Annotated in this window: 50 protein-coding genes and 2 pseudogenes (1 of these 52 only partly in view); 29 read left to right on the forward strand and 23 right to left on the reverse strand. The window is 70.9% G+C overall.

Annotation, left to right across the window (positions count from 1 at the left end):
* The 5 genes and pseudogenes from ACIRR9_RS49640 to ACIRR9_RS49660 all read right to left on the reverse strand — a co-directional run.
* Nucleotides 1-293 (reverse strand): annotated as a pseudogene (locus ACIRR9_RS49640) (MBL fold metallo-hydrolase); the annotation flags it as partial.
* A gap of 179 nt (nt 294-472) precedes the next feature.
* On the reverse strand, nt 473-1,813 hold the full coding sequence (locus ACIRR9_RS49645) for an MFS transporter (RefSeq protein ID WP_403766675.1): 1,341 nt from the start codon (nt 1,811-1,813) through the stop codon (nt 473-475).
* A 130-nt stretch (nt 1,814-1,943) separates the two neighbouring features.
* Nucleotides 1,944-2,723, reverse strand: a complete 780-nt coding sequence (locus ACIRR9_RS49650) for a class II aldolase/adducin family protein (RefSeq protein WP_403766678.1) — start codon at nt 2,721-2,723, stop codon at nt 1,944-1,946.
* 136 nt (nt 2,724-2,859) lie between these two features.
* Nucleotides 2,860-3,387, reverse strand: a complete 528-nt coding sequence (locus ACIRR9_RS49655; protein ID WP_403766681.1) for a PucR family transcriptional regulator — start codon at nt 3,385-3,387, stop codon at nt 2,860-2,862.
* A gap of 36 nt (nt 3,388-3,423) precedes the next feature.
* Nucleotides 3,424-4,455, reverse strand: a complete 1,032-nt coding sequence (locus ACIRR9_RS49660) for a hypothetical protein (protein ID WP_403766684.1) — start codon at nt 4,453-4,455, stop codon at nt 3,424-3,426.
* Nucleotides 4,456-4,570: 115 nt separating this feature from the next.
* Here ACIRR9_RS49660 and ACIRR9_RS49665 point away from each other — a divergent pair, with 115 nt between their 5' ends.
* The 6 genes from ACIRR9_RS49665 to ACIRR9_RS49690 all read left to right on the forward strand — a co-directional run bounded on the left by ACIRR9_RS49665 (nt 4,571) and on the right by ACIRR9_RS49690 (nt 11,215).
* Nucleotides 4,571-5,575, forward strand: a complete 1,005-nt coding sequence (locus ACIRR9_RS49665) for a ketopantoate reductase family protein (RefSeq protein ID WP_403766687.1) — start codon at nt 4,571-4,573, stop codon at nt 5,573-5,575.
* Nucleotides 5,576-5,584: 9 nt separating this feature from the next.
* Nucleotides 5,585-7,009 carry a fumarylacetoacetate hydrolase family protein gene (locus tag ACIRR9_RS49670; protein ID WP_403766690.1) on the forward strand — a complete coding sequence of 475 codons (1,425 nt, stop codon included), beginning with the start codon at nt 5,585-5,587 and terminating at the stop codon, nt 7,007-7,009.
* Nucleotides 7,006-7,938 carry a 4-hydroxy-tetrahydrodipicolinate synthase gene (gene dapA, locus ACIRR9_RS49675; RefSeq protein ID WP_403766693.1) on the forward strand — a complete coding sequence of 311 codons (933 nt, stop codon included), beginning with the start codon at nt 7,006-7,008 and terminating at the stop codon, nt 7,936-7,938. The genes ACIRR9_RS49670 and dapA overlap by 4 nt, the downstream gene beginning before the upstream one ends.
* Nucleotides 7,935-9,416 (forward strand): 5-carboxymethyl-2-hydroxymuconate semialdehyde dehydrogenase, encoded by a 1,482-nt coding sequence (hpaE, locus tag ACIRR9_RS49680; protein ID WP_403766696.1) that lies wholly within the window; start codon nt 7,935-7,937, stop codon nt 9,414-9,416. Before dapA ends, hpaE begins: the two co-directional genes overlap by 4 nt.
* Nucleotides 9,413-10,408 carry a 3,4-dihydroxyphenylacetate 2,3-dioxygenase gene (hpaD, locus tag ACIRR9_RS49685; protein WP_403766699.1) on the forward strand — a complete coding sequence of 332 codons (996 nt, stop codon included), beginning with the start codon at nt 9,413-9,415 and terminating at the stop codon, nt 10,406-10,408. Before hpaE ends, hpaD begins: the two co-directional genes overlap by 4 nt.
* 195 nt (nt 10,409-10,603) lie before the next feature.
* Nucleotides 10,604-11,215 carry a ferredoxin gene (locus ACIRR9_RS49690; RefSeq protein WP_403766702.1) on the forward strand — a complete coding sequence of 204 codons (612 nt, stop codon included), beginning with the start codon at nt 10,604-10,606 and terminating at the stop codon, nt 11,213-11,215.
* 124 nt (nt 11,216-11,339) lie between these two features.
* Here the strand turns inward: ACIRR9_RS49690 and ACIRR9_RS49695 are convergent, their stop codons facing one another.
* A complete protein-coding gene (locus ACIRR9_RS49695; RefSeq protein WP_403766705.1) occupies nt 11,340-14,264 on the reverse strand; it encodes an FAD-binding and (Fe-S)-binding domain-containing protein in 2,925 nt (974 codons plus the stop codon).
* A 345-nt stretch (nt 14,265-14,609) separates the two neighbouring features.
* Here ACIRR9_RS49695 and ACIRR9_RS49700 point away from each other — a divergent pair, with 345 nt between their 5' ends.
* From ACIRR9_RS49700 to ACIRR9_RS49725, 6 genes are all read left to right on the forward strand, one after another.
* Nucleotides 14,610-16,226, forward strand: a complete 1,617-nt coding sequence (locus ACIRR9_RS49700; RefSeq protein WP_403766708.1) for a PucR family transcriptional regulator — start codon at nt 14,610-14,612, stop codon at nt 16,224-16,226.
* Nucleotides 16,227-16,467: 241 nt separating this feature from the next.
* Nucleotides 16,468-17,673, forward strand: a complete 1,206-nt coding sequence (locus ACIRR9_RS49705; RefSeq protein ID WP_403766710.1) for an ABC transporter substrate-binding protein — start codon at nt 16,468-16,470, stop codon at nt 17,671-17,673.
* A gap of 20 nt (nt 17,674-17,693) precedes the next feature.
* On the forward strand, nt 17,694-18,467 hold the full coding sequence (locus ACIRR9_RS49710) for an ABC transporter ATP-binding protein (RefSeq protein WP_403766713.1): 774 nt from the start codon (nt 17,694-17,696) through the stop codon (nt 18,465-18,467).
* Nucleotides 18,451-19,146, forward strand: a complete 696-nt coding sequence (locus ACIRR9_RS49715) for an ABC transporter ATP-binding protein (protein ID WP_403766716.1) — start codon at nt 18,451-18,453, stop codon at nt 19,144-19,146. The genes ACIRR9_RS49710 and ACIRR9_RS49715 overlap by 17 nt, the downstream gene beginning before the upstream one ends.
* Nucleotides 19,143-20,003 (forward strand): branched-chain amino acid ABC transporter permease, encoded by an 861-nt coding sequence (locus ACIRR9_RS49720; protein ID WP_362588259.1) that lies wholly within the window; start codon nt 19,143-19,145, stop codon nt 20,001-20,003. Before ACIRR9_RS49715 ends, ACIRR9_RS49720 begins: the two co-directional genes overlap by 4 nt.
* Nucleotides 20,000-21,022 carry a branched-chain amino acid ABC transporter permease gene (locus ACIRR9_RS49725; RefSeq protein ID WP_403766720.1) on the forward strand — a complete coding sequence of 341 codons (1,023 nt, stop codon included), beginning with the start codon at nt 20,000-20,002 and terminating at the stop codon, nt 21,020-21,022. The genes ACIRR9_RS49720 and ACIRR9_RS49725 overlap by 4 nt, the downstream gene beginning before the upstream one ends.
* A gap of 64 nt (nt 21,023-21,086) precedes the next feature.
* Here the strand turns inward: ACIRR9_RS49725 and hppD are convergent, their stop codons facing one another.
* Nucleotides 21,087-22,292 (reverse strand): 4-hydroxyphenylpyruvate dioxygenase, encoded by a 1,206-nt coding sequence (hppD, locus tag ACIRR9_RS49730; RefSeq protein ID WP_403766723.1) that lies wholly within the window; start codon nt 22,290-22,292, stop codon nt 21,087-21,089.
* Nucleotides 22,293-22,430: 138 nt separating this feature from the next.
* Between hppD and ACIRR9_RS49735 the strand changes: the two genes are divergently transcribed.
* Nucleotides 22,431-22,973: an Lrp/AsnC family transcriptional regulator gene (locus ACIRR9_RS49735; protein ID WP_403766725.1), complete on the forward strand. Its 543-nt coding sequence runs from the start codon at nt 22,431-22,433 to the stop codon at nt 22,971-22,973.
* Between the two features lie 24 nt (nt 22,974-22,997).
* Here the strand turns inward: ACIRR9_RS49735 and ACIRR9_RS49740 are convergent, their stop codons facing one another.
* Nucleotides 22,998-23,669: an IclR family transcriptional regulator gene (locus ACIRR9_RS49740; protein WP_403766728.1), complete on the reverse strand. Its 672-nt coding sequence runs from the start codon at nt 23,667-23,669 to the stop codon at nt 22,998-23,000.
* 246 nt (nt 23,670-23,915) lie between these two features.
* Between ACIRR9_RS49740 and ACIRR9_RS49745 the strand changes: the two genes are divergently transcribed.
* From ACIRR9_RS49745 to ACIRR9_RS49770, 6 genes are all read left to right on the forward strand, one after another.
* Entirely contained in the window at nt 23,916-25,097 is a 1,182-nt protein-coding gene (locus tag ACIRR9_RS49745; protein ID WP_403766731.1) for a homogentisate 1,2-dioxygenase, read from the forward strand.
* Entirely contained in the window at nt 25,094-25,972 is an 879-nt protein-coding gene (locus ACIRR9_RS49750) for a hypothetical protein (RefSeq protein WP_403766734.1), read from the forward strand. Before ACIRR9_RS49745 ends, ACIRR9_RS49750 begins: the two co-directional genes overlap by 4 nt.
* Nucleotides 25,969-27,165: a fumarylacetoacetase gene (gene fahA, locus ACIRR9_RS49755; protein WP_403766737.1), complete on the forward strand. Its 1,197-nt coding sequence runs from the start codon at nt 25,969-25,971 to the stop codon at nt 27,163-27,165. The genes ACIRR9_RS49750 and fahA overlap by 4 nt, the downstream gene beginning before the upstream one ends.
* Nucleotides 27,165-27,920, forward strand: coding sequence for a CoA transferase subunit A (locus ACIRR9_RS49760; protein ID WP_403766740.1), 756 nt, complete (start codon nt 27,165-27,167; stop codon nt 27,918-27,920). The genes fahA and ACIRR9_RS49760 overlap by 1 nt, the downstream gene beginning before the upstream one ends.
* Nucleotides 27,917-28,561 carry a CoA transferase subunit B gene (locus tag ACIRR9_RS49765; protein WP_403766743.1) on the forward strand — a complete coding sequence of 215 codons (645 nt, stop codon included), beginning with the start codon at nt 27,917-27,919 and terminating at the stop codon, nt 28,559-28,561. Before ACIRR9_RS49760 ends, ACIRR9_RS49765 begins: the two co-directional genes overlap by 4 nt.
* Before the next feature lie 966 nt (nt 28,562-29,527).
* Nucleotides 29,528-30,688: an MFS transporter gene (locus ACIRR9_RS49770; RefSeq protein WP_403766746.1), complete on the forward strand. Its 1,161-nt coding sequence runs from the start codon at nt 29,528-29,530 to the stop codon at nt 30,686-30,688.
* A gap of 41 nt (nt 30,689-30,729) precedes the next feature.
* Here ACIRR9_RS49770 and ACIRR9_RS49775 read toward each other — a convergent pair whose 3' ends face one another.
* The gene (locus ACIRR9_RS49775) at nt 30,730-32,475 is read right to left on the reverse strand and encodes an alpha/beta hydrolase (RefSeq protein WP_403766749.1); all 1,746 of its coding nucleotides are present in this window, start codon (nt 32,473-32,475) and stop codon (nt 30,730-30,732) included.
* Nucleotides 32,476-32,778: 303 nt separating this feature from the next.
* Here ACIRR9_RS49775 and ACIRR9_RS49780 point away from each other — a divergent pair.
* From ACIRR9_RS49780 to ACIRR9_RS49790, 3 genes and pseudogenes are all read left to right on the forward strand, one after another.
* A pseudogene (locus ACIRR9_RS49780) lies at nt 32,779-33,225 on the forward strand (arginine deiminase family protein); the annotation flags it as partial.
* Nucleotides 33,226-33,241: 16 nt separating this feature from the next.
* A complete protein-coding gene (locus ACIRR9_RS49785; protein WP_403766752.1) occupies nt 33,242-33,949 on the forward strand; it encodes a lysostaphin resistance A-like protein in 708 nt (235 codons plus the stop codon).
* Between the two features lie 25 nt (nt 33,950-33,974).
* On the forward strand, nt 33,975-34,709 hold the full coding sequence (locus tag ACIRR9_RS49790) for a maleylpyruvate isomerase family mycothiol-dependent enzyme (RefSeq protein WP_403766755.1): 735 nt from the start codon (nt 33,975-33,977) through the stop codon (nt 34,707-34,709).
* Nucleotides 34,710-34,777: 68 nt separating this feature from the next.
* On the opposite strand, the gene ACIRR9_RS49795 is transcribed toward ACIRR9_RS49790, so the two are convergent.
* The gene (locus tag ACIRR9_RS49795; protein WP_365341634.1) at nt 34,778-35,170 is read right to left on the reverse strand and encodes a MarR family transcriptional regulator; all 393 of its coding nucleotides are present in this window, start codon (nt 35,168-35,170) and stop codon (nt 34,778-34,780) included.
* A gap of 86 nt (nt 35,171-35,256) precedes the next feature.
* On the opposite strand from ACIRR9_RS49795, the gene ACIRR9_RS49800 reads away from it, so the two are divergent.
* The gene (locus tag ACIRR9_RS49800; protein WP_403766758.1) at nt 35,257-36,735 is read left to right on the forward strand and encodes an MFS transporter; all 1,479 of its coding nucleotides are present in this window, start codon (nt 35,257-35,259) and stop codon (nt 36,733-36,735) included.
* A 73-nt stretch (nt 36,736-36,808) separates the two neighbouring features.
* Nucleotides 36,809-37,093 (forward strand): DUF6332 family protein, encoded by a 285-nt coding sequence (locus tag ACIRR9_RS49805; protein ID WP_403766760.1) that lies wholly within the window; start codon nt 36,809-36,811, stop codon nt 37,091-37,093.
* Here the strand turns inward: ACIRR9_RS49805 and ACIRR9_RS49810 are convergent.
* From ACIRR9_RS49810 to ACIRR9_RS49820, 3 genes are all read right to left on the reverse strand, one after another.
* A complete protein-coding gene (locus ACIRR9_RS49810) occupies nt 37,054-37,719 on the reverse strand; it encodes a response regulator (RefSeq protein ID WP_403766763.1) in 666 nt (221 codons plus the stop codon). The genes ACIRR9_RS49805 and ACIRR9_RS49810 overlap by 40 nt on opposite strands.
* Nucleotides 37,716-38,948, reverse strand: a complete 1,233-nt coding sequence (locus tag ACIRR9_RS49815) for a sensor histidine kinase (RefSeq protein ID WP_403766766.1) — start codon at nt 38,946-38,948, stop codon at nt 37,716-37,718. Before ACIRR9_RS49815 ends, ACIRR9_RS49810 begins: the two co-directional genes overlap by 4 nt.
* Nucleotides 38,949-39,039: 91 nt before the next feature.
* Nucleotides 39,040-39,702: a TetR/AcrR family transcriptional regulator gene (locus tag ACIRR9_RS49820; RefSeq protein ID WP_384566043.1), complete on the reverse strand. Its 663-nt coding sequence runs from the start codon at nt 39,700-39,702 to the stop codon at nt 39,040-39,042.
* Between the two features lie 255 nt (nt 39,703-39,957).
* On the opposite strand from ACIRR9_RS49820, the gene ACIRR9_RS49825 reads away from it, so the two are divergent.
* Complete coding sequence (locus tag ACIRR9_RS49825) at nt 39,958-41,061, forward strand: medium chain dehydrogenase/reductase family protein (protein WP_403766769.1); 1,104 nt, start codon at nt 39,958-39,960, stop codon at nt 41,059-41,061.
* Between the two features lie 13 nt (nt 41,062-41,074).
* Here the strand turns inward: ACIRR9_RS49825 and ACIRR9_RS49830 are convergent, their stop codons facing one another.
* Entirely contained in the window at nt 41,075-42,268 is a 1,194-nt protein-coding gene (locus ACIRR9_RS49830) for a GDSL-type esterase/lipase family protein (protein WP_403766772.1), read from the reverse strand.
* Nucleotides 42,269-42,302: 34 nt separating this feature from the next.
* The gene (locus ACIRR9_RS49835; protein ID WP_403766775.1) at nt 42,303-42,872 is read right to left on the reverse strand and encodes a TetR/AcrR family transcriptional regulator; all 570 of its coding nucleotides are present in this window, start codon (nt 42,870-42,872) and stop codon (nt 42,303-42,305) included.
* 79 nt (nt 42,873-42,951) lie between these two features.
* Between ACIRR9_RS49835 and ACIRR9_RS49840 the strand changes: the two genes are divergently transcribed.
* Entirely contained in the window at nt 42,952-43,443 is a 492-nt protein-coding gene (locus ACIRR9_RS49840; RefSeq protein WP_403766778.1) for an FBP domain-containing protein, read from the forward strand.
* 57 nt (nt 43,444-43,500) lie between these two features.
* Here ACIRR9_RS49840 and ACIRR9_RS49845 read toward each other — a convergent pair whose 3' ends face one another.
* Complete coding sequence (locus ACIRR9_RS49845) at nt 43,501-44,193, reverse strand: TetR/AcrR family transcriptional regulator (protein ID WP_403766781.1); 693 nt, start codon at nt 44,191-44,193, stop codon at nt 43,501-43,503.
* A 204-nt stretch (nt 44,194-44,397) separates the two neighbouring features.
* Between ACIRR9_RS49845 and ACIRR9_RS49850 the strand changes: the two genes are divergently transcribed.
* Nucleotides 44,398-44,847 (forward strand): nitroreductase family deazaflavin-dependent oxidoreductase, encoded by a 450-nt coding sequence (locus ACIRR9_RS49850; protein ID WP_403766784.1) that lies wholly within the window; start codon nt 44,398-44,400, stop codon nt 44,845-44,847.
* Here ACIRR9_RS49850 and ACIRR9_RS49855 read toward each other — a convergent pair.
* Entirely contained in the window at nt 44,837-46,129 is a 1,293-nt protein-coding gene (locus ACIRR9_RS49855; RefSeq protein ID WP_403766787.1) for a geranylgeranyl reductase family protein, read from the reverse strand. The two genes, ACIRR9_RS49850 and ACIRR9_RS49855, sit on opposite strands and share 11 nt — an antisense overlap.
* A 209-nt stretch (nt 46,130-46,338) precedes the next feature.
* Between ACIRR9_RS49855 and ACIRR9_RS49860 the strand changes: the two genes are divergently transcribed.
* Entirely contained in the window at nt 46,339-47,694 is a 1,356-nt protein-coding gene (locus ACIRR9_RS49860) for a dipeptidase (protein ID WP_403766790.1), read from the forward strand.
* A 368-nt stretch (nt 47,695-48,062) separates the two neighbouring features.
* On the forward strand, nt 48,063-49,118 hold the full coding sequence (locus tag ACIRR9_RS49865; protein WP_403766793.1) for a protein kinase family protein: 1,056 nt from the start codon (nt 48,063-48,065) through the stop codon (nt 49,116-49,118).
* On the opposite strand, the gene ACIRR9_RS49870 is transcribed toward ACIRR9_RS49865, so the two are convergent.
* The 6 genes from ACIRR9_RS49870 to ACIRR9_RS49895 form a co-directional block, all read right to left on the reverse strand.
* Nucleotides 49,091-50,143: an ABC transporter ATP-binding protein gene (locus ACIRR9_RS49870; protein ID WP_403766796.1), complete on the reverse strand. Its 1,053-nt coding sequence runs from the start codon at nt 50,141-50,143 to the stop codon at nt 49,091-49,093. The genes ACIRR9_RS49865 and ACIRR9_RS49870 overlap by 28 nt on opposite strands.
* On the reverse strand, nt 50,140-51,288 hold the full coding sequence (locus tag ACIRR9_RS49875; protein ID WP_403766799.1) for an ABC transporter ATP-binding protein: 1,149 nt from the start codon (nt 51,286-51,288) through the stop codon (nt 50,140-50,142). Before ACIRR9_RS49875 ends, ACIRR9_RS49870 begins: the two co-directional genes overlap by 4 nt.
* Nucleotides 51,285-52,205: an ABC transporter permease gene (locus ACIRR9_RS49880; protein WP_403766802.1), complete on the reverse strand. Its 921-nt coding sequence runs from the start codon at nt 52,203-52,205 to the stop codon at nt 51,285-51,287. Before ACIRR9_RS49880 ends, ACIRR9_RS49875 begins: the two co-directional genes overlap by 4 nt.
* Nucleotides 52,198-53,184 (reverse strand): ABC transporter permease, encoded by a 987-nt coding sequence (locus ACIRR9_RS49885; RefSeq protein ID WP_403766805.1) that lies wholly within the window; start codon nt 53,182-53,184, stop codon nt 52,198-52,200. The genes ACIRR9_RS49880 and ACIRR9_RS49885 overlap by 8 nt, the downstream gene beginning before the upstream one ends.
* A gap of 77 nt (nt 53,185-53,261) precedes the next feature.
* Nucleotides 53,262-55,079: an ABC transporter family substrate-binding protein gene (locus ACIRR9_RS49890; protein WP_403766808.1), complete on the reverse strand. Its 1,818-nt coding sequence runs from the start codon at nt 55,077-55,079 to the stop codon at nt 53,262-53,264.
* A gap of 257 nt (nt 55,080-55,336) precedes the next feature.
* Nucleotides 55,337-55,812, reverse strand: partial view of an NUDIX domain-containing protein gene (locus ACIRR9_RS49895; protein WP_403766811.1) — the final stretch only. Its footprint extends 565 nt past the window's final position; 476 of the gene's 1,041 nt are visible here — the last part of the coding sequence; its start codon lies beyond the right edge, outside the window; it ends in the stop codon at nt 55,337-55,339.

Genomic DNA, 55,812 nt, shown 5'->3' on the forward strand with positions numbered 1-55,812 from the left:
ATCTTCAGCGGGTCGGGTGCGGTGGGGTGCGGCACGGTGAAACCCGACGTGAGCGCGGTGACGAGGTTGGTGAGAATCGGGTTGTCGCCGGCCAGCTTGGCGGCACGGTCGAAGTAGTCCTGCGCAGTGGTGGCGGTCGCGGCACCGGCGAACTGCCCCTGCAGGAGCGACGCCGCGCCGGCGGTGACCGCTGCGGCGGCGCCGAACTGCCAGAGGCGGCGGCGCGTGAGGGACTTGTGACGGGGGCCTGCGGAGGGCGCCGGAGGGGGCGTGTCGGCCGTCGGATCGGTCATGAGGGTGGCTCCTGGCTGGAGAGGGACGGGGATCAGGGACCCATGTGGGGTGGGGAGAGGAGAGGCGCTCCCCCTCGGTCCGTTCGCCCGAGGGGGAGCACGTAGTTGATATATCATCTATGCCTGTGGGAACCGGCCCTCTGCTGCCAGGTGGAGTCCTCCGGCCGGTCAGCGCCCCCTCAGGCGGTGACGGTGGTCTGTTCGTCGTGCTGCTCGGTGGGGGCGTCGGAGGTGGCGAGGGGGGTGTCCCGGCGTTCCTTGAGGAAGAACGTGACGGTGAGACCGACGAGCGTGACGGCCGCGAGGTAGACGCCGACGGAGTAGACCGTGCCGGTGCTCGTCTGCAGGGCTTCGGCGATCATGGGGGCGAACGCACCGCCGAGGACGGCTCCGAGGGCATAGGACAGGGCGGCGCCGCTGTAGCGGACGGCGGTGGGATACATCTCGGCGAACAGGGCGGCCTGCGGGCCGTAGGTCAGGCCCAGGCCGATGCTGTAGAGCACGAGGGCGAGCACGATCAGGCCGGTGTTCGCGGTGTTGAGCAGGGCGAAGAACGGGAACATCCAGGCGAGTTGGACGATGAACCCGATGCGGTAGACGCGGATGCGGCCGATCCGGTCCGACCAGATGCCGCCGGCCAGGGTGCTGGCCAGCCAGCCCACCGCGGCGATCATGACGCAGATCAGGATGGTGGTGGGGTTGATCTTGAGGTGGTTCACCGAGTAGGCCTGGACGTAGCCGCCTGTGGTCATGTAGCCGACGGCGTTGTTGGCGGCGAACAGCAGGGCACCGGCGATGACCAGGGGCCAGTGGTGGCGGAAGAGCGTGGCGAGCGGGGTGCGGGCGCGGTCGCCGGTGTCCTTCAACTCCTGGTAGACGGGGCTCTCCTCGACCCGGCGGCGGATGACGAAGCCGGCGGCGACGAGGACCACGCTGAGCAGGAAGGGGATGCGCCAGCCCCAGGAGAGGAACTGCTCGTCGGTGGTGACGGCGGTGATCAGGGCGAGGACACCGTTGGCGAGCAGCAGGCCCAGGGATGCGCCGAGTTGGGGGAAAGCGCCGAACCTGCCGCGCTTGCCGGTGGGAGCGTGTTCCACGGAGATCAGGGCGGCGCCGCCCCACTCCCCGCCGGCGGACATGCCCTGCAGGATGCGCAGGAGGACGAGGATGACCGGGGCGGTCATACCGATGGAGTCCCGGGTGGGCACCAGACCGATGAGGGTGGTGGACACGCCCATCAGCACCAGGGTGGCGATCAGCATCGCGCGGCGGCCCAGCCGGTCGCCGAGGTGGCCGGCCACAGCGGCGCCGACCGGGCGGAAGAAGAAGCTGATGCCTATGGTGGCGAAGGAGATGATCAGCGAGTCCTCGCCGAATCCCGCGAAGAACACCTTGCCGAAGACCAGGCCGGTACACAGGGCGTAGATGAAGAAGTCGTACCACTCGATGGTGGTGCCCGCCATGGCTGCCAGCGCGACCGTGCGGTGCTGGCGGCCTGTTGCCGTTGAGGGCTGGGACATGGCTGGTCCGATCGTCAGCGGGTCAGCGTCGACCCGGAGCGGAGAGATGAGCGGTGGGGGGTGGGGATGAGGGGGTGGCGAGAGGGAGTGGGGGCGGCCGGGGGGCGGTCCCAGGCGGGCCGAGTGTGCGTCAGGCGGCGTAGTCCGGGGCGATCCTGTCGATACGCCGACGCAACGCGGTGAACAACGTCCGCCCTGCCTGCGTACGGTCGCCCAGCTGGAAGGACTCCCTGGTCGAGCGCACCGCGGCCGCCGACGTCACCGGCATCAGCGGCTGTCCGGAGGACTGGGCGGCCAGCTGGATCTCGCAGGCCCGCTGCAGCGTCCACAGGGCGGAGAACGCGGCCGGCAGGGTCGGGCCGAGTGCGAGGAGGCCGTGGTTGCGCAGGACCATCAGGCTGCGCGTGCCGAGGTCGGCCACGAGTCGCGGCTTCTCCTCGGGGTCGACGGTGACGCCCTCGAAGTCGTGGTAGGCGACCATGTCGTGCAACTGGGCGGCGTAGAAGTTGTCCGGGTCCAGTCCGCCGCGCAGGCAGGCGACGCCCGTGCCCGCGGTGGTGTGGGTGTGCATGATGCAGTGGGCGTCGGGACGGCTGGCGTGGATCACCGAGTGGATCAGCAGTCCCGCCTCGTTGACGGGCCAGTCGGAGTCGGACAGCAGGTTTCCGTCGAGATCGATCTTCACCAGATTCGAGGCGGTGACCTCGTTGTACATCAGGCCGAACGGGTTGATGAGCAGGTGCCCGTCCTCGCCCGGCACCCGCACGGTGATGTGATTGAAGATCATCTCGACCCAGCCGAGGTGGTCGAAGATCCGGTAGCAGGCCGCCAGTTCGAGCCGGGCCTGCCACTCCGCCTCACTCATGCCGGCAGGCTTCTTCGTGCTCGCGGGGAGGTCCAGAACGGTCACTGCCGTGCTCCTTGATCCATGGGTGTCGCCGCTGGGGGGAGGCGTGCCTCGGTGTCCAGGAGCATGGGTGCGCGAGCCATGGGCAGCCAATGTCGAGGCCGCCATCAAAAGCGACCGCGCACTGTGCGATCCGACACTACGGCCGGGTCAGCGCCGTCAGTTCCAGGGTCAGCAGCAGACGTCGCGTCGGGTCGGCGAGCGACACCCCGAAGAGTTCCTCGGCCCGGCGCAGCCGCAGCCGCAGCGTGTTCTGGTGGATGTGCAGCGCACCGCTGGCCGCGACGACGTCGCCGAAGTGCCGCAGATACGCGAGCAGGGTGGCCGCGTACTCGGTGCCGTGCTCGGCGTCGTGCGCCCGCAGCCGTTCCACGATGCCGGTGCGCAGTTCGCCGTCGTCACGGACGGCGCGTACGAGCCGCCGCAGCACCAGTTCCGGCCGCAGGTCCTCGGTGCGGTACGCACCCGGATCCGCGCGCTGCTCCCGAAGGTGGTCCAGGGCGGCGTCGATGTCGCGGCGTGCCCTGAGCAGCGGCGAGAGTGCGCCGACGGTCGGCGAGCCGACCGCGACGAACGAGCGGTGCAGGCTGTGCCTGGCCCGGTCGAGGAGGTGGTCGAGCAGTACGCCGGTGGACACGCGCCCGGAACCGGCGGCGGGCAGCAGCACGTAGACGTGCTCGCCGAGCAGGGCCGCCGCCGGTTCTTAGCCGAGGGAGCGACTGTCGAGGACGGCGAGATCGACGAGCCGCAGCAGAGCGGCGTGCCGCCGGGCCGCCTCGCCCGCGTCGCCCGTTTCGCCGCCCGCGTGTACCGCCTCGCTCAGCCCCACCAGGACACCGGGGAGGCGGACGCCGCCGGGCAGGCCGCTCTGCCCCGACCGGCCCTCCAGCGCGGAACGCAGGGCGCGGTCACGGCTCTCCTGCTCCGCGTCGACCTGGCGGCGCAGCGCCAGCATGTGTAAGGCCGCCACCCGGGCCGCCTCCTGCAAGGTGGGCCCGCAGTCGGGAACCGAGGCGTCGTCGGGGAAGGCGGTCCACAGGGAGCCGAGCACGTCCTCGCCCGCCCGGATGACCACGGCCATGCGCGGCAGACTTCCGGATCTCTGGTGGCGTACGACCGTGTCGCTCGTCCACACCTTCCGGTCCAGGTGATCGGCGATCGCGTCCTCGGGCACCCGGCGGCCCAGGATCCCCTGCCGCCGGATCTCGTCGATGGGCTGGTCGGGCAGGTTCGAGTAGGCGACGATGATCTGCTGCGTGTCCATGATCGCCACCGCGCCGCCGACGATGCCGGCGACCGCGTTGGCCAGGGAGAACAGATCACCGCCCGTCCGTGCGCCGTCGGGTTCGGAATCCACCGCACGCGCCGCCAGTACGGAGGTGACCAGGCGCTGGACACGCGTCCACGGCATCTGCGGGTTGACGGCGAGTACGGGCACCCCTGTGGAGCGGATCCGGGCCAGCAGATCGTCCCGCGCGGGCAGGGCACACTTGACGGCGAGCGCGCACGACGTGTCCGCCGCCGTCCTGAGGGCGGCGTCCATCGCGTCGGGATCCGTGATGTCCACGCCGACACCGAGCAGCAGGTGGCCGGACGCGGTGGCCCGCACGACCTCGGGGCAGTCCAGCAACTCGACACCGGCAACGCGTGGTTCGGCCTCGGCACCCTCCGACAGCACGCTGACGACGTCGTCCTGCAGTGCGACGACGAGCTGTTCGAGGAGCATGGCGGTCATACGGGAGCCTCCCGCCCTTGAGAAGTGGAGCGATGGCGGAATCTACATCAGACGACGACCGCGAGTGTAGATACCGACATTGTCGTGGATGGTGCCGCAGCGCATGCTCGCTGCCATGGGACATCGGATCACCATCGTCGGCCCGGGTGCCGTCGGCGCCGCCCTCGCCGGGGCGTTCGCCACATCGGACGCCGAGGTCTCCCTGCTCGGCAGGCCGGGCCCGCACTTCGACGCGATCGCCGCGCAGGGGCTCGCCCTGCGCGACCGGGTGGCGCGAACCGAGCACCGCCACTGGTTCCCCACGGCGTACGACGCCTGGCGGCTCCCCGTCCCGGATCTGGTGGTCCTGTGCGTCAAGAGCCAGCACCTGCTGTCGGCGGCCCGGTCCGTCCGGACGTGGATCGATCGCGGTGCGGACGTCGTCGTCGTGGCCAACGGGGTGCCCTGGTGGCTGCTGTCCACGGTCGAGTACTCCAAGGACGGCCATGTCCTGCGCTCGGTCGACCCCGACGGAGAGCTGCTGGCCCTGCTGCCCGCCGAGCGCGTGATGGCAGGGGTCGCGCACTTCAGCAGCGTCGTCGACAGCCCGGGCCGGGTGACCCACGTCAGCGGTACCAGGCTGATCATCGGCGACCCGGCGGGGGGAGTCTCCGGCCGGGTCACGCGGTGCGTCGCCGCGCTGTCCGCGGGCTCCATCCGCCCGGAAGCCGCCGCGGACATCCGCCGGGACATCTGGGAGAAGCTCCTGGGCAACGTCAATCTCAACCCCGTCAGCGCGCTCACCGGCGCCACCGTGCTGGACGTCCTCGACGACCCCGACACCCGGCAGTTGTGTGCCGCCATGTTCGAGGAGACGGCGGCCGTCGGTGCCGCTCTGGGCATAGACAGCGCCATGACGGCGGACGAGCGGCTCGCCGTCACCCGCGAGCTCGGCGCGTTCCGGACCTCCATGCTGCAGGACGCGGACCGCGGCCGGCCCCTCGAACTCGACGCCGTCGTGGGTGCCGTACGCGAACTCGCGCGTCACACCGGCGTCCCGTCCCCCTCCCTCGACACCGTGCACGGCCTGCTCGCCCTGCGCGAGCGCGTCCGCGGCCACGCCCGGACGCCCGGCACCTGAAGGAGCTCCGTGCCACACCCTTTGGGCACTCCCCCGTCGAAGATCATCGCCGTTCACCTGAACTACCCCAGCCGGGCCAGGGAACGTGGACGGGCCCCGGCCCATCCCTCCTACTTCCTCAAGCCGCCCTCGTCGCTGTCCGGCACGGGCGAGGCGATCGTCCGGCCGGACGGCTGCGAACTCCTGGGCTTCGAGGGCGAGATCGCCCTGGTCATCGGCTCCCGCACACAGCGCGTGGCACCGGCGGACGGGTGGTCGCACGTCCGCTGGGTGACCGCCGCCAACGACGCGGGCGTGTACGACCTGCGGTACGCGGACCGCGGCTCCAACCTCCGCTCCAAGGGAGCCGACGGCTTCACACCGCTCGGGCCACGCCTGCTGGACGCCGCCGAACTCGACCCCGCCGCCCTGCGGTTGCGGACCTGGGTCAACGGCGAGCTGGTCCAGGACGACACGACCGACACACTGCTGTTCCCCTTCGGGCAGCTGGTCGCCGACCTGTCCCGGCTGGTCACGCTGGAACCCGGGGACGTGATCCTGACCGGCACCCCGGCCGGCGCCTCGGTGGTCTCGCCCGGCGATGTGGTCGAAGTCGAGCTCACCGGGGGTGAGTTGTCCACGGGGCGGCTGCGCAACCCGGTCGCCGCCGGGCCCTCGCTGGAACCGTTCGGCGCGATGCCCAGGGTGGATCCGGCCGAGCGGGACGCCGCCTACGGCACCGCCGTCCCGTTGCTGGACCCGGCCCTGAAAGAAGGGCTGACCTCGGTGGCGGTCGCGACGCTGAGCGCCCAACTGCGCGCCCGCGGCATGCCCCACATGTCCGTCGACGGTGTACGACCGCTGCGGCCGGCCTCGGCGAACCTGGTCGGCGTCGCCCACACCCTGCGGTATCTGCCGCTGCGCGAGGACCTGTTCAGGCGGTACGGCACCGGCATGAACGCGCAGAAACGGGCGATCGAGGAACTGCGCCCCGGCCACGTCCTCGTCATGGACGCCCGGCGCGACACGAGTGCCGGCACGCTCGGCGACATCCTCGCGCTGCGGGCGGCGAAGCGGGGCGCGGCCGGGGTCGTCACCGACGGCGCGGTCCGCGACAGCGCCACCGTCGCCGACCTGGACCTGCCGGTCTACGCGGCCGGCGCCCATCCGTCCGTGCTGGGCCGCCGCCACGTCCCCTGGGACACCGGCGTGCCGATCGCCTGCGGCGGCGCCCTCGTCCAGCCCGGTGACCTGATCGTGGGCGACGCGGACGGCGTGGTCGTCCTACCGCCGGAGCTGGCCGCCGAGTTGATCGCCGACTGCCAGGAGCAGGAGCGGCAGGAGCGGTTCATCGCCGAGCAGGTCGCCGCGGGCGAGAGCGTCGACGGTCTGTATCCGCTGGGTCCTGCCTGGCGGAACGCCTATGAGAACTGGTGCAAGGGAGACTCACAGTGAAGTTCCGCAGTGATCCGGCGGTCATCCGCGGGTCCATAGCCCCCGTCGTGACGCCCTTCACCGACGAAGGAGCGGTCGACCACGAAAGCCTCGCCGCGTTGATCCGCTTCCAGCTGGACAACGGCTCGCACGGGATCTCCCTGGGCGGATCCACCGGTGAGCCGAGCGCGCAGAGCGTCACGGAGCGGATCGCCGGCATGCGCACGGCGGTGGAGGTGATCGGCGACCGGGTGCCGTTCCTGCCCGGCACCGGCTCCCACAAGCTCGGCGAGACCATGGAACTCACCGCCGCCGCACACGAGTTGGGTGCCGACGCGGCCCTGGTCATCACGCCGTACTACGCGCGGCCCACCCAGGAGGCGCTGTACCAGTGGTATGCGACGGTGGCCCGGGAGTTCCGGGACCTGCCGATCGTCGCCTACAACGTGCCCTCGCGCACTGCCGTCGACATCGCCCCGGAGACGGTCAAGCGGCTGTTCACCGACTTCGACAACTTCGTCGGGGTGAAGGAGACCACCAAGGACTTCGAGCACTTCTCCCGCATCCTGCACGCCTGCGGACGCTCCCTTCTGGTGTGGTCCGGCATCGAGTTGCTGTGCCTGCCGCTGCTCGCCCTCGGCGGTGCCGGTTTCGTCTCGGCCGTCGCCAACCTGGCGCCGGGCGCGGTGGCGCGGATGTACGAGCTGTGGGAGGCCGGCGACTTCGACACTGCCCGTGACCTGCACTACCGGCTGCACCCGCTGGTGGACCTGCTGTTCGTCGAGACCAACCCGGCCCCCGCCAAGTGGGTGCTCGCGCAGCAGGGCCGCATCTCCTCCGCGCACGTCCGCCCGCCGCTGACGACTCCCACCGAGGCGGGCCTGACGAAAATCCGCGCGCTGCTCGCCGAGGGCGGCGACCTCACCGCACAGATCGGAGCCGGCCGGTGACCCCTGCGAACCTGCCCTCAGTCATCCGGCACTGGATCGGCGGCGACCTCGTCGACGCGTCCGACGCCCGCACTTTCGACGTCTCGGATCCGGTCTCCAACACCGTGTACGCGCAGGCGGCGCGCGGTTCGGCGGCCGACGTCGACCGGGCCGTGACCGCCGCACGGACCGCCTTCCCGGCCTGGTCGGGTATCTCCAACCGCGAGCGCGCGGGCGTGCTGTACCGGATCGCGGACGCGGTCGAAGCCCGGCACAACCGCCTGGCCGCCTTCGAGACGTACGACACCGGACTGCCCATCACCCAGGCGAAGGGCCAGGCGCGCCGGGCGGCGGAGAACTTCCGCTACTTCGCGGACGTGATCGTCTCCCTCGGCGAGGAGGCCTTCCGGCAGGGCGAGGAGCAGTTCTCCTACGTCGTGCGCACTCCGGTCGGGGTCGCCGGACTGATCACGCCGTGGAACACCCCGTTCATGCTGGAGAGCTGGAAGCTGGCCCCAGCGCTCGCCTCCGGTTGCACGCTCGTGCTCAAGCCCGCCGAGTGGACGCCGCTGTCCGCCTCTCTCTGGCCGGAGATCTTCGCGGAGGCAGGCGTACCCGCGGGCGTGGTCAACATCGTCCACGGCATCGGCGAGGAGGCCGGCCAGGCCCTGGTCGACCACCCCGACGTACCGCTGATCTCCTTCACCGGCTCCACCGACACCGGCCGGCACATCATCCGCTCCTCCGCCCAGCACCTGAAGACCACCTCCATGGAACTGGGCGGCAAGTCCCCGGCCGTCGTCTTCGCCGACGCCGACGTGGAAGCCGCCCTGGACTCCGTCGTGTTCGGGGTGTTCTCCCTCAACGGCGAGCGCTGTACGGCCGGTTCACGGGTTCTCGTCGAGCGCCCGCTGTACGAGGAGTTCACCCGCCGTCTGGCCGAGCGGGCGGCCAACGTCCGGGTGGGCCTGCCCGCCGACCCGACCACCGAGGTCGGCGCGCTCGTCCATCCCGAGCACTACGAACGCGTCCTGAACTACGTCGAGACCGGCAGGAAGGAGGCGAAGCTGGTCGCCGGCGGCACCCGCCCCGACCACCTCACCGGGGGCAACTACCTCCAGCCCACCGTCTTCGCCGACGTCGATCGCGAGGCCCGGATCTTCCAGGAGGAGATCTTCGGCCCGGTCGTCGCCGTCGCCCCCTTCGACACCGAGGCCGAAGCGATCGAGCTGGCCAACGCCACCCAGTACGGCCTGGCCGCCTACATCTGGACCTCCGACCTCAAACGCGGCCACCGCATCGCCCACGCCGTCGAGTCCGGCATGATCTGGCTCAACTCCCACAACGTACGCGACCTGCGCACCCCCTTCGGCGGGGTCAAGGCCTCCGGCGTCGGCCGCGAAGGCGGCGCCCACTCCATCGACTTCTACACCGAGTCGAAGATCGTGCACGTCGCCCTCGGCCAGGTCCACACCCCCCGCTTCGGGACCGGCTCATGACCGCACCCGATGTCATCCGCTCCGCCTACGCCCAGCTGGCAGTCACCGATCTCGGCGCGGCCCGCTGGTTCTGGGTCGACATGCTCGGCTTCCACGTCCAGTACGAGGACCCCGACGTCCTCTGTCTGCGCGGGACCGACGAACTCACCCACCACTCCCTGGTGTTGAGGCGCGGTGAGCAGGCCGCTCTCGACCACATCGCCTACCGGGTGCGCACCCCGGAGGACGTGGACAAGGCGGAGCGGTTCTTCACCGGCCTCGGCCGACCGGTCAGGCGGGTGGCCGAGGGCGAGGGCACCCCCGGCGTCGGCGACGCCGTCCGTGTCATCGACCCCCTCGGCTTCCCCGTCGAGTTCTTCCATGACATCGAGCGCGCCGAACGCCTCATCCAGCGTTACGACCTGCGTCGCGGCGCGGAGATCGCCCGCCTGGACCACTTCAACATCTGCACCCCCGACATCCCCACCGCCTACACCCACTACAAATCCCTCGGCTTCGGCTGCTCGGAGACCATCGAGGGCGACGAACACGAGCTGTACGCGGCCTGGATGTACCGCAAACAGACCGTCCACGACGTCGCCTTCACCTGCGGCCCCGGCCCTCGCCTGCACCACCTCGGCGTCGCCACCCACGAGTCCCACCAAGTGCTGCGCACGGCTGATCTGTTCGGCTCGGTCCGCAAGGAAGACCACATCGAACGCGGCCCCGGCCGGCACGGCGTCTCCAACGCCTTCTACCTCTACCTGCGCGACCCCGACGGTCACCGCGTGGAGATCTACACCTCCGACTACTACACCGGCGACCCCGACCACGAGACCTACCGCTGGAACGTGAACGACGACCGCCGCCGCGACTTCTGGGGCAACGCCGTCATCGATTCCTGGTACAAGGAAGCCACCCCGGTCCTCGGCCTGGACGGCGCTCTCCAGCCGGTGACCGACGGCCTGCTCGACGAGTCGGCCGTACAGATCGGCGCCGACGGCCTCGGCTGACGCCGGTCCGGCTCCCAGCGCACCTGGGAAATGTTCGTCCTGTTCTCCGCAGAGGACCCCCTTGCCCCTCAACACCGCTGCGAGCACACGGTTCTTGCGTCCCGCGGCGATGGTGACGACCGCAGTCGCCACCGTCGTCACCATCGCCCTCACGGCCGGAACAGCAGTGCCCATGCGGTCCGCAGGGCGGCCCTGGTGACCCCGCTGTTCGCGCAGCGCCAAGCAGGGACCGCCGCGGCTGACCCCGTCCCGACCGTTCTCTCCCTCGGCCCCGGCGCCACGCGCCTGACCGCGGGCCTGCGGCCGAGACGTGCTCAGGAGCGCCTGAACCACAGCGCCCACCCGGCGGCGCACGGCCCGCTCCCCCACCCTGGCGAGCTCGGGCTCCGCGATCTGCTCGCGCTCACCGAGCAGATCGCCCTCCGGGGGCGCGGCGGGGCGGGCTCCCCCTTCCACCGCAAGCTGCGCGCCGTCATGGACTCGGCCCGGCGAAGTGGACCGACCGCGGCCGTCGTGGTCGACGCGGTGGAGGGCGACCCGCTGTGCCGCAAGGACGAGCGGTTGTTGGGCGCCTTGCCGTTGCCGAGTGGGCCGCAGGCGGCGAAGGCGGCCGAACGGTTCACGATGGACTGGCCGTTGTGTGACGGACACGCGCTGTGCGCGGATGTGGTGCCGGAGTTGATCCAGATGGAGCAGGACGGTTTTCCGGTTCTGTCGGCGGCGGCGATCCCTCCGCGTCTGGCCGAGCGAGCACGACTCGCGGCGCGTCGGTGTCCGGCGCTGGCCCTTCGCGTCGAAAGGATCTGACAGGCGCAGCGCATCGGGAGGTGTCCGGTCGCCCCGGATGCCCCACCCTGCGTCTCACCGCTGCGGGAGCGGCGGCCGCCATGACCCTGCCGGGCAGCGCGTGCGCTGCCCGGCAGAGCGGGCGTTACCGCGTCACAACCGGCCGGGTGGCTCGCTCCAACTGCTGGATGACCGAGGTGTACGCCGCCCCGGTGGCGTGGTGGAGGCCGATCTCGCAGGTGCGGTTCGCGCTGAGGTGGGCCTGGGCGTCGAGTTGCCTGACCTCTTCGGCCTCGGGTGCGGTCGCGCTCTCCGTCAGTTCCCGGTGCAGGAAGCCGCGGTCGCCGGCGAACCCGCAGCAGGACTCGGCGATCGGCTGGACAACGGTGTCGGCGACCGCCTGTGCCACGGCATTCAGGGCCGAGCCGTGGTCGGTCTGCTGCATCGAGCAGGTGGTGTGGACCACCGCGGTGGGGACCCGGCCGGTGACCGTGAGATGCGGCAGCAGTTCCCGCTGGGCCCAGTCGACGGCGTCATGGATGGACAGCCGGCTGTGGCGGTCCCGGTCGGCCGGGCTCAGGTGGGGCACCACATCGCGCAGCGCACCGAGTGAGCAGGAGGAGGCGTCCATGACGACCGGCAGGCGTCCCTCGTCGCTCCACCGCCACAGCCGCTCCACGAGCACCCCCGCCATGGCGGCGTGCCCCTTCTCGTAGCCCTTGCTGTGCCAGATGGTGCCGCAGCAGGTGCCCGCGACGTCCGCGGGGATCCACAGCGGTCTGCCGGCCCGCTCCGCGAGCGTGACGAGGGCCTGGACCACCGTCGGCCCGCTCTCTCCCGAGGGCGTCCCGAAGATCCGGTTGACACAGGCGGGTACGTAGACGGCGTGTGCCTGCTGCCGTCGGGTGGCGGGCAACCGCTTCGGGGCGGCCTGCGGCATCTCGGGCAGCCAGGCGGGGATCAGTTCGGTGCCGAGCACGCCTCGGGCCGCGGAGGTGACCGCGCGCAGCGGCGCGTCACCTGCGAGGTCCGCGGTGCGCCGGGCGAGGCCGACGGCGACCCGGGCGCCGCCTTCCAGGCCTGCCCAGTGCCGTGCGGCCCAGGTGGCCGCGCGTTCGGCGAGGGGGCCGTGCCCGGCGTGCCGCAGCTTCTTCATCGCGGCGCCGGTGTCGATGTCGACGGGACAGCTCACCGCGCAGCTCGAATCCCCGGCGCAGGTGTCCACGGCGTCGTAGGCGTAGTCCCGGGTGAGGGAGAGCACGAGTGGGGAGTCGGCCCGGTGCCGGGCCATCTCCCGCTGCAGCACGATCCGTTGGCGGGGCGTGGTGGTCAGGTCGTGGCTGGGGCAGGCCGGTTCGCAGAACCCGCACTCGATGCACGGATCCAGGGCCGCGTCGACCGGGGGCAGCGTCTTGAGGTTGCGGACGTTCGCGTCCGGATCGTGGTCCAGGATCACGCCGGGGTTGAGGATGCCGTGCGGATCGAGGGCGGCCTTGAGCCGCCACATGAGTCCGACGGCGACGCTTCCCCATTCCTGGGTCACGAACGGCGCCATGTTGCGTCCCGTGCCGTGTTCGCCCTTGAGCGCGCCCTGGTAGATGTTCAGCACCAGGTCGGCCACTGCCTGCATGCAGGTGCGATAACGGCTCACGTCCTCGGGTGAGGAGGGGTCGAGCATGAGCGGGAAGTGCAGGTTCCCGGCGGAGGCGTGCCCGGCGATGGGCGAGGCGAAGCCGTGGTATTCGAGCAGCAGGAACAGATCGCGGGCGGCGTCGGCCACCCGGTCCGGGGGGACACAGACATCCTCCACCAGCAGCACGGTGCCCGGGGGGCGGGTGCTGCCGACCGCGGCCAACAGGCCCTTGCGGACCCGCCAATAGGCGCCGGCGGTGGCCGAGTCCCGGGTGAACTCTCCCATCACGGGGGCGGTGGAAGCGGCCAGCACCGCCTCGGCACGCGCCTGCTGGACACTCAGCTCGTCCGGGTCGGCGGCCCGGAACTCGACCAGCAGCGCGGCGTCCTCCGCGTCCTCGGCTAGTTCGGCGAGCCAGCGGGGAGCTCCCGAGACACCGGCGGTGGAGCGCAGGGACGGGGCGTCCAGGAGCTCGACGGCATGGGCACCGGCCGCGACCAGGTCGGGGACGAGGGCAGCCGCGTCGTGCAGGCTCGGCAGGCGCAGCAGCGCGGTGGCGTGGTGGCGGCCGAAGGGAACGGTGTCGAAGACGACTTCGTCGAGGAAACCGAGCGTGCCCTGGGAGCCGACCATGAGCCCGCGCAGGATTCCGACAGGAGTGTCGGCATCCAGGAAGGCGTCGAGGCGGTAGCCGTTCGTGTTCTTGATGGCGAACTTGGTCCTGATCCGGTCGCACAGCGCCGGGTCGGCCTCCAGTTCCTTCTTGATGGCCATGAGTTCGCGGACGAGGGCGGGTTCGGCGCGCTCCAGGTGTTCGTCGGCGGCGGGGTCGGCGGTGTCCACGACGGTGCCCGAGGCGAGGACGACGCGCAGGGACCGCACCGTGTGGTAGGCGTTGTGCACCACCCCGCACGACATCCCGCTGGCGTTGTTGGCGACCACGCCGCCGATGGTGGCCGAGGCGCTGCTGGCGGGGTCGGGGCCGAGCATCCGGCCGTGCCGGGCGAGTTGGGCGTTGGCACGTGCGATCACGGTTCCCGGGCGGGCGCGGAGTACCCGGCCGTCCTCCTCGACCACGGCGCCGGCGAAGTGCCGTCGCACGTCCACCAGGATGCCCGAGCCCTGGGACTGTCCGTTGAGGCTGGTCCCCGCGGCTCTGAAGGTCACCGGCAGGTCGTGGCGGCCGGCGAAGGTCAGCACGGCCGCGACATCCGCCGCGTCGCGCGCCACCACGACCACGCGGGGCAGGTAGCGGTACGGGCTCGCGTCGGAGGCGTAGCGGGCGAGGTCGATGGGACGGGACAGCACCTGCTCCGCTCCGATCACCGCGGCCAGCCCCTCGCGCAGCCACTCCGGGGTGGCGACGGGAGAACCGCCCGCTCCCCCGTTGTCCCGGCCGGTGGGCAGCGCGGCACGCAGCCGAGCCAGTTTCTTCATGTCGTGTCTCCTGAGATGTGCGTGCCGACCGTCCTGGTGGGGCTGACGTGCGGGAACAGACCGGCCCCGAGCAGCACGGCACCGACGAGGAACGGAGAGCCCGTCATCGTCCAACTGCCGTAGGGACACTCCGACTTCTCGTCGCTGTGCCGACGGTCGGCCGGGCGACGCTGCTCACCGCGGTCATCGAGCTCCTCGTGGACGAGTGCGGGATGCGGTTGTTCGAGTGTGTCCCCGGCTTTCCCCTGCTGCTATGTTGCTTTCACTCAAGAGTGCGGGGTTGGTTGAGGCAATGGCACAAATGGCAAGGGCACAAATGCACCCCGCCCGCCGGCAGGAGTGAGCATGGCCCGAGCAGAGACAGGTGCCGCGGAGAAACCGGCCGCGGAAGTGCCGGCTTCGGCGACGCTCGCCTCCCTGCTGGACGCGGTCGGCGACACCCTGCTGAGGGCACTTGAGGCCCCTCTCGGCCTGGACGTACCGGTGAGCGAGCTGGAGATCCTGGATCCGCCGCACGCGGTCAACGCGGCACCGGGCACGATGCTGTTCGGCATCGGCATCCGCCCTGCCTCACCGGAGGCCGAAGCGGCCCTCCGCATGGCCGCCCGCGCCCGGTGCACCGCGCTGGTGGTCAAGCTCCACGGGGAGGACCCGGCGGAGTTGCGCGCCCTCGCCCGGGAGCAGGGCATCGCTCTGCTGGCGGCGGACGACGAAGCGAACTGGCGCCATCTGGACACGCTCCTCTCCGCGGTGCTCGCGACCCGGTCCGGACAGGGGGCGACGGGCGGCGACGACGGAGAATGGGACGACCTGTTCGACCTCGCCAACGCGACCGCCGCCCAGCTGCGCGGCGCGGTGGCGATCATGGACGACCGCTACCGGATCATCGCCTACTCCACGGTCTCCGGTCAGCCCACCGACGAGGTGCGGCGCCAGGGGATTCTCGGCCGGGAAGTACCGGAGGCCTTCCAGCCCCTGCACGCCGACCCCCGGTTGCGGCAGCGGCCCCACCCCGTGCGGTTCACCGGGCACGGAGCCCTGCCCCGCGTCGCCGTCGGCATCCTGGCCGGGCGCGTCATGCTGGGATCCATCTGGGTCATCGACGCCGACGGCAGTCTGGGAGCGGACGAGGAGCGGACGCTGCGGGACGCCGCGGACCTCGCGGCACTGCGCCTGTTGCGGCACCGCAATTCACGCGACATGGCTCGGCGGGCCCGTGAACAGGCGCTGCGCGGCGCCCTGCAGGGCGAGGACCTGCCCCACGCCGGCTCGCTCGGTTCGCCCAGCGCCGGATTCGTGGTCGTCGCCTTCGAGCACGCGGAGACGGAGACGGATGTCAGCGAACCCGACATGGCGCACATCATCGAGCTGATCACCAGCAGCGCACAGGTCCAGCACTTCAGGGCGAGCACTGTCCAACTCGACGGAGTGGTCTACTCGTTGCTGCCGGCCGACCCGTCCACGGCCGGCCCGGTGGGCGGGGAACTGGCGGGGAGTGTCCTGGAACGCATCCGGGTCATGCTGGGGGTCAGGCTGCGCGCCGGGATCGGCGGCCACGCACCCGCCCTGTCCGCGGTGCAACGTTCGCGCCAGGAGGCCGACGCCGCACTCGACGTGCTGGCCCACCGCGGACAGGACCACGCCGTCGCGGACTTCCAGGAGGTGCGCGCGGAGTCCTTCTTCCTGCGCCTCCGCGCCGATCTCGACGCTTTCGACGCCGTGCAGCTCGACGCGTTGGAGGCGATGCGGGAGCACGACGAACGCAACGGCACGGAGTACACGCGCACCGTCTACGCGTACTTGCGGTGTCTGGGCGACAGCACCCGGGCATCCGCCGAGATGTACGTGCACCCCAACACCCTGCGCTATCGCATCAAGCGGGCGGGGGAACTCTTCGGCATCGACCTCCACGACCCCGACGAGGCGCTGCTGCTCTGGCTCCGGCTTCGGCTCCGGCACTGACGACGCGTTCACGGCGTCCCACAGGTGCGCCCCTTGTGCAAATACACCAGGCACACCTGGTCCGATGAGTGAATCCACCATGGCCAACGGCATGGGCAGCGGCCATTCTTGGTGCACCCCAGCGAGGGGCATTGCGGGACAAGTCAAGTCGCCCCCCTCGCGTTCCGTGACCGCGCCGAGCCGTGACCATTCGTATTTCGAGCGTCGGTGCACCGGACATGTTCAAGTGGAGGATGCACTCATGCGGCACACCAGACATCTCACCGCGACAGGTGCGATGCTCGCCCTCGCCCTCACCGCCACCGCCTGCGGTGGCTCGGGCGGAGGATCCGGCAGCAGCGGCGGCACCATCGAGATCGGCCAGATCGCCTCGCTGACCGGTAACTTCACCCCGCTCGGCCAGAACGACAAGCTCGGCGCGGCGCTCGCCGTCCAGCAGATCAACGCCGCCGGCGGCGTCCTGGGCAAGAAGCTGCACATCACCGTCAAGAACGACGAGAGTGATCCCCAGCAGGCCATCACCGGCTTCAACAACCTGGTCAGCGGCGGCGCCGTCGCGTTCGTCGGGACTCCCGTCTCGAACGCGGCCCTCGCCGTCGAGCCGCTGGCGAAGCAGCGGCAGGTGCCCTACGTCTCGACCGCCGCCGTCGACCAGCAGGTGCAGCCGCCCTCTCCCTACGTCTACATGACGCCTCTCACCGCGGGGGTGGTCTCCGAGCAGCTGCTCAAGTACTTCAAGGCGAGCGGCATGACGAAGATGGCGGTCGCCTACGACACCCAGAACGCCTTCGCCAAGACGGGCTGGGAGGACATGAAGGCGAAGGCCGCCCAGTACGGCATCGACTTCGTGGACGCCGAGACGTTCACCACCACCCAGACCAACTTCACGTCCGTCCTCCAGCACGTGCGGGGCAGCGGCGCCAAGGGCCTGATGGTGTGGGCCACCGGCGCGCCGGCGGTCATCCTCGCGAAGCAGTTCGCCGCCGCCGGCATGGGCGGCATGAAGCTCGTCTACAGCCACGCCGAGGCCAGTTCGCTGTTCACGGAGCCGGTCGGCGCCGCGGGTGAGGGCATCATCCTGGCGAGTTCGCTCGCCGTCATCGGGGGCGAGCTGCCGACGTCCGGGGTCAAGACGGCCACGCTGAAGATGGCGGAGCCGTTCCAGAAGGCCAACGGCTCCTACCCGCCCGGGTTCGCGTTCGACGGCTACAACGCCGTTCAGCTCATCGCTGCGGCCATCAAGAAGGCCGGCAGCACCGATCCCAAGAAGATCGCGACCGCGCTCGACACCATGACCCTCCAGACCACCGTGGGCACGTACAGGTACACCTCGGGCGACCACGCGGGCCTCGGGGTCGATCAGGTCGCCATCGACACGATCAAGAGCGGCCACATCGTCCCGACGGACTGGACCGCGGTGCAGCTCAAGGCCAGCCTGACGCCTTGATCGGGCAGGAGACCACAGAAATGCTCACAACCGAGAACCTGGCGCGGTCCTTCGGCGGCGTGTTCGCCGTGAACGACGTCACGATGTCGGTGCCGCAAGGCGAGTTGCGCGGGATCATCGGCCCCAACGGCGCGGGCAAGTCGACGCTGTTCAACCTGATCAGCGGACACCTGGCACCCACCCGTGGCCGGATCACCTATCGCGACAGGTCCCTCTCGGGCACGGCGCCCCACCGCCGTGCCCGGGACGGCGTCGCCATCGTCTTCCAGGGCGCCCGCCTCTTCCACGGGATGACCGCCCTGGAGAACGTCATGGTCGGGGCACACGCCCGGACCCACCACGGATTCGCCGCGGCCGCGCTGCGGCTGCCGGGCCACCGGCGCGAGGAGCGCCTGATCGCCGAACGCGCCGAGGAGGCTCTGGAGCAGGTCGGGATGGCCGACTTCGCCGACGTCTACGCCGAGTCCCTCCCGCTCGGCCAGCAACGCCGGCTTCAGGTGGCGCGCGCCCTGTGCGGACAGCCGGAACTGCTGCTGCTCGACGAGCCGGCCTCCGGGCTGCGGCTCGGGGAACGGCAGATACTCGCCGACCTGCTGCGTCAGCTGCATGAGAAGGGCATCACGATGCTCCTCATCGAGCACGACGTCAGCATGGTGATGAGCCTCGCGGACCGGATCACGGTCCTCGACCTCGGCAAGGTCATCGCCGAGGGCACGCCCGAAGCCGTGAGCAGTGACCCTCGGGTCATCTCCGCCTACCTCGGTCAGGAGAGCTCCGATGCTGCAAGTCGATGACCTCGTCGTCCGTTACGGGTCGGCGGTCGCCCTCGACGGCGTCAACCTCCGGGTCGGCCGTGGCGAGATGGTCGCCCTCGTCGGTCCCAACGGGGCCGGCAAGTCGACCCTCGTGAACGCGCTGTCCGGCATCGTGAGACCGGCCGCCGGCACGATCCGTATCGACGGCCGGCTCGCGCAGGTGCCGGAGGGCCGGCAGCTCTTCGCCGACCTGTCCGTGGAGGACAACCTGCGGCTGGGCGCCTGGCGTTCCCGCAACCGTGATCCGCGCCGCATCTACGAGGTCCTGCCGGTCCTCGCCGACATGCGGCGGAAACCGGCCGGGACGCTGTCCGGCGGGCAGCAGCAGATGGTGGCGGTCGGCCGGGCGCTCATGGCCGACCCCGACGTGCTCGCGATCGACGAGCTGTCACTCGGCCTCGCGCCCATCGTGGTCGCGGACCTGGCACGCCACCTGGCCCAGCTCAACTCCCGGCAGGGCACGGCGATCCTGCTCATCGAACAGAACGCCAGGCTCGCCTTCGACCTGTGTCAGCGGGCCTACGTGATCGAGTCGGGGCGGATCGTCGCGGACGGGCCCAGCGGGGAACTCGCCCGCAGCCCGGAGGTCGCGCGCGCCTACCTCGGCGGCATCACCGGCTCCGACACGGAGACTCACCTGGAGAGAACGGCGGAATGAGTTCCTTCTTTGCCTATCTGGTGTCCGGCATCGCGATCGGCTGCACCTACGCCCTGGTCGCCAGCGGCTTCGTGATGATCCACCGGGTCACCCGCGTGGTCAACTTCGCCCAAGGCACCTTCGCCGTCGTGGGAGGCATGGCCACGGCGTCACTGCTGAGCCACGGTCTCCCGCACGGCGCCGCGGAAGTGGTGGCCCTGGCGGTGGCCGGCGCACTGGGACTGCTCATCGGGATCATCGCGATCGGCAAGCCCGGCACCCCACCCCTGTCATCGGTCATCATCACCCTGGGCCTCGGCATCGGCGCCTACGCCGGCGAGGTCATCGCCTTCGGCGACCAGCCGTTGTCGTTCTCGATGGCGCGCGGCTCCACGACCCTCCTCGGCGCGCACGTCGACCGGCAGCTGTTCGTCATCATCGGCGTCGCCGTGGTCAGTTACGCCCTGCTGGGGCTGTTCTTCGGCCGTACCTACGTCGGCAAGGCGCTGACCGCCTGCTCGTCCAACCCGTACGCGGCACGGCTGTCCGGCATCAACGTCACCCGGATGGGCCTGCTGGCGTTCGTGATCGGCGGGGTTCTCGGCGGGCTGGCCGGCGTCCTGATCACCCCCATCCAGCCGGTGTCGTTCGACTCCGACGCGCAGCTCGCCGTCAACGGTTTCGCGGCGGCCATCTTCGGGGGGCTGATGCACCCCTGGACGGCACTGCTCGGCGCGCTCGTGCTGGGTGTCTCGGAGTCGATGATCGGGGGCTACATCGACGCGTCCTACGAGATCGAGGTGGCCCTGGTGCTCATGCTCGCCATCATGGTGTGGCGCGCCGCCCGCACCCCGGCCCTGGCCGAGGAGGTCGCATGACCAGCCGCCTGACACCGGCGAGGCTCGCAGGCACCGGCGCCGTGGCAGTGGTGGCCGTCGTCACCGCGGTCCTGCCGCTGCTCCTGGACACCTCGCAACTCACCGTCTACACCGAACTGCTGCTCTCCGCGGTGGTGACGACCGGGGTGTCCCTGCTGCTCGGATACGCGGGGCAGATCTCCCTCGGGCACGGCGGGTTCTACGCCGCGGGCGCCTACACCGCGGCGCTGATGGCGACCCACGGCCTGCCGAGCCTGTTGGGGCTGGCCTGCGCGCCGCTCGTCGCGGGACTGCTGGGCCTGTTGGTCGGCATGCCGTTGCTGCGCCTGCGCGGGCACTATCTCGCCTTCGCGACGCTGGCCTTCCAGCTCATCCTGCTGGCGGTGATCGGGCAGCAGTCCTCGCTGGGCGGGGACATCGGCCTGAGCGGCATCCCCGGTCTCGGGATCGGCTCGCACCGGATCAGCGGCTTCCGGGGCTATGCGTGGGTCGCCTGGCTGGCCCTGGTGGTGGTCATGCTGATCACCAGGAACATCGTGCGTTCCCGTCCCGGCCGGGGGCTGCGCGCGCTGGCCACCAGCGAGATGGCGGCGTCCTCCTCCGGTGTCCCGGTGGGCCGCTACAAGCTCGTGGTCTTCGGTCTCTCGGCGGCCTTCGCCGGGCTGGCCGGCGGGATCTTCGCGTTCTTCATCGCCTACGTCGCCCCCGGATCGTTCGGCGTACTGGTGTCCTTCCAGTTCGTCGTCATGGCCGTGGTGGGGGGACTCGGCACTCTGTGGGGGCCGTTGGTCGGCGCCTCCGCCATCACGGTGCTGCTGCAGTGGCTGAACGAGGTCGGGGCGCGGCCGGGCATGCCCGACTACGCGCCCCAGGTCTTCTCCTACGCGGTCTACGCACTGCTGCTGGTGCTCGTGGTGCTCTTCCTGCCACGGGGTCTGGTGCCCGCCGGCACCGGCGCGCTTCGGCCACTGGCACGACGGCTCGCCCGTGAGCGGCCGGAATCCGTGAACGGCACGTAGGAAGGCCCGAAGCCCCGCTGTACGAACCACGGTTCGTACAGCGGGGCTTCGGAGTCGTACGGTCCTAGAAGTTGCCGCGCCTGGCCTGCTCGCGCTCGATGGCCTCGAAGAGGGCCTGGAAGTTCCCCTTGCCGAAGCCCAGGGAGCCATGGCGCTCGATGAACTCGAAGAACACCGTGGGCCGGTCGCCGATCGGCTTGGTGAAGATCTGCAGCAGGTAACCGTCCTCGTCGCGGTCGACGAGGATGCCGCGCGAGGCCAGTTCCTCGATCGGCACGCGGACATGGCCGATCCGGGCGCGCAGTTCCGGATCGGTGTAGTAGCTCTCCGGCGTGTCGAGGAACTCGACTCCCCTGGCCCGCAGCACGTCGACGGTCTGGATGATGTCGTTGGTGGCGAGGGCGAGGTGCTGAGCGCCCGGACCGCGGTAGAAGTCGAGGTACTCGTCGATCTGCGAACGCTTCTTGCCGACCGCCGGCTCGTTGAGCGGGAACTTCACCCGGTGGTTGCCGCTGGCGACGACCTTGCTCATCAGCGCCGAGTACTCGGTGGCGATGTCGTCGCCGATGAACTCGGCCATGTTGGTGAACCCCATGACGCGGTTGTAGAAGTCGACCCACTCGTCCATGTGCCCGAGTTCCACGTTGCCCACGACGTGGTCGAGCGCCTGGAAGAGGCGCTTGGGCGCACCGTCGGGCTTGCTGTGTCCCGAGGTCCGGGCCGCATATCCGGGCAGGTAGGGGCCGGTGTAGCGGGAGCGGTCCACCAGGGTGTGGCGGGTGTCGCCGTACGTGGCGATGGCGGCGGTCCGGACGGTGCCGTGTTCGTCGGTGACGTCGTGCGGTTCGTCCAGCACGGTCGCGCCCTGCGCACGGGCATGGGCGATGCACTTGTCGACATCGGGCACTTCGAGGGCGATGTCGATCACGCCGTCACCGTGGCGGTGGTGGTGGTCGAGCAGCGGGCTGTCCGGTGCGACACCGCCCTTGATCACGAACCGGATGGCACCGGAGCGGAGGACAAACGCGTGGTGGTCGCGGTTGCCGGTCTCCGGACCGGAGTAGGCGACCAGTTCCATTCCGAAGACCACTTGGAAGAACAGCGCGGCCTGCGTCGCGTTGCCCACCGCCCAGACGACCGCGTCCCAGCCGGTCACCGGGAAGGGGTCGCCCTGCGGGTCGTACTCCACGAGCCCGACCAGCTGCTTGAGCTGCTGCAGGTCGAGCTCCGCCAGTCGTTCCTGGCTCGTGAGGGTCTGTTCCATGCTCATGCGTCGTCCTCCTGGGTGTCCTGCTTCCAACGCGTGGCGCTCAGGAGACACCGGCCCTGCTGACCTGCACAACAGTCACCTTCCGAGCTGTTCAAGCTGCTCACTTTGTCCGCCTGAGGGCGGCATTAGCTGTGCAATATGCCTAGTTGGGAGATGGTGATCGTCGTGACCGAGGGGCAGCCGCCGGACTCGCTGGACATCGACCTGCTCCGCCTGCTGCGGGACAACCCGCGCGCCGGTGTGCTCGAACTGTCGCGGACCCTGGGGGTCGCCCGCGGAACCGTCCAGGCGCGGCTCGACCGGATGGAACGCACGGGCGTCGTCGTCGGGTTCGGCCCCGAAGTGGACGTGGGCGCGGCGGGATTCCCGGTCCAGGCGTTCGTGACCCTGGAGATCGCCCAGGGTGCGCTCGACGATGTCGCCGCCGAGCTCGCCGCCCTGCCCACCGTGCTGGAGGCGTATGCGACGACGGGCGCCTCCGACGTGCTGTGCAAGCTGGCGGCCTCTTCCCACCAGGACCTTCAGGAGACCCTGCTCGCCCTGAACCGCTCGCCCACGGTGGCCCGTTCCACGAGCGTGATCGTGCTGTCGGTGGTCGTGGCCCCCAGAGTTCTGCCGCTGCTGGAATCCCGTCGCCACCGTGCGCCCCGGCGCTCTCCCGCCTACAACAACCCCCGGTGACACGGGCGTCGACGTCCGCCGCCGTCAGGACCTGCTGAGCAGTGCCAGCCGCGAGGCCGCCTCCCTCACCTGCGCCGCCACCCGCTCGCCGTCGAACTCGTGCATGGCGACCACGCCGACCGAGGCGCCCGCCGTGCCCGGGACCTCGAACCCCGCCGCCACCCCGGTGGCACCCTGCTGGAGCTGTCCCGAGGTGATGCTGTAGCCCAGCTCCCGGGCCCGCGCGACCTCCTCGGACTCCTCGGGCCAGGGCGGCTGCAATGCGAGGATGGCGACGCCGTTCGCCCCCTTCTCCAGCGGATGCCGCACACCGATGCGGTACCCCACCCGGACCGGGCCGTGCTGGACGACCGGCTCCGCCCCCGCCACGGGGACGCACTCCCGCGCGCCATGGGCCACCGTCAGAAACGCGGCGGCACCCGTGACGTCGGCGAGCTCCTGCAGCACCGGCTGGGCCGCCAGCACCAGCTGCCCCTGGAACCGTCCCGCCAGCGTGGCGGCACCGGCACCGAGCCGTACCCGCTTGCCCTGCCGGGAGACCAGGGCGTGCTCCTCCAGCGTCTCCACGATCCGGTACGCGATGGACCGGTCGATCCCGAGCTGCGCTGCCAGGTCTGCCACCGTCAGGCCGTCGGCCGTCAGAGAGATCGCGTCCAGAGCCCGGAGCCCGCGATCCAGACCTTGCAGGGTGGCCATGGACACCTCCTGATCCCGGGGCCGCACTCGGCACCCGCGAAAACCGACACATCTTCTTCTGGCGCCACGTTAGGGCACGGGTGCCCGACCGCACATGATCACGGACGCGCAGGGGCGGAGCGCGACCTTGACTGGGCCGCCACCGGGACCTAATTTCGGCTTGTCGCTTCCATCGCACAAAAATGTGCGCTCAGCGCACATTCTCCAGCGCATGGCACCGCGACTCCGAGTCACGAGGAGAGAGACTTGCCGTACTACCACCGGGCGGGCGCGGTCCCGCCGAAACGTCACACCCAGCACCGTGACCCGGACGGGAACCTCTACTACGAGGAGCTGATGGGCGAGGAGGGCTTCTCCTCGGACTCCTCGCTGCTCTACCACCGGCACATACCGTCGGCGGTGCGGGAGTTCCGTGTCTGGGACCTCGGGGACCAGTCGCTGGTGCCCAACCACCCCCTGCTCCCCCGTCACCTCTCCACGCACAAGCTGTTCGCGGAGGGCGAGTCCGGCATCGACGCGGTGACCGGGCGCCGGCTGCTGCTGGGCAACGAGGACGTGCGGCTGGCGTACGTCGTGGCCGAGGCGGTGAGCCCGTACTACCGCAACGCGATCGGCGACGAGTGCCTGTACGTCGAGGCCGGTCGGGCACGGGTGGAGTCGGTCTTCGGCGACCTGGAGGCCGGCGACGGGGACTACGTGATCGTCCCGCGGGCGACCACGTACCGGATCGTTCCCGACGGGGTCGTACGGATCTACGTGATCGAGGCGAACTCGCACATCGGGCCGGTGCGGCGCTACCTCTCCCGGCACGGCCAGCTCCTGGAACACGCCCCCTACTGCGAGCGCGACTTCCGTCTCCCCGACGGGCCGAGGACCGTCGAGGGCGAGAACGTCGACGTGTACATCAAGCACCGGGGACCGGGCGGGGTCGCGGGGACCGTCCACACGGTGCCGAACCACCCCTTCGACGTGGTCGGCTGGGACGGCTGCCTCTACCCGTACGCGTTCAGCATCCGCGACTTCGAGCCGATCACGGGCCGGGTGCACCAGCCGCCGCCGGCCCACCAGGTCTTCGAGGGCCACAACTTCGTGGTCTGCAACTTCGTCCCGCGCAAGGTGGACTACCACCCGCTGGCCGTCCCGGTGCCGTACTACCACTCCAACGTCGACTCCGACGAGGTGATGTTCTACTGCGGCGGGGACTACGAGGCACGCAAGGGCTCCGGGATCGGGCAGGGCTCGATCTCGCTCCACCCGGGCGGCCATCCGCACGGTCCCCAGCCCGGTGCGATGGAACGGTCGATCGGGGCGGAGTTCTTCGACGAACTCGCGGTCATGGTCGACACCTTCCGGCCGCTGCAGCTCGGCGAGGCCACCCGCGCGACGGACGACGGAACGTACGTCTACTCCTGGGAGCCGAAGCGATGAGCGTGCCCCGGACGCCTGGGATTCCTCCGGTACTCGCCGGACTGTTCGACGACGCGGCGGTCTTCCCGCCCGGCAGTCTGCCGATCGAGGAGGCGGTCCCGGCCCACGTGGCGCACACCCGCAGCGCGCACGCCGGGCTGGTCGGGCCGTTCGTCCTCGCCGCCAAGGATCTCGACCGGCTCGCCGGTCTGACCAGCGCTCTCGCCGATGAGTCCTTCGACCTCTCGGTGACCGTGCCACTGCCGGATGTCTCCGCCGCGATCGCCGCGGCGGACCGGATCCCGGCCGTACGGCTGGTCGCGCTGGAGGTCTCCGTCCCGGACCTGGCCGCCGCCGAGGAGGTGGTCCCGGCCCTGGCCGAGGCGCTCGGCGAGCACGACACCGTCACCGTGTACGTGGAGGTACCGCGTGACGGCCGGCGCGACGCACTGCTCGCCGAACTCGCCGGGACCCCCTGTCTGGCCAAGTTCCGCACCGGAGGCGTACGCCCCGAGCTCTACCCGGACGAGCGCGAACTCGCGGCGACCGTCCTGGCGGCGGCGCGGACCGGGGTCGCGTTCAAGGCGACCGCGGGGCTGCATCACGCGCTGCGCAACACCGATCCGGAGACCGGTTTCGAGCAGCACGGCTTCCTCAACCTGCTGGTCGCCGTCGACGCGGCACTGCTGGGCGCCGAAGAGGCGGAACTGGTCCGGCTGTTGGCCGACCGCGACGGCAGGCGGGTCGCCGAGCGGGTCCGTGCCCTGTCGCCGCGGGTCCGTGACCTGTTCCGTTCCTTCGGCACCTGCTCCGTCGCCGAACCCGCCACCGAGTCGGCCGCGTTGGGGCTGCTGCCCGCCGCGGCCGTCGCCGACCTGACCGAGGTGTCCGCATGACCAGCACCATCCAGTTGACCGTCCCGGCCGACTCCCTGTTCGGCCTGGCCAACCTGCCCTACGGCGTCTACTCGGCACCCGGTCAGCTGCCGCGCGTGGCGACCCGTTACGGCGACCATGTCATCGACCTGGCCGTGCTGCTGGACGACGACGTCTTCGACCGGCCGAGCCTGAACGCCTTCATGGCCCAGGACCACACCCGCTGGGTGGAGGTCCGTGCCGCGATCACCGAGCGACTCCGGGGTCCGGTTCCCGCGGCGGCGGTCCACGACCTGGGTGCGGTGACGCTGCACCTTCCGTTCGAGGTCGCCGACTACGTGGACTTCTACGCCTCCGAGCATCACGCCGCCAACCTGGGCCGGCTGTTCCGGCCCGGCAGTCCCGAGCCGCTGATGCCGAACTGGAAGCACCTGCCGGTCGGTTACCACGGGCGGGCGGGCTCCGTCGTCGTCTCGGGCACCGACATCGTCCGGCCCTCGGGGCAGCGCAAGGGCCCCGAGGACCCGGCGCCGGTCTTCGGGCCCTCGACCCGGCTCGACATCGAGGCCGAGCTCGGCTTCGTCGTCGGAACCGGCAACGCCATGGGCGAGTCCATCGGCGCGGAGGACGCGGAGCGGCACATCTTCGGGGTGGTGCTCTTCAACGACTGGTCCGCGCGCGACATCCAGGCCTGGGAGTACGTCCCGCTCGGCCCCAACCTGGGCAAGTCCTTCGCCTCCACGATCTCGCCGTGGGTCGTTCCGCTGCTCGCCCTGGACGCCGCCCGGGTCCCGGTCCCGCCCCAGGAGCCGGCCGTCCTGCCGTACCTGCGGATGGCCCGGCCGTGGGGCCTGGACGTCGACCTCGCGGTCGAGTGGAACGGTCAGGTCGTCTCCCGGCCGCCGTACGCCGCGATGTACTGGTCCCCCGCCCAGATGCTGGCCCACCAGACCGTCAACGGCGCCCCCTCCCGCACCGGCGACCTGTTCGCCTCCGGCACCGTCTCGGGACCGGAGAAGGAGCAGCGCGGCGCCTTCATCGAACTGACCTGGGGCGGCAAGGAGCCCGTCACGGTGGGCGGCCGGCAGCGCACGTTCCTGGAGGACGGGGACGAGATCGTCCTCACCGCCACCGCCCCGGGCGCGGACGGAGTCCGGATCGGCTTCGGCGAGGCTCGCGGCCGGATCATCAGCAGCAAGCGTCGGGAGGCGTGATGAGCAAGACGGTGGCCTCGCCCGCCGAGGCGGTTGCCGACATCGCCTCGGGCAGCTCGCTGGCTGTCGGCGGGTTCGGGCTCTCCGGGATACCGGACCTCCTGATCGCGGCACTGGCCGAGCAGGGAGCCGACGGCCTGGAGGTCTTCTCCAACAACTGCGGCGTGGACGGGATCGGGCTCGGCATCCTGCTCGACCTCGGCCGGATCCGCCGGGTCACGGCGTCCTACGTCGGGGAGAACAAGGAGTTCGCCCGCCAGTATCTGTCCGGTGAGCTGGAGGTGGAGCTCACCCCGCAGGGCACGCTCGCCGAGCGGCTGCGAGCGGGCGGCTCCGGCATCCCCGCGTTCTACACCCCCGCGGGCGTGGGCACGCCGGTCGCCGAGGGCGGCCTGCCGTGGAAGTACGACCGGACAGGGAACGTCCTTGTCGCCTCACCGCCCAAGGAGGTCCGTGAGTTCCGCGGCCGCCGGTACGTCCTGGAGGAGGGCATCGTCGCCGACTTCGCGCTCGTGCACGCGCGGCTCGGCGACACCGACGGGAACCTCGTCTTCAACAAGGCGACGATGAACTTCAACCCCCTTGCAGCGATGGCGGGGCGGATCTGCGTCGCACAGGTCGAAGAACTCGTCGAGCCCGGTGGGATCGACCCCGCCCGGGTGCACCTGCCCGGCATCTACGTCCAGCGGATCGTCCACACCGGCCCGCAGACCAAGCACATCGAGAAGCGCACCGTCCGGGAGAGCGTGGCATGAGCGAGCAGCGGACCGGCTGGTCCCGGTCACAGATGGCGGCGCGCGCCGCGCGGGAACTCCGGGACGGCGAGTACGTCAACCTCGGCATCGGCCTGCCGACCCTGATCCCCAACTTCCTCGCGGAGGGCGTCCGGGTCACGCTCCACAGCGAGAACGGCATCCTCGGAACGGGCCCCTACCCGACCGACGACCAGGTCGACGCCGACCTGATCAACGCGGGAAAGGAGACCGTCACGGTCGGCCCGGGTGCGTCGTTCTTCGACTCCGCGCAGAGCTTCGGCATGATCCGCGGCGGCCACATCGACACCGCCGTGCTCGGGGGCATGCAGGTCTCCGGCACGGGTGACCTGGCCAACTGGATGGTGCCCGGGAAGATGGTCAAGGGAATGGGCGGCGCGATGGACCTGGTCCACGGCGCCAAGCGCGTCATCGTGCTCATGGAACACGTCGCCAAGGACGGCTCCCACAAGATCGTCGAGAGGTGCACCCTGCCGCTCACCGGGCAGGGGGTGGTACAGCGGATCATCACCGACCTGGCCGTGCTCGACGTCACGGCCGAGGGGTGCCGGCTTGTCGAACTGGCGCCCGGTGTCACCCTCGACGAGTTGTGCGAGAAGACGGGGACTCCTGTCTCGGCCTGACCCGCCACACGGCTGAACCGCCCCTCCCCGAGGCCATGCCGTCGGGAGGAACATCGACGAGGACGCTCTCCGCCACCGGCCCGCGACCCACACTGCGGCCGTGGCGTCCACGGCCGCGAGATCGGGCGGGGATACCTTCCTGCCCGGAGGGCGCCGCCAGGACGGACGCCTCGCGGGCCGGCAGCCCGGAGCCTGTGGTGGCGGAAGAACGGTCTCACGAAGGTCCGTTGCACCAGGTCCGTGCCGTCGTCGAGCGTGAGTCGGCGACCGGCGCGTGTCGGTCACCTCTGCCCTTGGGCCGAAGCCCACCCACGGCATGTACTCGGAGATGGGCGGATCGTCGTCACGCCGGGGAGACCGCGGCCCCTGTACGTCACCTCCGGTACAGGCCTCGCCCTGTATCCGGTTCCGGCGAGGTTGACCGACGGGAATCCACTGGGCACTTCCCGTGCGCCAGAAGAGCTTCATCTCCGTCATCTCACTTCATCCGGATCACCAGGCATCTGCGGTGATCGTCCTGGGGTGTTGCGGCTCGGGGCGGGGTACAGGGGGCACCGCGAAGCCCAGCCCCGAACATTTCAGTCCGACTGAAACTCGGGGCACAGTCGCACCGCCCCTGCTGGAACTGGAGCCTGCCCGGACTCCGGTTAAAGACAAACTGAAACCCTCCGAGGAGGAACGAGGAGCCGGTCACCGAAGGCTGGAGCACGGACGGCGACCCGGCCCTCGCGTTCAGGTGGTTCGACGTCCCGGATCTCGCCTCGGCGATCTGCGGCCCATTAGCCTCACAGGCGTCCTGGTCGAACGCGCCGAGACCCGCTTGATCACCGTGAGCGCAGTTTTCGGCGCCGGCATCCCGCTGCCCACTGACACTCCGACAGCTTCACAACACCCTTGTCCCGGTCCACGACCCTCACCTAGCCTGAGTTTGTGCCGCTAATAAACAAAGCCCGATCGCACACCGTCGTGCCGGGCAGTCCCCTCGCCCTCACCCGTCTCCGGATCGCGATCACCGCGTTCTTCGCCATGGACGGTTTCGTCTTCGCGGGGTGGGTGGTCCGGATCCCCGACATCAAGCACCAGACCCATGCCTCGGTCGGCGCACTGGGACTGGCTCTGCTCGGCGTCTCGGCCGGCGCGGTGATCACGATGACCCTCACGGGCCGGCTCTGCCGCCGGTACGGAAGCCACCCCGTGACAGTGGCCTGCGCGATCCTGCTGTCACTGAGCGTCGCCCTGCCGCCGCTCACCCACTCGGTACCGGCGCTCGGCGCGGTCCTGCTCATGTTCGGCGCCGCGTACGGCGGCCTGAACGTCGCCTTCAACAGCGCGGCCGTAGATCTGGTCGCCGCCCTCCGCCGGCCGATCATGCCGACCTTCCACGCGGCGTTCAGCCTGGGCGGCATGATCGGCGCGGGCCTCGGCGGCCTGGTCGCCGGCTCCCTCTCCCCCACCCGCCACCTCCTCGCCCTCACCGTGATCGGCCTGCTGGTCACGGCGGTCGCCGGCCGTACGCTCCTGCGGTACGACGTCCCGGTCCCGCACCCCGAGCGGCCCGCCGGCAGCGGCCGGCGCCGCCTGGACGCGCCCACCCGCCGGCGCGTCGTCGTGTTCGGCCTGATCGCCCTGTGCACGGCGTACGGCGAGGGGGCGATGGCCGACTGGGGCGCGCTGCATCTGCGGCAGGATCTGGATGCGTCCGCGGGTGTCGCCGCGGCCGGTTACACGTGTTTCGCGCTGGCCATGACGGCCGGCCGGGCGAGCGGGACGCGGCTGCTGGAGCGGTTCGGCCGGTCCAGGACCGTGGTCCTCGGTGGTGGCACGGCGGCGGCCGGGATGGTGCTCGGCTCCCTCGCGCCCTGGGTGTGGGCGGCTCTGCTCGGCTTCGCGGTGACCGGCCTGGGCCTGGCCAACCTGTTCCCGGTGGCGGTGGAACGGGCGGGAGCGCTGGCGGGCCCGTCGGGCGTCGCGACGGCGTCCACCCTGGGCTACGGCGGCATGCTGCTGGGCCCGCCGGCGATCGGCTTCATGGCGGCCTGGACGTCACTGCCGACGGCGTTGACGAGCGTGGCGGTACTGGCGGCATCGGCCGCACTGATCGGCGCGACGACCGGGCGAACAGCCTGAAGGGGCGCGGGGAACCGCGCGACCGGGCATGGCTGCCGGTCTCAGTCCAGCAACCCCGGTTCCGGCACCGACTCCAGCACCCCGGCCAGCCTCACCATGTCGGCCTCGCTCCACCCCGGCGGGCGCGTGATCCGCGCCCACGCGGTCGTCGGCATCGTCCCGTACCGGTGTCCGAAGCCGTCCGGCACGCTGTCCGCTCCGGCCAGATCGCACGCCACCTGCCAGAACGTCAGCAGCGGGTACCACTGCATCGCCGGTGACACGTCCCGGGCGCGCGGACGGTCCAGCCAGTCCGGCCGGTGGAGGGCCAGGTCGGGGGACCACCAGACGACCGGGTCGGAACCGTTCTGGAGGTAGACGGCCCGGGGTTCTCCCCAGGGTGCCGCGGGGACGGCGTAGTCCTTCGGCACCTGCGCGAAGCGGACGTTCGCGCCGTCGTCGACCACCGGGCGCCACTCGGGGCTGCCCGGCCGGCGCCGCGCGGTGAGCGTCTTCCAGAGCGGGTTGTCGTAGGTGGGCCCGACGAACAGCGCCCCGTCGGTCTCCTTGGTGAGCCTGGCCAGGGAGCCGTCGAGGGCGGACTCCATGGAGAAGGAGCCGAGGCTCTCGCCGTAGACGAGGAGCCTGGGGCGGGAGCCGGCGGGGAGGGTGCGCCACTTGTCGTAGACCGCGTCGAAGAGGGCCCGTCCGGTGTCGGCGGCCTCGTCCTCGGTGAGCGCGGAGACCCAGCTGGGCAGGTAGGAGTACTGCATGGCGACCTCGGCGGTGTCGCCGCCCCACATGTACTCCAGGGGCTTGCTGCCCTGGCCGTTGATCCAACCGGTGCCGGTCGTGCCCATGACGGCGAGGATCCTGCGGGAGAAGCCGCCGGTGCGTTCGAGTTCGCGTACGGCGAGGGCGGCGCGCTCGTCGAGGGTGGCGGCGGAGCGCAGGCCGACGTAGACACGTACCGGATCCTCGGCCGGGCGGCCGGTGAACGCGGTGATGTCGGCGCGGGTGGTGGCCGTACCGACGAAGTTGCGGCCCTGGGCGCCCAGGGTGTCCCAGTGGGCGGCGGACGCGGGGCTGCCGGAGAGGGTGCGCAGGCCGGGCTGGTGGACGCCCTCGGCGGTGCCCTTGTCGGCGAGGGACGCGCCGCTCTCGATCGCGTCCAGTGCCGCGTTCAGCAGGAAGCCCTGGACGACTCCGACGATCACGAAGGCGGCGAGCACGACTCCGGTGGCGTACGCGACGGGGCGCGGGATCAGCGCGTCGAACGCACGGGCGACGATGCGGGTGCCGAGCCGTACCGTACGGGCGATCAGGAGCAGCAGTGCTCCGACGAGCGCGGCCACGAGCGGGACGAATACCCACTGCCACCAGACCACCTGAGGGGGCAGGGTCACCGCCCGGCGGACCTGGCCCTCCCAGCGGACGCTCCAGGCGGTGACGGTGACGATCGCCGCGATCCCGAGCACCCCCAGGGCCGCCCCTGTGACCCTGCGGACGTGCGGGCGGATACGGACGCCCGCCCAGCGGAGCAGGAACCGGGCGAATGTCTGCAGTACGGCGCCGACGGCGTAGCCGAAGGCCGCCGAGACGCCGGCGGCGAGTCCCTGGAGCCACCAGGAGCGCGGGAGCAGGGACGGGGTGAGGGACAGGCAGTAGCACAGGACCGCCACGGCCATCCCGCCCGGGCACGGCCGTCGCCGGACCACCCGGTCGGGGCCCGCGTGCCGGCGCACCCGCTCCGCCGCCCCGCGGGCCCAGTCCCTCGTACGCTTCAGCGCCCTGCCCGCAACACTCACTTGGCCACCTCGGGACCACGATCGGCCACCGCGCCTGCCGTCGCATCCCGAAGATCCCTCCGGTCGCTCCGCTCGGCCGAACAAATGGTGCAGAGCGTCATGGGACATTCCATCGTTGTGGGCATGGCCCAGGCCCAGACAACCGAGAGTCCCCGCTCCACGCCGCCTGCGGCCGGACCGACGCCGCCCACGCCGACCGCGATGGTGGTCGGCTCGATGGTCGGCGCCGGTGTGTTGTCGCTGCCGTGCCGCTTCACCGAGGAGACCGGAGTCGCGGGCGGGTTGATCGCCTGGGTGATCGCGGGCACGGGCCTGCTGATGCCGGCCCTGGTCTTCCGGTCGCTCGCGCTGCGGCGGGCGGCCCCGGATGCCGGTGTGCACGCCTGTGACAACGGTGCGGCCAAGCACGTCGTCGTCGCCGGGATGCCCAGGCCGCGGTCGCCGACCGACGAGGGCCCGGCCGCGTTCGTCGACGTGGTCGCCAAGGCGCTGGGGCCACCGGAGCCGGGTGCGGTGGAGACCGGTGGTGGCGTCCACGCCTCCCGGCGGCAGCAGTGGGACAGCGGGAACACCGCGGTCGCGCCGGAGCCGGGCGTGGTCTTCACCTGTGACCGCGACACCCGGACCAACTCCCTGCTCCGCGAGGCGGGCGTCGAGGTCGTCACCATCGTCGGCGCCGGACTGGGCCGGGAGCGCGGCGGCGGGCACTGCATGCCCTGCCCGCCGGTGCGCGACCCGGTCGAGTTCTGACCCGCCCGGCCCAAGGATGCCGCTTCCCCGGCTCCCCACCCGGACGGCGCTGGTGGCCGTGCTGGCCGTGCTGGTGCCGGTGAACCTGCTCAACAACCGCTGGGCCCCGTCCTGGATCCTGCTCACCGCGGTGGTCGCCTCGGCCGTCCTGGTGGCGCTGCTGTTCTGGGCAGGGGGCAGCTGGCAGGAGCTGGGGCTGGGCGCGAACACCCTCGCGGACGGGGTGCGTTGGGCCGTCGCCCTGATCGGGATCGTCGCGGCGGTCTATCTGTGCGCGGCCCTTCTCCCGGTCACCCGCGAGCTGTTCGAGGATCAGCGGACCGATGCGCTGGACGGCTCGGGGATCGCCTTCGAGGTGCTGGTCGCGGTGCCCGTGGGGACGGTGCTGCTGGAGGAGATCGCGTTCCGCGGCGTCCTGTTCGCGCTGCTGCGCCGGCTGCGCACGGCGACGACGGCCGCCGTCCTCTCCTCCGTCCTCTTCGGTCTCTGGCACATCCTGCCGTCGCTGAACCTCGGCAGGGACAAGCCGACGCTGGGTTCTCTCTTCGGGCACTCGGTCGCCGGTGCGGTCCTGGTGGACATCGGAGCCGTGCTGTTCACCGCCGCGGCGGGCTGTCTGCTGTGCTGGCTGCGCGACCGCAGCGGCTCGCTGCTGGCGCCGATGGCCCTGCACTGGGCGGTCAACGCCCTGGGGTACACGGTGGGTTTCCTGCTGCGCCGGTGACGGCGGCATGGGGCAGACTCACGGCATGGAGACTGCCGAGTTCCTTCGGATCCTGGACCGGGAGGGCGGGGCGCTGGCCGCGGCCGCCCTGGCGGCGGGGCTCGACGCCGACGTGCCGACCTGCCCGGGCTGGCAGGTGCGCGACCTGCTGCGGCACACGGGCACGATCCACCGCTGGGCGGCCGGTGTCGTCGCCGACGCCCATCCCGAACGCCGTCCCTTCCCGGACCCGCCGGCCCTCGACGGCACCGAGCTGATCAGCTGGTACCGGGACGGGCACCGTGGCCTTGTCGACACCCTGGCCACCGCACCGCGGAATGTGGAGTGCTGGACCGTGCACCCGGCGCCGGCCTCCTCGCCACTGGCCTTCTGGGCCCGCCGGCAGGCCCATGAGACGACCGTCCACCGGTACGACGCCGAGGCGGCGCGTGGCGGCCCGGCCTCCCCGATCGGCAGGGACTTCGCGGTCGACGGCATCGACGAACTGCTGCGCGGCTTCCACGCCCGCCCACGCAGCCGGCTGCGCACCGGGGTCCCGCGGGTGCTGCGGGTGCGCGCCCTGGACGCGGACGCCGCCTGGACCGTACGGCTGTCACCCGAGCCGCCCGTGACGGAGCCCGGCGCAGTCTGCGAGGCGATCACCGAACTCGCCGGTCCCGCCGACCGGTTGTATCTGGGGCTGTGGAACCGGGTGCCCGTGCCGAGGGTGACCGGCGATCCCGAACTGGCCGAACTGTGGCGTACGAAGTCCGGAATCTGACCGGCCGGGAACTCACCGCCGGAATCCGACCGGCCGGGATGTGACCGGGCGGGATGTGACCGGGCGGTTCAGCTCGCCAGCATCCGGGTCAGCACCGCGCGCTGCACCGGCAGCACCTCGCCGTGCAGGGTGCGGCCCTTTCCGGTGAGCGCCACCCGGACACCCCGCCGGTCCTCCGCGCACATGGCCCGCTCGACCAGGCCGTCCTTCTCCAGCCGGGCGATCAGCCTGGACAGCGCGCTCTGGCTGAGGTGCACGCGCTCGGCGATCTCCTGGACGCGGAAGCTGCAGGCGCCGTCCGCCGCCCGGCCGTCGGAGAGCAGGTCGAGAACCTCGAAGTCGCTGGCGCACAGGCCGTGGCCGTGCAGGGCGCGGTCGAGCTCGCACTGGGTGCGGGCGTGCAGCGCCAGAATGTCCCGCCACTGCTCCACGAGCGCCTGTTCGGGCTTGTTCGCCGCCATCCCGGCACCGTAGCAGAGAATCGAGTTTGTTGCATCGTAATTAAATGCGTTTGCATTCAATGCAGGTGCATGTAGTGTCTCTGGCCATGACCTCTCCGCTCACCGCCCCCGCTTCAGAGGGACGCTGGACTCCCCGCCTCTGGGGCACTCTGCTGGTGCTCTGCGCCGCGATGTTCCTCGACGCCCTGGACGTGTCGATGGTCGGCGTCGCCCTCCCGTCGATCGGCTCCGACCTGCACCTGTCGACCTCGACCCTGCAATGGATCGTCAGCGGCTACATCCTGGGCTACGGCGGCCTGCTCCTGCTCGGCGGCCGTACGGCCGACCTGCTCGGCCGGCGCCAGGTGTTCCTGGTGGCCCTCGGCGTCTTCGCACTCGCCTCCCTGCTCGGCGGCCTGGTCGACTCGGGCCCGCTGCTGATCGCCAGCCGGTTCATCAAGGGCCTGAGCGCGGCCTTCACCGCTCCGGCCCGCCTCTCGATCATCACCACCACGTTCCCGGAGGGCCCGCTGCGCAACCGCGCCCTCTCCATCTACACCACCTGCGCGGCCACCGGCTTCTCCATGGGCCTGGTGCTGTCCGGCCTGCTCACCGAGGCCAGCTGGCGCTTCACCATGCTGCTGCCCGCCCCGATCGCCCTGATCGCGCTCCTCGCCGGCCTGAAGCTGCTGCCGCGCAGCTCCCGCGAACGCGACCACAACGGCTACGACATCCCCGGCGCCGTCCTCGGCACCGCCTCGATGCTGCTGCTGGTGTTCACGGTGGTGGAGGCTCCGCAGGTCGGCTGGGCGTCGGCCCGCACCCTGCTCTCCTTCCTCGCGGTCGCCGTCCTGCTGACCGTCTTCGTCCGGATCGAGCGCCGCTCCCCCGGCCCGCTCGTCCGCCTCGGCGTGCTGCGCTCGGGCACCCAGATCCGTGCCCAGCTCGGCGCGGTCGCCTTCTTCGGCTCGTACGTCGGCTTCCAGTTCCTGACCACCCTCTACATGCAGTCGCTGCTCGGCTGGTCCGCGCTGCACACCGCGCTGGCCTTCCTGCCGGCGGGCGCACTGGTGGCAGTGTCGTCGACCAAGGTCGGGGCGATCGTGGACCGCTTCGGCACCCAGCGCCTGATAGCGGCCGGCTTCGCGCTGATGGTCCTCGGATACGCCCTGTTCCTGCGCGTCGACCTCACCCCGGTCTACGCGGCGGTGATCCTGCCGTCGATGCTGCTCATCGGCGCGGCCTGCGCGCTGGTCTTCCCCTCGCTCAACATCCAGGCCACCAACGGCGTCGACGACCACGAGCAGGGCATGGTCTCCGGCCTTCTCAACACCTCGGTGCAGGTGGGCGGCGCGATCTTCCTGGCGATCGTCACCGCCGTGGTCACGGCTGGTGCGCCCGCCCATGCGACGGCGCAGGCGGTGCTCGACAGCTACCGTCCGGGCTTCATGGTGGTCACGGGTGTGGCCCTCGCCGGGCTGCTGATCACGCTGCCGGGGCTGCGCACCCGGCGTCCGCAGCGGCAGACCGTCGTGATCGCCAGGTCCACCTCCCTGGAGGCGGAGCGCGTGTCCGTGCGCGACTGAGGGGGAGGCCTGCGAACATGCGCCCGGCGGGGCCTTGTTGCTCCGCCGGGCGCACGGCTGTGAGACTGGCGGGATGACGAGTCACGGGGGACGGCGCGGTCAGGCCGAGCGGGACGCGATCACCGTCGAGATCGGCTACGCGCTGTGCAGTGCGGTGTTCGCGGCGGCGGTCGTCTTCGGAGCGGTGGCCGGCCCGGCGCTGCTGTTCCGGCTGCCCGCCGTTTTCGAACGCGTTCTGCCCCTTGTGGGGGTGGTGCTCGCCGCCGTGCTGTTCCTCGCCCGGGTCGTCAGTGTGCTCGTCCGCTTCCGGCGCTCGTCTCAGCCCAGCCAGCCCGGCCGCACCAGCCCCGACTCATAGGCCAGGACGACCAGTTGGGCCCGGTCACGGGCGCCCAGCTTGACCATCGTGCGGCTCACATGGGTCTTGGCGGTGAGGGGGCTGACCACCAGGCGGCGGGCGATCTCCTCGTTGGACAGGCCGATGCCGACCAGGGCCATCACCTCCCGCTCCCGCTCGGTGAGCCGGGCGAGGGCGTCGGCGGCGGCCGGCTCCTTGGAACGTGCGGCGAACTCCGCGATCAGCCGCCGCGTCACCCCCGGCGACAGCAGCGCGTCGCCGTCCACCACCGCCCTGACGGCGCGCACCAGTTCCTCCGGTTCGGTGTCCTTGACCAGGAAGCCGGAGGCACCGGAGCGGATCGCCTCGAAGACGTACTCGTCCAACTCGAACGTCGTCAGCATCACCACCCTGACGTCCGCCAGTTCCTCCTCCCCGGTGATACGGCGGGTCGCCGCCAGGCCGTCGAGCCGCGGCATCCGGATGTCCATCAGGACGACGTCGGGGCGCAGTTCCCGTACCTTGCGCACCGCCTCCTCGCCGTCGGCCGCCTCCCCTGCCACCTCGATGTCCGGCTGCGCGTCGAGCAGCGCCCGGAAACCCGCCCGCACCAGCGACTGGTCGTCCGCGAGCAGTACCCGGATCATCGGTCCTCCCTGTCGTCCACCGGCAGTACGGCGAGCACCCTGAAGCCGCCGTCGGCACGCGGTCCCGCCTCGATCGTGCCACCCAGCGCGGCCGCCCGCTCCCGCATCCCGGCCAGCCCGTTCCCGCTGCCGCCGGCGTCCTCGCCGGTCGCGGGCCCGTCGTCGTCGATCCGCAACCGCAGCTCCCCGCCGCCGGGTTCGAGCAGCACACGCGCGTGCCGCGAACCCGAGTGCCGTACCACATTGGTGAGCGCCTCCTGCACGATCCGGAAGGCGGCCAGGTCGGCGCCGGGCGGCAGCCGCGGCGGCTCCCCCTCCACCGTCACCGTGAGCCCGGCACTCGCCGCCTGTTCGACCAGTTCCGGCAGCCGCCCGAGGCCGGGCGCCGGTGTGCGCGGGGCGTCTCCCGGCGCGCGCAGGGTGTCGAGCACCTGGCGGACCTCGCCGAGCGCCTCCTTGCTGGCGGCCTTGATGGTGGTGAGCGCGGCCCGGGCCTGCTCCGGGTCGGAGTCCAGGAGCGCGAGGCCCATCCCGGCCTGGACGTTGATGACGGAGATGCTGTGGGCCAGCACGTCGTGCAACTCGCGGGCGATGCGCAGCCGTTCCTCGTCCGCGCGCCGCCGGGCGGCCTGCGCACGGTCGGCCCGCTCCCGCGCCCACTGCTCCCGCCGGACCCGGGCCAGCTCCGCCACGGAGACGATGATCAGCACCCAGGTGGCGATGACCATCTCCAGGCCGAGGTTCGCGCCCCTGTCGTCCGGTGGCGGCAGCAGGCGGTACAGCCAGAGCGAGATCAGCAGGTGGCCGGCCCACAGCATCCCGACGGCCGCCCAGGCGGCCCGGCGGTGCTCGGCGACGATCGCGCTGAAACAGGCCACGGCGACGGCCGCGAAGATCGGCCCGTACGGGTATCCGGCGGCGAGGTAGACCAGGGCGAGCCCCGCCGTGCCGAACGCCACCGGCACCGGGTGCCGGTGCCGCCACAGCAGCAGGACACAGGTGGCCAGGAGCAGCAGGCGGGCCGGCACGTCGAGGTGTTCGCGGTGCGGCTGCTGGTGGGCGGCGAAGTTCGAGCCCACCAGCACCAGGACAGTGAGCACCACGGTGGAGCGCCACGGCAGGCGGGCGCGCGACGGCTCGGTGGCACCGTGGTCGGCGCGGTGCCACCACGGCGGCCCGTAGCGCCACCATTGCGCGGGGCCGCGCTCCCGTACGCGCTGCTCGTCCATGCCCGCCACGCTAGACGGCGCCGGCCCGGGCGGGCGTCGGCCCGGCGAGGTGATCACGCGTACTCCCCGGGGAGTAGACCGCCGCTCCTGGTCAGCGCCCGGACGCCAGCTCCGCCACCTCGGCGTCGAACAGCCGCTCCTGGTCGAAGCCCATGCCCGTGAAGTGCCCGGCGAGTTCGAGGGAGAGCACGCCGTGCATCCGGGTCCAGAACGCCAGCGCCCGGCGCAGCACCCCCGGCGGCGCGGGGTGGTCGCCGGCCCATCGGCGGTGCTGGGAGAGGTGCGCGGTGAATCCTGCGGAGGCCGGTGCCGGCGCCTCGGGCTCGGCCGCCGCGCAGACGTCGAGCAGGGCCGCCATGATCTCCTGGGCGATCGAGGTGATGTCGTCCGGCGCGTGATAGCCGGGGACCGGGGTCCCGTAGACGAGGAAGTACCGCTGGGGGTCCTCCAGCGCCCAGCGGCGCAGGGCGTGGGCGAGGCCCTCGATACCGGCACCGGAGTCCGCGGCGGCACGGAAGGTGTCGGCCAGGCCGCGGTAGGCGTCCCGGATCAGTTCGGTGATCAGCTCGTCGCGGCTGCCGAAGTAACGGTAGAGAGCGGGGCCGCTCATGCCCAGTTCCTTGGCGATCGCGTTCAGGGACAGGCCCGACGCGCCGGACTTGGCCAGCTGCTCCCAGGCGCGCGCCTTGATGTCCGCCCGTACCTGGCTCCGGTATCGCTCGCGGGGGCTCACCGCGTCCGCGTCTGCCGCCATGACCTTCACGCTCCTCTCGCCCTGACCTGCCGAGCTTCCGAGTTCCTGGGTCTCCGGGTGCCCGGGGGCTCCCGGGCTTCCCGAGCTTCAGGGTTGTTTCAACCTATCACTCACGAGAGTAGCTCTAACGGTCGCAATGACAACCCCCATCGCGAGAGCTTGACACCATCGAGAGCAGGAGTCATGTTTGTTATAGCTTCTAACTCAAGCGAGTAGCTCTCTCGCTTGCGAATGCATCTACACACGGAGGTCGTCATGGGAACTGCAGGAATCGCCGGAACCGCAGGAACCGCCGGAAGCGCCCAGCTCGTCGAGATCGTCCTGCCGGGCGTCGTGGAGCCGGACGGGCTGCTGATCCGGCGCCGGGAGATCCCGGCCCCGGGCCCCGGGCAGATCGTCGTCCGGATGGAGGCCACCGGCGTCTCCTTCGCGGAGCAGCAGATGCGCCGCGCCCGCTACTACGACCAGCCGCCCTTCCCCTTCGTCCCCGGCTACGACCTGGTCGGTACGGTGCTCACGGCCGGCGAGGGTGTCGCGCCGGCGCTCCTCGGCAAGCGGGTGGCGTCACTGGTGAAGGTCGGCGGCTGGGCCACTCACGTGGTGCTGGACGCGGCCGATGCCGTGGAGGTGCCCGCCGGGGTCGGCGCGGCGGAGGCCGAGACGCTGGTGGTCAACGGCATCACGGCCTGGCAGATGCTGCACCGCAGGGCCAGGGTGCGCGAGGGCGGCACGATCCTGGTGCACGGCGCCAACGGCGGGGTCGGCACGGTCCTCGTCCAGCTCGCCCGCGCGGCGGGTCTGCGGGTGATCGGCACCGCCTCCGCCCGTCACCACGACGCGCTGCGGGAACTGGGCGCGACCCCGGTCGACTACCGCGCCGAGGACGTTCCGGCGCGGGTCCGCGAACTGGCGCCCGGCGGTGTCGACGCCGTCTTCGACCACCTCGGCGGCCGCAGTGTCGTCGACTCCTGGCGGCTCCTCGCCCCGGGCGGCACCCTCGTCGCGTACGGCAGCGCCACCACCCGGGACGACTCGGGCTCCAAGCAGTTGCCCGTGCTGAAGATCCTCGGCCGGGTGTGGCTGTGGAACGCGCTGCCCAACGGCCGGCACGCGTACTTCTTCAACGTCTGGGCGGGCCGCGCCCTGAACAAGGACCGCTTCCGGGCCCGCCTCGGCGCCGACCTCACCCAGGTGTTCCGGGCCCTCCAGCGCGGCGAGGTCTCCGCGCGCATCGCCGCCCGGCTGCCTCTCACCCGGGCGGCCGAGGCCCTGCGGCTCGCCGAGTCGGGGACCGTGGCGGGGAAGGTCGTGCTGATCCCGGACAGCGGGGACGGGGCGACCGCCACCCCGGCGCAGTGAGGTGCCCGTCGGCTCAGCGGCCGCTGGCCGCGAACGCCCCGCCCGCCGCGAAGGCCAGCCCGGCGAAGCGTTCGCCGATCCGGCGGTGGGTGGCCGCGTCCGGGTGGAGCTGGTCGGGCAGCGGGAGTTCGGCGGCGTCGGCCTCGCCGTAGAGGGCCCGGCCGTCGAGGTGGTGGAGGTGCGGGTCCTCGGCCGAGCGCTGGGCGACGATCCGGGCCAGTTCGTCCCGGATGACGGCCAGGGTGAGTTTGCCGTTCGCGCGGTCGGCCGGGTCGCCGGCCGCCGTGAAGGTGAGCCGGCCCTCGCCGAAGGCGCTCAGGTCCATGGCCGTGGGGCCGGGCGTGTCCTCGTGGATGGGGCACAGGATCGGCGACACGACCAGCAGCGGAGTCTCCGGGTGTCCCTCGCGGACGGTGTCGAGGAAACCGTGGACGGCGGGGCCGAAGGCGCGCAGCCGCATCAGGTCGGCGTTGACGACGTTGATGCCGAGTTTCAGGCTGATCAGGTCGGCGGGGGTGTCCCGTACGGCGCGGGCGGTGAACGGGTCGAGCAAGGCGCTGCCGCCCAGCCCCAGGTTGACCAGTTCCACTCCGGCCAGCGAGGCCGCGAGGGCGGGCCAGATACTGGTGGGGCTCGCGGCGTCGGAGCCGTGGCTGATGGAACTCCCGTGGTGGAGCCAGACCTTGCGGCCGCGGTCGGATACGGCGGCGAGCGGGGTGTCGGTGCGCAGCGCGACCAGTTCGGTGGTCTCGTTGTGCGGCAGCCAGATCTCGACGTCCTTGTCCGCCGCGGGCAGGCCGGTGAAGCGGAGGGTGCCGACCGGGCCCGGGCGCACCTCCGTCGTCCCTGCGCTCATGTCGATGACCTGGACCCTGCCGCCGGTCACCACGCCCTGACCGGTCAGGGCGCCGTCGACGAGCAGGTCGTAGACGCCGTCCGGGCGGGGCGGGGCACCGACGTAGAGCCGCTTGGTGGGCAGGGTGTCCAGTTCCACGGCGGTGGCGCGGGTGCGGAACACCAGTCGTACGCCGGAGGGCTGGGACTCGACCATGGCGAGTTGCGGGTCGGCGCACTGGGCGCGGGCCCGGGCCGGGAGCCGGTGCGGCAGGATGCCGTGCTCCGTGCGCTCCAGATCGAGGGCTCCGCGCAGGAGGTCGGGGGTGATCGGGGTGGTGATCCAGCGGGGGTCGCGGTGGTCGGTGCTCATCGCCTCTGCCTCGGGAGCTTGCGGATACGGGGGTTCAGGTACGGGGCCAGTTGCGGAGAAGAGCGTCGAGGGCGTCGAGGATGCGGGTCCAGGACTCCTGGCTGTCGGGGGCGCTGTGGCTGAAGCCCCCGCTCAGTTCCAGGTCGACATAGCCGTGGAAGACGCTGCCGAGCATCCGGACGGCGTGGGTCTCGTCCGGTTCGGTCAGGTCGTAGCCGCGCAGGATCGCCCGGGTCATCTGCGCGTGCCGGACACCGGCGCTGGCGGCCGCCGTCTCCGGGTCGAGACGCAGCCGGGCCGCCGTGTAGCGGCCGGGGTGGGCGCGGGCGTAGTCGCGGTAGGCGCCGGCGAACGCGACGAGGGCGTCCCTGCCGGCCCGGCCGGCCAGCGCGTCGGCGGCCCGGTCGGCCAGTTCCTCCAGCGCCAGCAGGGCGATCCGCGTCCTGAGGTCCTGGGAGCTCCGCACGTGCGAGTACAGACTCGCGACCTTCACATCGAACCGTCTGGCCAGCGCCGAGACGGTCACCTGGTCGAAGCCGACCTCGTCGGCCAGCTCGGCTCCCGCCCGGACCAGCCGCTCCGTGCTCAGTCCCGCTCGCGCCACAGCCGCTCCTCCGCTTCACCTCTTGCCTGAATCAATTATGCATTTGCCTAAACCTATTAGGCAAATTAGCGTGCAGTGCATGAGACAGCTGAGTGAGCAAGAGATCCGTGCCGCGTTCGTGAACTGCACCAAGGGTGCGGCGAAACGCCTGACCATCCCGCACGACCTGGGCGAACGACCATGGGGCGACCTGGACTACTTCGGCTGGCGCGATCCACAGGCACCGGACCGCGCCTACCTGGTGACCGAACGGGACGGTCACACCCTGGCCGTGGCGCTGCGCTGCCCGAGCGCTTCCTCCTGGCAGACCCGGCGCAGCATGTGCTCGATCTGTCTGACCACGCACACCGGCGGTGTCTCGCTGTTGGTGGCCGCGAAGGCGGGCAAGGCCGGGCAGCAGGGCAACTCGGTGGGCGCCTACCTCTGCAGCGACCTCGCCTGTTCGCTGTATGTGCGGGGCAGGCGGGACGCGGGCATGGGCGGGCGCATGCCGGAGTCGCTCACGCTGGAGGAGAAGATACGGCGGACGGTGACGAACCTGTACGCGTTCCTGGACAAGGTGACTGCCTGAAGGTGACTGCCTGAAGACGACGGGCCGACGGCCGGCGGGGCCACCTGGCGGCTCCCGTTACGGAAAGACCAGCCCCACTCCGTGGGCGAGCTGGGCGGCCGCGTGCCGGAAGAACCGCTCCCGTTCCTCCACGACCCCCTTGAACTGGCCGAACAGCTCGAACCCGACCAGCCCGAACAGCTGGGCCCAGGCCGCGGTCATCGCCACGGCCACCTCTGGCGGGAGGCCCGGCATCAACTCGGCGGCCATCCGGCGCGCCTCGGGTGCGAGTTCGGCAGGTACGGGAGTAAGGGCCAGCCCCCGCCCCTCGAACGCCTCGCGCACGATGCCGATCAGCACGAGGGCGACCCGGGCGGCCGGCGGGATGGTGGTGTCCGGCGCCGAGTAGCCGGGCACCGGCGAGCCATAGATCAGGGAGTACTCGTGCGGGTGCGCCAGCGCCCAGCCGCGCACCGCCTCGCACACGGCGACCCAGCGCTGCGCGGGAACGGCGTCGGCGGCAGCGGCGTGGGCGGTCTCGGCGGCCTCACCGAGGGAGTCGTAGGCGTCGATGATCAGTGCGGTGAGCAGGTCGTCGCGACTGGGGAAGTAGCGGTAGAGCGCCGAGGAGACCATGCCGAGTGCGCGTGCGACGGCCCGCAGGGACAGCTTGGCGGCGCCCTCGGCGGCGAGCTGTCTGCGCGCCTCGTCCTTGATGGCCGCGGTGACTTCCATCCTGGCTCGCGCACGGGCGCCCTGGGGGGTGGTCATGGGGAGCAGTTTGCCATGTTCGCAGAGCGGTGCACACGATTTGGAGCAGTGCACTCGAACTTGAGCACCGATCCGTCTTCAGTGCACCGATCTCAAACAAGTGCGCCGCACACAAAAGAGAGCACCGCTCTTGCTTTGGATCGCCGATCTCCCTCACACTGGAGTCAAGCGAGAGCACCGCTCTCCCAAACTGCGGGGGTCACCGTGTCGGCACATGTCCAGAAGCCCGGCTGGTTCACCGTCAACATCTTCAACCGGGCGGTGGCCTGGCTCACCCGGCGCGGTCTCAGCATCTGGGGCTCCCGCGTCCTCGCCGTCCGGGGACGCAAGAGTGGGGAATGGCGCACCACGCCCGTGAACCTGCTGACAGTCGATGGACAGCAGTATCTGGTCGCGCCGCGCGGCCACGTCCAGTGGACCCACAACATGCGCGCCGCCGGCGGCGGCGAACTGCGGCTCGGCAAGAACGTGGACGTCTTCACCGCCACCGAGGTCGCCGACGACGACAAGGTCGAGTTGCTGCGGGCCTACCTGAAGCGCTGGAAGGCCGAGGTCGGTGTCTTCTTCAACGGGGTCGGCCCCGACTCCCCCGACGCCGACCTGCGCCGCATCGCTCCCGACCACCCGGTCTTCCGGATCGCCGTCACGAGGTGACCGAGCCCTCGCTTTCCGTGTCGTCCGCGTCCAGCTCGGCGGTCCTCTCCGCGGCGACCGGCTCCGGAACGAGTGTGGTGAGGGCGCGCTGGGCCAGCGGGTGGGAGCGCATGAGTTCACCGAGGGTGGTCCTGCCCTGGGTGATCTCCTTGAACGCGCGCCAGGCGGGGCGGAAGCCGGTCAGGGCCGCGTGGAACAGCCCGGGCCGGCGCTCGAACGCCGCCAGCATCCGCTTGCCGACGCTCATCTCGACGCCGAGGCCGGCCTTGATGGCGAAGGCGTAGTTCAGCGCCTGACGGCGGGTGTCCACGGCGTCGTGGGCCTCGGCGATCCGCACCGCCCACTCCCCCGCGAGCCGCCCCGAGCGCAGCGCGAAGGAGATGCCCTCGCGGGTCCAGGGTTCGAGAAGGCCCGCCGCGTCGCCGCAGACCAGCACCCGGCCGCGGGAGAGCGGCGAGTCGTCGGCCCGGCAGCGGGTCAAGTGGCCGGAGGAGATGCTCGGTTCGAAGCCGGCGAGGCCGAGCCGGGCGATGAAGTCCTCCAAGTAGCGCTTGGTCGCGGCACCTTCGCCGCGTGCCGAGATCACGCCGACGGTGAGGGTGTCCCCCTTGGGGAAGACCCAGCCGTAACTGCCGGGCATCGGACCCCAGTCGATGAGGACGCGCCCCTTCCAGTCCTCGGCGACCGTCTCCGGCACCGGGATCTCCGCCTCCAGGCCGAGGTCCACCTGGTCGACCTTCACCCCGACGTGGGCGCCTATCCGGCTGGCGCTGCCGTCGGCGCCGACCACCGCGCGGGCCAGCAGGGTCTCGCCGCCCTGGAGGACGACGGCGACCGTGCGCCGGTCCGGGACGGCCGAGCCGTGCTGCTCGACGCGCTGCACGGCGGCACCCGTGCGCAGCTCGGCGCCCGCCTTCTGGGCGTGCTCGACCAGCTGCTGGTCGAACTCGGGCCGGTTGATCAGCCCGAACATCATCTGCTTGGAGCGGCGGGTACGGGTGAACCGTCCGTTGTTGGAGAACGTGACCGCGTGCACCCGGTCCTTGAGGGGCAGCTCGAAGCCGGGCGGCAGCGCGTCGCGCGAGGGGCCGATGATGCCTCCGCCGCAGGTCTTGTAGCGGGGGAGTTCGGCCTTCTCCAGCAACAGCACACGCCGTCCCGCGACCGCCGCCGCATAGGCGGCCGAGGCCCCCGCGGGTCCCGCGCCCACCACGACGACGTCCCACACCTGCTGCACGCCGTCCGCCTGCACGTCGTCCGCCGAAGAATTCTCGCCGCTCACGATGGTCCGCTGCTCCGATCAAGCCGTAGAAGCCGTATCAAGCCGTAGGTCAGGTCCTGCCCGTTCAAGCCGTAGGTCAGGTCCTGTCCGTCCATAAGCCGACACCTGTCACCTGTCCCCCCGCATCCTACGGCGGAGATCGCCGCAGGCCGCTGTGGGAGGATCCATGTACTCACCAGTTGAACGTCGCACCCACGAGGAGCGTGCCCATGTCGTCCAATCCGGTCGCCGAGACCGTCGCCGCCCTGCTGCCCAGGGCGCAGGCGGAGCTCGCCGAGCTGGTGGCCTTCAAGTCGGTGGCGGACTTCGCCCAGTTCCCGAAGAGCGAGAGCGAGGGCGCCGCGAACTGGGTCGCCGACGCCCTGCGCGCCGAGGACTTCGTGGACGTCGCCGTACTGGACACCCCGGACGGCACACAGTCGGTGTACGGCTGCCTGCCCGGGCCGGAAGGCGCCAGGACGGTCCTGCTGTACGCGCACTACGATGTGCAGCCGCCGCTGGACGAGTCCGCCTGGACCACCCCGCCGTTCGAGCTGACCGAGCGCGACGGCCGCTGGTACGGGCGCGGTGCCGCCGACTGCAAGGGCGGTGTGATCATGCACCTGCTGGCGTTGCGTGCGCTGAAGGCGAACGGCGGTGTCCCGGTCCACGTCAAGGTGATCGCCGAGGGCTCGGAGGAGATGGGCACCGGCGGTCTGGAGCGGTACGCCGAGCAGCACCCCGAGCTGCTGGAGGCGGACACGATCGTCATCGGCGACGCGGGCAACTTCCGCGTCGGGCTGCCGACCGTGACCACGACCCTGCGCGGAATGACCCTGGTGCGTGTCCAGATCGACACGCTTCAGGGCAATCTGCACTCCGGGCAGTTCGGTGGCGCCGCCCCGGACGCCCTGGCCGCGCTGATCCGTGTGCTGGACTCGCTGCGTGCGGCGGACGGTTCGACGACGGTCGACGGGCTCGCGCCGGAGACGGGCTGGGAGGGGCTGGAGTACGACGAGGGGCAGTTCCGCAAGGACGCGAAGGTGCTGGACGGCGTCGGGCTGATCGGCGACGGCTCGGTAGCGGACCGCATCTGGGCCCGTCCGGCGGTCACGGTGCTCGGCATCGACTGCCCGCCGGTGGTCGGCGCCACCCCGTCGGTGCAGGCGAGCGCCCGCGCCCTGGTCAGCCTCCGGGTGCCGCCGGGTGTGGACGCGGCCGAGGCGAGCAAGCTGCTCCAGGCCCACCTGGAGGCGCACACGCCGTGGGGTGCCCGGGTGACCACGGAGCCGGTCGGCCAGGGCCAGCCGTTCCGCGCCGACACCAGCAGCCCGGCGTACCAGGCGATGGCCGACGCGATGGCGGTGGCCTACCCGGGCGAGACGATGCAGTACGCCGGTCAGGGCGGCTCCATCCCGCTGTGCAACACCCTCGCGAGCCTCTACCCGCAGGCGGAGATCCTGCTGATCGGCCTCAGTGAGCCGGAGGCGCAGATCCACGCGGTCGACGAGAGCGTCTCCCCCGAGGAGCTGGAGCGGCTGTCGGTGGCGGAGGCGCTGTTCCTGCGGAACTACGCGGCCGGCTGAGGTGAGCGGCGGGCAGCCGTACGCGGCGGGCTGAACCGCTCTGCCGACGGCAGAGGACCCTCGTCCCCGGGGCGGGGGTCCTCCTACGGTCGGGGTATGGACGTCATCGAGCTCCTCCCCCGGCTGCATCTGCTGCGCTTCCCGGTGGGCCGGGCCCGCCTCTGGGCCGACCCGGAGACGGGTACCTCGACGCTGATCGGGGTGTTCGACCTCGCCCCGGGCGCAAGCCGTCGCTTCCTTGCGGCGGTTGGCCGATCTGGAGGCGGAGGTGGCGTGCTTCGGCCATGGTGGTCCGGTGACAGGGGACGCAGCGCAAGGGCTGGGTGAATCCGCGGACGCCTACGGGCCGTCGCGGTGACCATGGAGGCATGACCGACACCGCGCGCCGTATCGCCGGCCACGCCGACATCGCGACCTCCCTGGCCCTGTTGAGCGACGTCGAGCTGGCCGAGCTGGTCGCGGCGGGCGAGTCGCTGGGCACGGGGGTCGGCGGCAGAGCCGTGCGGATCACGGTGGACGGCAGCGCGGTGTTCGTGAAGCGGATCCCCCTGACCGACCGGGAGCGGGGCCCGCTGCACGTCCGCTCCACCGCGAACCTCTACGACCTGCCGCCCTACTGCCACTACGGCATGGGCGCCGTCTGCGGCCCGGGATTCACCGCCTGGCGGGAGCTGGCCGCGCACACGGAGACGACGAACTGGGTACTGACCGGGCGCTTCCCCGGCTTCCCGCTGCTCCACCACTGGCGGGTGCTGCCGGACACGGCCCACCCGCTGCCCGACGAACTCGCGGACGTCGAGAAGGTGGTGGCCTATTGGGGCGGCTCGACGGGCCTGCGTGAACGCATCGAGGGTCTTCGGGACGCCTCCGCGAGCATGACCCTGTTCCTGGAGCACTTCCCGGCCACCCTGCACGACTGGCTGGACGCCGAACTGCGCACGGACCGGGCGGATGCGGCCTGCGCCCAAGTGGCGCGGCAACTGGAGGAATTGACGTCCTTCCTCCACACACGGCAGCTCCTGCATCTGGATGCCCACTTCCGCAACATCCTCACCGACGGCCGGGAGCTGTACCTCACCGACTTCGGACTCTCGCTCAGCTCCCGTTTCCGGCTCACGCCCGACGAGCGGGACTTCTTCGACCGGCATCGGCACTACGACCGCGCGTACACCTCCTACCACCTGGTGATCTGGCTCGTCACCGCCCTGTACGGGTACCGGGGTGAGGAGCGGACGGAGTTCGTGCGCGCCTGCGCCGACGGGCGGCGGCCCGAGGGGATCCCCCGGGGCGCCGCCGATTTGGTGGTCCGGCACGCCCCGCTCACCGTGGGTATGGAGGATTTCTTCCGGCGGCTGGGCCAGGAGAGCAGGCTGACGCCGTTTCCGTACCCGGACGGCTACAGCAGTTGCACGCTCTCCGCGTAGTGGCAGGCGACCGGGTTGCCACCGCCCCGGTCGACCAGGTCCGGTACCTGTTCGACGCAGGCCGTGCGTTCGCTGTCCGTGAGCTGGCCCGCGAACTTGGGGCAGCGGGTGCGGAAGCGGCAGCCGCTGGGCGGGCGGACCGGGCTCGGGACGTCGCCCTGGACGGTGATCCGTTTCCGGGCGCGTTCCTTGCGCGGGTCGGGCAGCGGGATCGCGGAGACCAGGGCCTGGGTGTAGGGGTGTGCGGGGCTGGCGAAGAGCTGCCGGGCGGGGGCGATCTCGACCAGGCGGCCCAGGTACATCACCGCGACCCGGCTGGCGACATGGCGCATGACGGAGAGGTCGTGGGCCACGAAGAGGAAGGACAGGCCGAGTTCGGACTGGAGGTCCATGAGCAGGTTCAGGACGCCCGCCTGGATGGACACGTCCAGCGCGGAGACCGGCTCGTCCAGCACGATCACCTTGGGGCGCAACGCCAACGCCCGTGCGATGCCGATGCGTTGGCGCTGGCCGCCGGAGAACTCGTGCGCGAATCGGTTGCCGTGCTCGGGGTTGAGGCCGACGAGCCGGAGCAGTTCGCGCACCTCGTCGCCCGCGCCGGGGCCGTAGCGGCCGTGGATGCGCAGGGGTTCGGCGACGATCTCGTGGACGGAGAGCCGGGGGTCCAGGGAGGCGTACGGGTCCTGGAAGACGATCTGCAACTCCCGTCGCAGCGGCCGCATCTGGTGTCTGCTCAGTGCGGTGAGGTCGTGGTCCCGGTAGCGGACCGTGCCGGAGGTGGCGTTCTCCAGGCGGAGCAGGGTGCGGGAGATCGTCGTCTTTCCGGAACCGGACTCGCCGACCAGGCCGAGGGTCTCGTTCTCGTGCAGGTCGAAGGAGACCCCGCAGACGGCGTGCACATCACCGATCCGGCGGCGGACGACGCCCTTCGACATCACCGGGAAGTGTTTGACGAGGTCGCGGACCTGGAGGACGGGTTCCCCGGTGCCGCCGTGGCCGGGCAGCGGGGGCAGCGGAGCGGTCATCGGGCATCGTCCTCCTGGTCGGCGAACCGGGCCAGTGCCTCGGTGTCGGCGCCGACGGCGTCGAAGACCTCGCCGGCCGCCGTGTCGACGAGTTCGTCGGCGAAGTGGCAGGCGCTGCGGTGGGCGTCGGATCCGGCCGGGCGCAGGGCCGGTTCCGTGGTGTCGCAGGGCTCCCGGCGCATCGGGCAGCGGGGGGCGAAGGGGCAGCCCGGTGGCAGGTTGAGCAGCGAGGGCGGGGAGCCGGTGATGGGGGTCAGACGGTCCTCCTCGCGGTCGAGGCGGGGCAGGGAGCCGAGCAGGCCGAGGGTGTAGGGCATGCGCGGGGTGTAGAAGATGTCCTCGACCGAGCCGGTCTCCACGATCCGTCCCGCGTACATGACGGCGACCCGGTCGGTGTGTCCGGCGACCACCCCGAGGTCGTGGGTGATCAGGACCAGCGCGGCCCCGGTCTCGGCGCGGGCGGTCTCCAGGGCCTCCAGGATCTGGGCCTGGACGGTGACGTCGAGGGCGGTGGTGGGCTCGTCGGCGATGATCACGTCCGGGTCGTTGGCGATCGCGATGGCGATGACGACCCGCTGGCGCATACCTCCGGAGAGTTCGTGCGGATAGCTGTCGACACGCCGTTCGGGGCTCGGTATGCCGACCGTGCCGAGGAGTTCCACGGCGCGTTCGCGGGCCGGGCGTTTGCCGAGCCGGGGGTTGTGTCTGAGCAGGGTCTCGGCGATCTGGTAGCCGACCGTGTAGACGGGGTTGAGGGAGGTCATCGGGTCCTGGAAGACCATGGCGATGCCGCTGCCGCGTACGTCGGACAGCCGGCCGTCGGACATGCCGAGCAGTTCGGTGCCGTCGAACCGCACGGAGCCGCGTACCCGGGCCGAGCCGGGCAGCAACCCCATCACGGCCAGCGCGGTGACCGACTTGCCGGAGCCGGACTCGCCGACGATGCCCAGTGCCTCGCCCCGCTCCAGCCGGTAGCCGACGCCGCGTACGGCCCGTACGACACCGTCCTCGGTGGGGAACTCCACGCTCAGGTCCTCGACCTCCAGCACGGCCCCGGACTCCTCGCCCCTGCCCACCACCCTGTCGACGCCCTTGCTGACGCCGTCGCTCGCGCCGTTGCCGTTGCCTGTGTCGGTGGCCGTCACTGTCGCACCCTTTGCTGCCGGGGGTCGAAGGCGTCGCGCAACCCGTCGCCGATGAAGTTGATGGTGAGGGCGATGGCGATGATGAAGGCGCCGGGGATGTAGAAGAGCCAGGGCCGGGTGTCGACCGCCGTCTGCGCCTGGGCGACCAGCAACCCGAGGGAGGTGTCCGGGGGTTGGACACCGAAGCCCAGGAAGGACAGGGCGGTCTCGGTGAGGATGCCGGTGGCGACCAGGATCGTGGCGTTGACGATGATCGGGCCGAGCGCGTTGGGCAGCAGATGCCGGAAGATGATCCGGGTGTCCGACGCACCGAGCGCCCGGGCGGCCTCCACGAACTCCTTCTCGCGCAGCGACAGCACCGACGAACGCACCACCCGGGACACGTACGCCCAGGTCAGTCCCGCGATCACCACGGCGATCCAGTACCAGGAGCCGCCGCTGCGCGAGGAGATGACCAGCGCGATCGCGAACAGCGGGAGCGTCAGCACCAGATCGGCGATGCGCATCATGAGCGCGTCGACGAACCCCCGGTAGAAGCCCGCCACCGCTCCCCACACCGAGCCGACCAGGGTGGAGCCCAGCGCGATCAGGATGGCGATCTTCAGCGAGGTCTGGGTGCCGCGCATCACCTGGGCATACGCGTCGTACCCGGATGAGTCGGTGCCGAACGGGTGCTTCCAGGACGGTGGCTGGGAGTTGTCGGGGGTGAACTTGGCGTACGAGTAGTGCCAGAAGTGCGGGCCGACGAACGCCCACAGCACGATCAGCACGAAGACGACCAGACTGATCATCGCTGCCCGGTGGCGCACGAAGCGGCGCAGGACGAGTTGGGTCTGGCTGCGCTGCACGACGGTGAACTCGTGGTCCGTGTGCGCCGGTTGGGTGCCTGTCGGCCCGAGTGCCCCGATGTCAGTCATAGCGGATCCTCGGGTCGAGTACGGCGTAGAGGAGGTCTGCGAAGAGGTTGAAGACGATGACGACGACGGCGGACAGCAGCAGCCAGGCCATGGTCCGGTACACGTCGAGGGTGGTGGCGGCCTGGACGAGCATCTCGCCCATGCCGTGCCACTGGAAGATCGTCTCCGTGATGACCGCGCCGCCGAGGATGATCGCGATGTCGAGGGCGGTGACCGTGGCGAGCGGGATCAGCGCGGTGCGCAGCGCGTGCCGGGTCAGCACCTTGCCGCGCCGCAGCCCCTTGGCGCGGGCGAGGCGGACGTAGTCGCTGTCCAGGACCTCCAGCATGGAGGCGCGGGTGTAGCGGGTCCAGGAGGCGAAGGAGACCAGGGCCAGGGTGATCGTGGGCAGGATGAGATGGCCGATACGGTCGGTGAACTCGTTCCAGGTGGTGTCCACGTCGAGGTACGGCGACTTCTCACCGATGGTGCCGAGGAACTGGCTGCCGGTCTCCTGGTTGAACCAGATCCCGGCCTGCTTGAGCAGCACCGCGAACCAGAACACGGGCATGGCGAGGAACAGGAAACCGAAGAAGGTGATGGTGTAGTCGGCGGCGCTGTACTGGCGGATCGCGCTGAACACGCCGAAGACGACGGACATCACCAGGGCGAGCAGCATGGCGGCGGCGACCAGGGTGACGGTGACGCGGAAGCGGGTGAACAGGTCGTGGCCGATGTCGAAGTTGGCCTGGACGGAGGGGCCCCAGTCGCCGTGCAGGACGCCGGTGATCCAGTTCCAGTAGCGCTCCACCGCCGGCTCATTGGCGTGGATGTGCCGGGCGAAGGCGGTCACGGCGGCCTTGCTGGGCGGGGGTTGCCGCGAGGTGGCGAAGTTGGCCACCGGGTCGCCGGAGTTGACGACGACCAGGAACACGATGAACGTCGAGACGATCAGGACGGGTATCGAGACGAGAATGCGGCGCACGGCGTAGGCGAGCATGCGGTCTTCTCTCGCGGAGGCCCGGCCCCGGGGTCACCGGGGCCGGGAATCGGATCCGACTGGGTCCCAGGAAGGGGTTACTTCTTGAGACCCCACTCGCCGACGTTGTACGGCGGTCCGACATTGGTCGAGTTGTTGCGCATGTTCACGAACCGGGTCTGTACCGCGAGGAAGGTCGGCTTCTGGTACAGCGGCAGCACGTAGGCGTCGTTCACCATGAGCTGGTCGGCCTGGTTGAGCAGCGACGCGGCCTTGGCCGAGTCCGTCTCGCCGATGGCCTGGGTGATCAGGGAGTCGACCTGCTTGTTGCTGTAGCCGCCGTAGTTGCCGCCGCCCCCGGTCGACCAGGTCTGCTGGGCGTTGCTGGTCGGGAAGGGCGAGGCGACCCAGGCGAAGACGATGATGTCGTACTGGTGGCCGGCCAGGACCGTGCCGAGGTCGGCGGCGCCGATCGGTTTGATCGTGACCTTGACGCCGAGGTTGGCGAGGTCGCTCTGCAGGATCTGGCACTCGCTCTGCCGGATCTGGTTGCCGGTGGTGTAGCGGCAGTTGAAGGGTCCGACCGCCTTGCCGTCGGGGGTCTTCAGGGCCGTACCCACTCCGGTGAACTTGGCGTCGGTGAGGTACTTCTTGGCCTTGGTGAGGTCACCGGAGCCCTGGCCGCTGGCGCTGACCACGTCCTGGTAACCGGCCTGCCCGGGAACGTAGTTGTGGTTGTAGAGCTGCTTCACGGCGGGATCGAACTGGGCGACCGTCTTGGCCATGATGTCCTTGACGCTGATCGCCGTGAACATGGCCTGCCTGAGTGCCACGTACTTGCCGAGCACCGGGTTGTGCAGGTTGAGGTCGAAGTGCTCCCAGGTCAGCCCGCTGCCGATGGTGTAGGTGACGTTGGGTATGGCCTTGACCTGGTTGACGAGGTCGACCTCGGGCTGCGGATAGATGCCCTGGACCTCGTTGTTGCGCAGCGCGATCGGTTCCTGGGTGGCGTCCGAGATCACCTTGAAGATCAGCCGTTGCAGGGTGGCCTTCTGGCCCGTCCACTTCGGGTCGGGCTCGTAGGTGGCGTGGTCGTTGTCGACCCACTCGGTCATCTTGTACGGGCCCGCGGTCGCGTACTTGGTGGGCGGGTTCTTCTGGAAGTACTGCCAGCCCTGGGTCATCTGAGCGGCCGTCATGTGCGCCGCGTCACCGGCTGTCGCGCCGGAGAGCTTCTCGGCGACATGGGCCGGGTAGAGCGGATAGCCCGCACCGAACAGGGACTTCCAGTCCGAGTACGGCTTGGACATCACCATGGTGACGGTCTTGCCGCCGTCGGAGCCGGTGACCGACTTGATCCGGTCGTAGCCGGCGGTGCTCTGCGGCAGACAGCCCTTGGTCTGGGTGGCGTCGCTGGCGGGCGGCGGCGGACAGTCCTTGCCGTCGTTGGTGCGCCAGTAGTAGACGAAGTCGTCGGCGCTGATCGCGGTCCCGTCGTTCCAGGACGCCTTGGGGTTGATCTTGTAGACGATGGTCTGCGGGCTGGCGCTGGTCTGGGTCGCCGAGGTCACCAGGTCGGTGTTGAGTTTGACGCTGAAGTCCGGCTGCGGGACGAAGACCTGGGGCAGCACGGGGCTCAGCGCCTCGGCGTTCTCGAAGGTGTTGCCGTTGGTGTCCTGCACGTTCCACTGCTGGACGTTCTTCTCGATGACGTAGGTGAATGTGCCGCCGGCCTTGGTGGCAGCGGAGTTGCAGGTGTCGGCCTTGCCCTGGGTGGAGCAGGACGTGAGACCGGCCGAGGTGCCCTTGCTGCCGCTGCCCCCGCCACCTCCCCCGCTGCTGCAGGCGGCGAGCGCCAGGACGAGCCCGGCGGTCAGTGCGAGTCCCCTTGTGAGGGCCGAAGAGTGCGCGCGCATGTCCCTCCTTCGACCGGAGGATGTCCGGCCTTTGCACGGCGGCCAGCGGCCGCAAGGAAGTTGAGCTGCGCACCGACGGTAGAGCGTTTGTGTACCTCCTTCACGTTCTTGTTCATACCGGGACGGCTTCAATTCCCCCTCGCTCAGCCCTAGGAATCCCCAGCCCCGGGCAAAGTCCTCTACACACGCCCCCTAACTGCCAAAGTCCCCGCCAACCTCACTGGGATGGTGGAGACTTGACAGTTCGTCAGGCCATGTCAACCGACCGGGACACCGGCTTCCAGATAGAGCGCGGCGCCGCGTTCACGCGCGCGCAGCGCCCAGCGCAGCCGTTCGTAGCGGACCGGGGGCAGCATCTCGGCGGCCTCCTGCTCGGTGACGAAGCGCCAGTCGCGCAGTTCGGGTCCCGGCAGCACCAGCCGCCCCGCCTCGGCCGAGTCCAGCAGGCCGCCGTCGAAGAGCAACCGCAGGCCGCCGTAACGGGGCGGGGCGGGCTGCTCCCAGTCGACGACGAGCAGTCGCGGCAGCTCCCCCAGCCGTATCCCGGTCTCCTCCTCGACCTCGCGCACACCCGCCCGGGCTGGGGCCTCGCCGGGCTCGACGACACCGCCGGGGAACTCCCAGCCGGCCTTGTAGGTGGGGTCGACGAGCAGGACGCGGTTCTCCTCGTCGAAGAGAAGGACGCCTGCGGCGATGGTCTCGGCGGTGGGTTCGGGGGTCTGCACTATGTCGC

It is taken from the genome of Streptomyces sp. NPDC101234, assembly GCF_044767525.1.
GTDB lineage: Bacteria > Actinomycetota > Actinomycetes > Streptomycetales > Streptomycetaceae > Streptomyces > Streptomyces sasae.

Excerpts from the sequence above, each read along its gene's own strand:
- ACIRR9_RS49790 (WP_403766755.1), top strand. The coding sequence starts at position 33,975 with ATGGAGACTGCCGAGTTCCTTCGGATCCTGGACCGGGAGGGCGGGGCG.
- ACIRR9_RS49820 (WP_384566043.1), bottom strand. The coding sequence starts at position 39,702 with ATGGCGGCAGACGCGGACGCGGTGAGCCCCCGCGAGCGATACCGGAGC.
- fahA (WP_403766737.1), top strand. The coding sequence starts at position 25,969 with ATGACCAGCACCATCCAGTTGACCGTCCCGGCCGACTCCCTGTTCGGC.
- ACIRR9_RS49760 (WP_403766740.1), top strand. The coding sequence starts at position 27,165 with ATGAGCAAGACGGTGGCCTCGCCCGCCGAGGCGGTTGCCGACATCGCC.
- ACIRR9_RS49865 (WP_403766793.1), top strand. The coding sequence starts at position 48,063 with ATGACCGACACCGCGCGCCGTATCGCCGGCCACGCCGACATCGCGACC.
- ACIRR9_RS49720 (WP_362588259.1), top strand. The coding sequence starts at position 19,143 with ATGAGTTCCTTCTTTGCCTATCTGGTGTCCGGCATCGCGATCGGCTGC.
- ACIRR9_RS49885 (WP_403766805.1), bottom strand. The coding sequence starts at position 53,184 with ATGCTCGCCTACGCCGTGCGCCGCATTCTCGTCTCGATACCCGTCCTG.
- ACIRR9_RS49800 (WP_403766758.1), top strand. The coding sequence starts at position 35,257 with ATGACCTCTCCGCTCACCGCCCCCGCTTCAGAGGGACGCTGGACTCCC.
- ACIRR9_RS49815 (WP_403766766.1), bottom strand. The coding sequence starts at position 38,948 with ATGGACGAGCAGCGCGTACGGGAGCGCGGCCCCGCGCAATGGTGGCGC.
- ACIRR9_RS49700 (WP_403766708.1), top strand. The coding sequence starts at position 14,610 with ATGGCCCGAGCAGAGACAGGTGCCGCGGAGAAACCGGCCGCGGAAGTG.
- hppD (WP_403766723.1), bottom strand. The coding sequence starts at position 22,292 with ATGAGCATGGAACAGACCCTCACGAGCCAGGAACGACTGGCGGAGCTC.
- hpaD (WP_403766699.1), top strand. The coding sequence starts at position 9,413 with ATGACCGCACCCGATGTCATCCGCTCCGCCTACGCCCAGCTGGCAGTC.
- ACIRR9_RS49665 (WP_403766687.1), top strand. The coding sequence starts at position 4,571 with ATGGGACATCGGATCACCATCGTCGGCCCGGGTGCCGTCGGCGCCGCC.
- ACIRR9_RS49660 (WP_403766684.1), bottom strand. The coding sequence starts at position 4,455 with ATGACCGCCATGCTCCTCGAACAGCTCGTCGTCGCACTGCAGGACGAC.
- ACIRR9_RS49870 (WP_403766796.1), bottom strand. The coding sequence starts at position 50,143 with ATGACCGCTCCGCTGCCCCCGCTGCCCGGCCACGGCGGCACCGGGGAA.
- ACIRR9_RS49710 (WP_403766713.1), top strand. The coding sequence starts at position 17,694 with ATGCTCACAACCGAGAACCTGGCGCGGTCCTTCGGCGGCGTGTTCGCC.
- ACIRR9_RS49795 (WP_365341634.1), bottom strand. The coding sequence starts at position 35,170 with ATGGCGGCGAACAAGCCCGAACAGGCGCTCGTGGAGCAGTGGCGGGAC.
- ACIRR9_RS49765 (WP_403766743.1), top strand. The coding sequence starts at position 27,917 with ATGAGCGAGCAGCGGACCGGCTGGTCCCGGTCACAGATGGCGGCGCGC.
- ACIRR9_RS49825 (WP_403766769.1), top strand. The coding sequence starts at position 39,958 with ATGGGAACTGCAGGAATCGCCGGAACCGCAGGAACCGCCGGAAGCGCC.
- ACIRR9_RS49810 (WP_403766763.1), bottom strand. The coding sequence starts at position 37,719 with ATGATCCGGGTACTGCTCGCGGACGACCAGTCGCTGGTGCGGGCGGGT.
- ACIRR9_RS49715 (WP_403766716.1), top strand. The coding sequence starts at position 18,451 with ATGCTGCAAGTCGATGACCTCGTCGTCCGTTACGGGTCGGCGGTCGCC.
- ACIRR9_RS49740 (WP_403766728.1), bottom strand. The coding sequence starts at position 23,669 with ATGGCCACCCTGCAAGGTCTGGATCGCGGGCTCCGGGCTCTGGACGCG.
- ACIRR9_RS49695 (WP_403766705.1), bottom strand. The coding sequence starts at position 14,264 with ATGAAGAAACTGGCTCGGCTGCGTGCCGCGCTGCCCACCGGCCGGGAC.
- ACIRR9_RS49725 (WP_403766720.1), top strand. The coding sequence starts at position 20,000 with ATGACCAGCCGCCTGACACCGGCGAGGCTCGCAGGCACCGGCGCCGTG.
- ACIRR9_RS49880 (WP_403766802.1), bottom strand. The coding sequence starts at position 52,205 with ATGACTGACATCGGGGCACTCGGGCCGACAGGCACCCAACCGGCGCAC.
- ACIRR9_RS49735 (WP_403766725.1), top strand. The coding sequence starts at position 22,431 with ATGCCTAGTTGGGAGATGGTGATCGTCGTGACCGAGGGGCAGCCGCCG.
- ACIRR9_RS49840 (WP_403766778.1), top strand. The coding sequence starts at position 42,952 with ATGAGACAGCTGAGTGAGCAAGAGATCCGTGCCGCGTTCGTGAACTGC.
- ACIRR9_RS49805 (WP_403766760.1), top strand. The coding sequence starts at position 36,809 with ATGACGAGTCACGGGGGACGGCGCGGTCAGGCCGAGCGGGACGCGATC.
- ACIRR9_RS49705 (WP_403766710.1), top strand. The coding sequence starts at position 16,468 with ATGCGGCACACCAGACATCTCACCGCGACAGGTGCGATGCTCGCCCTC.
- ACIRR9_RS49890 (WP_403766808.1), bottom strand. The coding sequence starts at position 55,079 with ATGCGCGCGCACTCTTCGGCCCTCACAAGGGGACTCGCACTGACCGCC.
- ACIRR9_RS49860 (WP_403766790.1), top strand. The coding sequence starts at position 46,339 with ATGTCGTCCAATCCGGTCGCCGAGACCGTCGCCGCCCTGCTGCCCAGG.
- ACIRR9_RS49785 (WP_403766752.1), top strand. The coding sequence starts at position 33,242 with ATGCCGCTTCCCCGGCTCCCCACCCGGACGGCGCTGGTGGCCGTGCTG.
- ACIRR9_RS49645 (WP_403766675.1), bottom strand. The coding sequence starts at position 1,813 with ATGTCCCAGCCCTCAACGGCAACAGGCCGCCAGCACCGCACGGTCGCG.
- ACIRR9_RS49830 (WP_403766772.1), bottom strand. The coding sequence starts at position 42,268 with ATGAGCACCGACCACCGCGACCCCCGCTGGATCACCACCCCGATCACC.
- ACIRR9_RS49750 (WP_403766734.1), top strand. The coding sequence starts at position 25,094 with ATGAGCGTGCCCCGGACGCCTGGGATTCCTCCGGTACTCGCCGGACTG.
- ACIRR9_RS49845 (WP_403766781.1), bottom strand. The coding sequence starts at position 44,193 with ATGACCACCCCCCAGGGCGCCCGTGCGCGAGCCAGGATGGAAGTCACC.